The organism is Haloferax litoreum (assembly GCF_009674605.1).
GTDB lineage: Archaea > Halobacteriota > Halobacteria > Halobacteriales > Haloferacaceae > Haloferax > Haloferax litoreum.
In genome coordinates, this window is record NZ_WKJO01000001.1 from 1,893,442 (window position 1) to 1,948,602 (window position 55,161).

The following is a 55,161-nucleotide window of genomic DNA, read 5'->3' on the forward strand; positions in this document are numbered from 1 at the left end:
GGCACCCGCCTCTTCGGCGAGTAAGGAGAGGACGTCCATCGTCTCGGAGAAGTCGTCCGGCGAGATGCCGGCGATTCCGCCGTCGTCGGTGACGCCGACAACGTACGTCGCGACTCCGTCACCGGAGAGCACTCTGTGTCGGAGTTGGGCCGCGAGCGACTCCATCCGACCATCTGCCAAATGAACGGCACGAGTGAGGCGTTCTTTGAACTCGACGTTGCCGCCTTCTTCCTCACCGCGCTCGAGGGCCTCGTTCAGGAGAGCCCGGTCAGCGCTCATGGGCGGCCGTAGGAAACCAACCGTGAAAACGCTTTCCGCGGTAGTGGTTACCATGTTAATATCACTCAACAGAGACGACAGACTCCTCAGTGGGCTATCTGGGCGTCACGAGACACGCCGAATCGCGTGGCGTTCAGACTGAGGTCACTCCGACAGGCGCTCGTAGGCCCGCGTGACGCGCTTGAACGCCTCTTCGTCCCCTGTCTTCGAGTCTGGGTGCGTCTCTTTGACGCGTTCTCGGTACGCCTGCTTTACATCCGCGGCGGTGGCGTCGGCGTCGAGTCCGAGGGTTCGGAGTGCCTCTTGCTTGCTCACGGCGTTTTTGGGCGGGCGTACCCGCTGGTATTCACGCCGCCGGCGATTCTGCCCACCACCGTCTCCAAAGCGCCCTGCTCCCGGTCCCTGCCGTGGGTCGCCGCGGGGGCCTGCACCGAATCCACCGGTCGTTTGGCGACTCGCCCGCCGCCGTTCCGACTGGAACCCCACGCGGCCAGTGCTCGCTCGGGCACGGGTTCGGCGGAATCGTTCCTCTAACCGCCCGCTGACGTGGGAGTACATGAAGTACGTCGTCGCGCCGAACGGGACGGCGACGAACAGGATGAGTAACTGGCGGTACGCGAAGGCCAGCACGACGAGGAGCATGGTGATGCCCGCGAACACCGCAGCGAGGCCCATGACGAGTCGGTCCCGGTCCACGAACGTACTATGGCGCGCACCCCAGTAAACGTCTCGCTGGTGTGGGTGCGGGCCTCCGCGGACCGCGGTGGTTCGACACGTCCCGCACAGTCACGGGAAACGGTGATACGGCCGGTCCACGTTGCCACAGATATGAGTGACTCGGCGACCGACGACAGAGACGATGGGTTCGTGTGTGACGTGTGCGGTCGGACGTTCGACACGAGAGCGGAACGACTCGAACACCTTCGCTCGGAAGGACTCGTCGACTGAGTCCGCGAGAAGTCGACAGCGAACGTCCTTCAGCGGAACTGGTTGAGACGGGTCTTGAGTCGTTTTGCCGCTTGCCCGGCGGCCTTGTCGAAGTGTTCGTCTTGGCCCTCGCCGGCGAAGATGATGCCGCGCGACGAGTTCACGAGGCCGACGCCGTCGGCGAGGCCGAACTCGACTGCCGCTTCCGCGTCGCCACCCTGTGCGCCGACGCCGGGGACGAGGAACGGCAGGTCGGGAACCTGTTCGCGGATGTGTTCTAACTCGTCGGGACCCGTCGCGCCGACGACGAGGCCGACGTTCCCGTGTTCGTTCCAGAGGTCACAGAGCGCCGCGACGCGTTCGTAGAGCGGTTCGCCCGACGCGAGTTCGAGCGACTGGAGGTCTGACCCGCCGGGGTTCGAGGTTCGACAGAGGACGAACACACCCTTGTCTTCCCGGTCGAGGAACGGTTGGATGGAGTCGCGGCCCATGTAGGGATTGACGGTGATGGCGTCCGCGTAATCGAGTATCTCGGAGTATTTTCGGGTCGTGTTGCCGATGTCGGCGCGCTTGGCGTCGAGGAGGACGGGGACGCCTTTCCCGTGTGCGTAGGCGATGGTCTCGCGGAGCGAACGCCACCCGTCGGCATCTTCGTAGAACGCCGCGTTCGGCTTGTAGGCCGCCGCGTGCTCGTGGGTCGCGTCGATGATGCGTCGATTGAACGCCCACCGCGGGAGGTCCTTGTCGAGGAGGTGTTCGGGGATGCGGTCGATGTCGGCGTCGAGGCCGACCGAGACGACGCTGTTCACCTTCTCGATGCGGTCGTGGAGGTCGTCGAAGAAGCCCATTGCCCGCGAGTGCGACGACCGGGAGTAAGGGGTTTTCCCTTCGGGACGGCCGAAGTCAGTCGTCCGCTACAATCCCGCTTCGAAGAAGAACACCACCGCGTCGGTACTCACAATCAGTGAGATGTACGCGAGCGCCGGCACGAAGAGCGACCGAGTTCGTTCGTGGGCGTAAGCGGCGATACCGAGGACGAGAGCGTGCGAGAGGACGAACAGTGCGACGGCAACCGACCCGATTGTGACGAGTTCGGACCCGATGACGACGACGACGAATCCGAGGGCGGGGACGTAACAGAGCACACGTGTCCAGTCACGTGTCGTGCGCACGGAGACAGTCAGCGCGACACCGAGCAGAAGCAGGAACACCGCGGCGGCGGCGAGTCGGCCGACGTTGGGAACGAAGACCAGTCCGCGGTTCACGTTCACGAGCACGAACACCGTCGTCACCGTCGTCGCGGCGATAGCCACTCGGTCGGTTGCGACGCGCCGAAAGCTCGACTGGACGAAGACGTGCGAGACGAGTACGAGGACGGGGACACCGACGACGAGTTCCAACCCGGTGAGTGGGAACACCGCCGCGAGGGTCGCATCAGCACCGTACCCAGTCTTCGTGAGCGACCCGTACGTGACGCCCGTGACGGAACCAACCAGTTTCGTCGCACCGACGAGGACCGCAGGACCGAGTACGGTGAGAGCGATGACTCCGGCGTCACTGGCCGATGGACCGGTCGATGGAACGTCGATGTCACGGACGCTGGTGTACACACTGGCGTACACCGTGAGGCCGGCGAGTAGGATGCCACCGGTGACGAGACTGCCGACGAGGATACCCCCGCGTCGAAGGAGCGGCTGTGCCACTCCCGAGGCGGTCGTGTCGACGAAGAACTGCCAGAGAGCCACGCCCAGAAGCGCGGCCACGACGAACCCAGCCTCGACGGCGAGCGAGGCGCTCGATTCGGCGGAGGAATTGACAGATGACCTGAACGACATGGTTCTCGTTCAGATGGCTGTGATATGAATCTACGGTCACACCGGCCGTTCGACCGTCCACAACACCGCCGACCCGACGAGGAGGACCCCGCCGAACGCGGCGAGCGCACCGGTCGGAGAAACCGCGTCTGCAACGACGCCACCGGCGAGTTCGAACGGGACGACAGCGAGCGAGTAGAGCATTCCGGCGGCCGAAAGGACCGTCGCGCGGCCGACGGAATCGACCCGGTCGTTGACGTACTGGTTCCCGAGGACGACAGACGAGTTCGTGACGGCGCGCGCGACGATGAACGCGGGGAAGGCAAGCGGGCCGAACAGCGGGAGCGACCCGAAGGCGAGTGCGACGAGGACGGGTGCGACGAGGAACCACCGACGAATCCCGATTCGGTCACGAATCCACCCGGCACGGTAACTCGCGGCGGCGGCAGCGAGCGAGAAGACGGCGTAGGAGGCGCTCACCGCCGTATTCGTCGCAGATTCGGGAACGCCCAGACCGAGTGCCACGTCGCGGACGATTGGCTGGTCGAAGATGTACGCCATGTTGACGACGCCGAACAGGAGCGCGAAGTAGACCACGAACCCCCGGAGGGGTGGGCGCGTCAACTTCTCGCGGATGACGCGAACGGCTTTCTTCGGGGTGAACCCGTCTCCATCGCTCCCCGTCTCCGGGACCGAGAGGAGAATCGGAATCCCGAGAGCCGTGATGGCCGCCGTCGCGAAGAACGGAACCGAGTAGTTCGTCGCATCGGCGATGACACCGCCTGCGAGCGTGGTCACCGCGCCGATAGCGAGGCCGACGCCGGTCGCTCTCCCGCGAACGTTCGCAAACTCCTGTGTCTCGTCGGTCTCACCGAGCAAGTCGTAGAGCCACGCGTCGTCGCTCCCGGACCGAAAAGTCTGACCGACTGCCCACGTGCCGTAGACGACAGCGAACTGGAGAAACGTGGACGAGAGGCCCATCGCCACTGTCGAGACGGCGATGATTGCCGTTCCGAGCGCCATCGCCGAGCGACGGCCGAGTCGGTCGCCGACGTATCCCGTCGGAATCTCGCTGGCGACGAGGGCAAGCCACCAGACGCTGTTGAGTGCGCCGACCTCGGCGAACGAGAGACCGCGTGACCGGACGAACAGAATCCAGATTGCGGCCGTAAAGGAGACGAACTCGGTCGTCTTGTAGGCGTAGTATTTCGCGACTGGAGAGCGGAGACCCGTCTGCATTCAGTCGCGTGCCTCGAAGACGACACGTCCGTCGACGATGGTCATCGCGACGCCGATGTCGCGAATTGACTCCGACTCCCACGGCGACTCGTCGAGGACGACGAAGTCGGCAGCGTACCCCGGTGCGATAGTGCCCAGTCGGTCTTCGTCGAACCCGGCGTAGGCCCCGCCCGAGGTGTAGGCCCGGAGCGCTTCGGTCACAGTGAGCGACTGCTCGGGGTTCGGGTGGTCGGTGGCGAGGTCGATGCCGAGGAGTGGTCCGAGCGGCATGCAGTCACTACCGAACGCGAGGTTCACACCGGCGTCGAGGAGGTCACGGTAGCGGTTCGTCTGGAGGCGTCGGTCCCCGAGTCGCGCGTCGTAGAGGCCGTCTTCGCCGGCCCACTTCAGGAAGTTCGGTTGGACGGAGGCGACGACGCCTGTGTCAGCGAATCGGTCGAGTGCTTCGTCGGAGGCGAGTTCGACGTGTTCGACACGGTGGCGAGCAGTGCCGGGGTCGGCCGTCTCCGCGTAGGCGTCGAGGACGGTGTCGATTGCGTCGTCGCCGATGGCGTGCGCCGTGAGTTGGTAGCCCGCGTCGTCTGCCTCGGCGACGAGTTCGTGGAGTTCGTCTGGTGCGACGACCCACTGTCCAGTCTCGTCGGGGGCGTCTGCGTACGGTTCAGTGACTTTCGCGGTTCGCCCGCCGAAACTACCGTCAGTGAACGTCTTGATGGCACCAGTCTGGACGAGTCCGTCACCGTGGTTCGTCCGAAGGCCGACTTCGTGGAGAGACGCGAAGTGGTCAGACCAGTAGTTGATTCGGACTCGAAGGTCCAACTCGCCTGCCTCGGCGAGGTCACGATAGACCTCGGGCGCGCGAGACCCACGGACCATGTCGTGGACGCCGGTGACGCCGCGGGCGGTAGCGTACTCCTGTGCGGCGCGGACGAGTCTGGTCATCTCGTCTCGGTCCGGTTCGGTCGCGTCCCAGAGTACGTCGACCGCCTCTTCGACGATGACGCCCGTCGGTTCTCCGTCTTCGTCGTCACTGTCAGTCTGGACGCCTTCGGCGGCCATCCGGTCGCCGTACCGGTCGAGGACGACTGAGTTCACGCCGGCAGTGTGGAGGTCTTCGCGGAAGGCGACGACAGGAGCGGTTTCGGAGACTGAGTCGAGGTCGTCGCGAGTGAGGTAGCGCGACTCGTCCCACGTGCTTTCGTCGTAGCCGAATCCGAGAACCCACGCTCCGTCGTCCACTTCCGATGCGCGGTCTTCGAGCAGTGAGACCGCATCGGCGACCGAGTCCGCCTTCGAGAGGTCGGCGTGGACGAGCGACCGGCCGACCATCGGGAGATGCGTGTGGGCGTCGACGAATCCGGGGAGGACGACTCGGCCGTCGCAATCGATAACCCGCGTCTCGACGCCGACGAGCAGTTCCACGTCGAACGCACGGCCGACACGGACGATTTCACCGCCGCGGATAGCGACCGCTTCGTGCGTCTCGTCCGGTGATTCGAGCGTGTGTACCGCCGCGTTCGTCAGTACGAGGTCCGCTGCCGCAGTCATACCTTCGACCCCGACGCGGGAGGCCAAAATCGTTCGGGATGGGGAGGGACCGGCCGGGTCGCTCGAAGAACCGGAAACCGTTAGGGCCGGCGCGGGAAACGTCGGAGCATGACAGACGCCGCGTCCCTCGCCGACCGCGTTCGGGAGGGCGAACTCCGCCTCCACGAACTCGAAGCACACGCCGACGCCGACGTCGCCGCCGAAGCACGCCGCCTCCTCGTCGAAGAGCAGTCGGGTGCCTCGCTCGACGCCGTTGGCAACTACGGCTTCCCCGCGGAGGCCGCCGAAACGGCTATCGAGAACATGGTCGGTACCATCCAGGTACCGCTGGGTGTCGCCGGTCCCGTCACCGTGAATGGGGCCGCCGTCTCCGAGGAGAAGTACCTGCCGCTGGCGACGACCGAAGGCGCACTCCTCGCGTCGGTCAACCGCGGGTGTTCGGTCATCAACAGCGCTGGCGGTGCGACCGCGCGTGTTCTCAAGTCCGGGATGACTCGTGCACCAGTCTTCCGCGTCGCCGACGTGGCCGAGGCCGAAGCACTCGTCTCGTGGACCCGCGACAACTTCGAGGCGCTGAAAGAGGCCGCCGAGGAGACGACGAATCACGGCGAACTCCTCGACGTGACGCCGTACGTCGTCGGGAACTCCGTCTACCTGCGGTTCCGGTACGACTCGAAAGACGCGATGGGAATGAACATGGTCACCATCGCCACCGAGGCGGCCTGTGACGTGGTCGAATCCGAGACCACCGGGTCGCTCGTCGCCCTCTCGGGGAATCTCTGTACCGACAAGAAACCCGCCGCCATCAACGCCGTCGAAGGCCGCGGCCGAAGCGTCACCGCCGACGTTCGCATCCCGCGCGACGTCGTCGAAGAACGGCTCCACACCACGCCCGAGGCCATCGCCGAACTCAACACACGCAAGAACCTCGTTGGGTCTGCGAAGGCCGCGAGTCTCGGCTTCAACGCCCACGTCGCCAACGTCGTGGCCGCGATGTTCCTCGCTACCGGGCAGGACGAAGCGCAAGTCGTCGAAGGTGCGAACGCTATCACGACGGCCGAGGTCCAAGACGGCGACCTATACGTGTCGGTGTCGCTCGCCTCACTCGAAGTCGGAACCATCGGTGGCGGGACGAAACTGCCGACGCAGGCCGAAGGCCTCGACATCCTCGGCATCCGTGGCGGTGGCGACCCTGCGGGGTCGAACGCCGACGCCCTCGCCGAGTGTATCGCCGTCGGGTCACTCGCCGGCGAACTCTCGCTCCTCTCTGCGCTCGCGTCGCGGCACCTTTCGAGCGCCCACGCGAAACTCGGTCGGTAACTGGGTTTCGCCGAGAACTGTTGTCACCTGACGGTGGCGCTGCTGTGAGCGTCCCGGTCTCTCGGGGCGTCTCGCCCCAACTGTCCGACTCGCGGACGATTTTCACACCCTCAGAATATCGGTTCAATTTATAGTTGTGCCACGGCGAGTCACGAGCATGTTTACCATGTCAAGCACTGATTTCAGTGTACACATGCGGGGGTGCGAGGAAGCAGGTTCGACCATCCCGATTACGGACCTTCCGGACGAAGTCACCTCACTGGACGACCTCGAGTGCACGTGCTGGGACGAGTTCGACTCGTTCGACGAACTCCAGTAGACTCGTCCCGTCTGTCGGGTGCCGGCAAACGCCGATGTTCTCTCCGAGTGTTGGCCGTCGGGTCACTCGCCCACGAACTCACACTCCTCTCTGCACGCACGTCGAACTGGGTCGGCAACCCAATCCCGGAATTGCCGATTTCTGTACCTAGAGGCCTGCTATCTGGTTTTTTGACCGTTAAACGTCCCCATGAAATGAGAACCGAGTCTTCGCTTGAAGCCTACACCTCACGTACATACAGGTCGCAATGACCGAAACAACGCAGGTGTCGGTGGGTGAAACGAGAACGTCTACCGGGAGTCCGTGGGTATTTTTCGGTGTTACGTATTTCATCACGTGGTCGTTTTGGTTGGTCGCTATCGCACTCGGCATCTCGTTCGAAAGCGCCACAGGGTTGGTCTTGTTGCTCGCTGGACTCGCCGGCCCGGGTATCGCCGGTATCGGGTTCACGTACCTCGTCTACGGTGAGGAGGGCCGACGGGACTTCTGGAGACGCCTCACGGATGTCAGTCGAATTGGGGTCAAGTGGTTCCTCGTCATCTTGTTCCTCCCACTCGCGATTAACCTCGTGGGAGCAGTAGCGGATATCCTCCTCGGAGGGACCGGTGCAACGTGGAGTGAAGGCGTCAGAGGCTTCGCAGTGAGTCCGCTCGCGATACTTCCGGCGATATTCTTCGCGACGCTTCCACCGTTCGTCGAGGAGTTAGGATGGCGCGGCTACGTGTTAGACCGGCTTCAACTCCGCTGGAACGCCCTGACCGCGAGCGTCATCTTGGGTATCGTGTGGGCGGTGTGGCACCTCCCGTTGTTCTTCGTCGACGGGACGTACCAGTCGGGACTCGGCGTCGGGACACTGGAGTTCTGGACGTTCATGGTCGGGGTCGTCGGCCTCTCCGGGGCGTTTAGCTGGGTGTTCAACAACACTACTCGCAGTACGCTCGCAATCATCATCTTACACGGGATGGTCAACTTCACGGGTGAGATAATCGCGGTCACGCCGCGTGCCGACGCGATTGCGACCGTCTCGTGGGTCGGACTGGTCGTGGTCCTCGCATTGGTCTGGGGCGCGAAGACGATGACCAGCGCGGACGAGGTACCGCGACCACCGCCGGTCGCTGTGAAACGGTAAACAGTCTCGGTGGAGGGGCGCCGACCAGTGCGTTTCTGCCTCTCGCTCGTCGCCGCTCGCAACCTCATCGAGTGTGCCAGTCGGGTTCGGGGCTAGATGGTGCCGGTGCTTCCCGCATCGTTCTTTAGTTTCACTGGAGAGTCGACGCTTCGTTCGTGCGCCTCTCGTGCTCTAGCGCACTCCATCGACCGATTCGGCGTCTCGCGTCTTCGTTCACTTTCACTCCGCACCCGTGGCTCGATTTTAATCCTTTCTCGCTGGTAGGTTCACAAGCGTCCGTCGGTGAGCACCCGCGGGCGTATCCACACTCCCACCCCAACCCATGTCCGTACCCACCTCCAGTATCGACCCTGAATCGGACGACGACCACGACGTGCGGCGTCTCGCGCGAGGCCTACGACTCCTGAAGTTGGTACTGGGTGTCGTCGCCTCCGCACTCACCATCGCGAAACTCCTCGGGTACCTCTGAAACGAAAGCCGACCTCGAACGCTCAGAGGACGCGGTACCGGCCGCCAGACTCGGACACCTCACCACGGCGGCGGAGTCTCTCCAGCACGTCGCGGGCTTTTTCGTCCGGGACCCCCTGTTCGCTCACCGCGGCCACGATTTCGTCCTCGGTCGGCCTGTCGCCGTTCCGAACTGCGTCTTTGACGGCAGTCACGCGGTCCACCGACCCAGACGACGCGGCGCGCCCGTGTTTCGCCTGTTCGCCAGCATCGAACACTTTGTCGGCGTCGAGTCCCGACTCTTCGAGGTACTCGCGGTCGTCGATACCCGACTCGTCGACCTGTCTGTCGAGTTCCGAGACGTGTGCCACCTGCGCGAACGCCTCGCTGTCGCCGTGTTTCTTCGCCAAGAGCGCCGCCCGCGCCTGTCTCGCGGCGTCACGGTCTTCCGACTCGAAGAACCGCCGAAGTCTCTTCGTCTGGTGTCGCGTGCCGCACCGCGGGCACGTCGCCGTCTTCGACTCCTGTGGGTTCGAGAGCAACCACATGTTCGCACAGTCCGTACACCCGACCACCGCGTACATACTCGTGAGTTGCCCGTCATCTGATTTGAACGTTCGGGGGCGTGACTGGGTCACGCCCGTCGGTTTTATCTCGGCAGCGAGTGGCCTGTCACCATGGACCGCATCTCCATCGACGACGTTGAACCAACCGAAGCGGCGGACGACGTGTACCTCGCACTCCTCGCTGGCGGCGACGAGATGAACGTTCAGCACTTTCGTATCGAACCCGGCGCGTCGGTTCCAGTTCACGACCACCCGCACGAACAGGTGGGGTACATCGTCGCTGGCGAATTGACCTTCGTTGCGGGCGACGACGGCGAGGAAATCGTCGTCGGCCCCGGCGACTCGTACTCACTCGCGGGTGGCGAACCGCACGGTGCAGAGAACCGTGGCGACGAGACGGTAGTCGGTATCGACGTGTTCTCACCACCCCGAGACAACCCCCCGTGGATGGACTGACGAGCAGACACACATTCGACCCACGGGCGACCGTTTCTCGTGCTTGTGAGTGTCACACATCCACCACTGTGAGGGAGAAAGCATTTATCAATAGGTTGTAACTATCTAACCGACAGTAGTCCCTAACTATGCCCTCCCCCCGCGTATATCAACTATGGATAGCGTCCAGCCTGCCGAACGACCTGCTGACGACGGTACGTCACAGGCGGCGATGAGCCGAGTCGCACTCTCGCGAGAGCCGTGGCTCTGGGCGTTCGTCGGTCTGTGGGCACTCTTCGTCAGTGGCCTCCACTTCGGTGGGCTGGCCTACGGCATCTACACGAAGATTTGGTGGTGGGACCTGCTGACACACTCCCTGTCGGGGTTCGGCGTCGCTGGCGTGTTGTTCCTCGTCTTCCCGCGGACGTTCGACGGGAATCGCGCTCCAGTCGTCGTCGCCGGCATCATCTTCGCCATCGGTGCAGGCTTCGAACTGTACGAGTACCTGTTCAAGGACTTCTGGTACGGGTGGTCGGCAGCGTACTACGCTGAAGACACCGCCACTGACCTCGTCGTCGACGTCCTCGGCGCACTCGCGTTCGTCGTCCTCGTCGACGGCGTCGTTCAGTTCACGAGTGATGCGCAGCGTCGACCCGACTCCCAACCGCCGGGCAACCACGCGAACATTCGGTCTGACGGCGGTGGTGCGTCAGTTCGCTCTGGCGATGACGCCAGTTCGTCCGGCGACGACGCCCCGTCGCGGCGGTGACGCTCTCTCCTCTCCGACTCTGCGTTAAATTAACCCACGACCTGTTTCTCGCGGGGGATAACGTACATATTCCCGATTCACTATCACCCAATATGGACCCGTACAGCACCCGTCCTCCACGGCGGATACCAGACACCCCGAACAGCGCTCTGCGCCCCACCCGCCTCGAATGCTGAGACAGACGTGGGAGCAGATGGTGGCACCGCGCTGGGAAGAACGTCCGCGAGAGATGGCTATCGTCGCCACGTGGGGCGGTGCAGTCACCCTCACTCACTTCGTGAGCATGGCGTTGTACCTCTACACGAAGATTTGGTGGTGGGACATCTTTGTCCACGCCGCCTCCGGGTTCGGTGTTGCAGCACTGTTGTACGTCTTCAAACCGAGATTGCTCCGGTCGCCTATCGCCTTACTCGTGGTCCTCCCGATGGCCGTCGCCGCCATCGGCACGTGGTTCGAGGTGTACGAGCGACTCTTCACCGACTTCTGGGTCGAGTGGTCGATGGCATACTACCTCGAAGACACGGGCGTCGATATCGTCGCCGACACCGCCGGCGCGTTCGTCTTCGGACTCGTTCGGCCGTTGTTCGACCTGCTTCGGCGGTGAGATGTCGCTCTTCGGGCAGTCGAAAGAAGAAATAGTCGAGGCCGGTTGGCCCCGGTGAGAGGGAGACTCGTTTACGCGAGTTCGTGAATGTATCCAGAAATCGAAGATTTCTGGCTGCTCAACGAACTCGTTTACGCGAGTTCGTTGATGTTGCCGAGCAGAGCTCGGCAGACCCACTAACTGGCTTACGCCAGTTCGTGAATGTTCTCGACGACCTTGTCGGCGTACTCGCTCGTGGCGAGTTTGGTACCGCCTTCGATCTGGCGGTGAAGGTCGTACGTGACGTCGCCCTCGGAGATGGTCTTCTCGACGGCGTCGCGGATGAGTTTGCCGGCGTCCTTCCAGCCCATGTACTCGAACATGAGACGGCCGGAGAGAATCATCGCAGTCGGGTTGACCTTGTCCTGACCCGCGTACTTGGGTGCGGAACCGTGGACGGGTTCGGCGAGACAGAGACCTTCACCGAAGTTCGCACCGGGTGCGATGCCGAGGCCACCAATCTGTGCGCCGGCGGCGTCGGACATGTAGTCGCCGTTGAGGTTCATCGTCGCGATGACGTCGTAGTCGGCGGTGCGGGTGAGGAGTTGCTGGAGCATGTTGTCGGCGATGCGGTCCTTGACGACAACCTTGTCCTCGGGCTTCTCGCCGTCGTACTCTTCCCAGAGTTCGTCCTCGGTGATGGTGACGTCGCCGAACTCCTCTTCAGCGAGTTCGTAGCCCCAGTCACGGAAGGCACCCTCGGTGAACTTCATGATGTTGCCCTTGTGGACGAGCGTGACGGAGTCACGGTCGTTTTCGAGGGCGTACTCGATTGCCTCGCGGACGAGACGCTTCGTCCCGAATTCGGTGATGGGCTTGATGCCGATGCCGACTGGGCCGTCGTGGATGACGCCAGTTGCGCCCATCTCCTCTTCGACGAACTCCTTGACCTGCTGGACTTCGTCGGTGCCGGCTTCCCACTCGATGCCGGCGTAGACGTCCTCGGTGTTCTCACGGAACGTGACCATGTCCATCGCCGAGGGGTTCTTGACGGGCGATGGGACACCATCGAGGTGGTACGTCGGGCGGACGTTCGCGTACATGTCGAGCTTCTTGCGGAGCGCGACGTTCAGCGAGCGGAAGCCTGCGCCGACGGGCGTCGTGAGCGGGCCCTTGATGGCGACGCGGTGGTCGCGGATGGCGCTGACGGTGTCTTCGGGGAGATTCTCGTCGTACTTGTCACGGGCAGATGCGCCGGCGTAGACGCGCATCCAGGATACAGAGCGACCCGTCGCCTCTGCGGCAGCGTCGAGAACCTTCTGTGCGGCTGGACCGACGTCCGTTCCGATTCCGTCGCCGTGGATGATCGGAATAATCGGGTTGTCGGGAACAGAGAGTTCGCCGTCCTCGAACGTGATTTTCTCGCCGCCTTCAGGAACCTCGATCTGGTCGTAACTCATGAACAATCAGGGGTTTTCATTGCGGTGTAAAAGTCCTGCCGTTCTCCCGCTCGTTCCGCAAATATCTCCGTCTTTCGTGGGTATTCGATACGTTTACCCACGACCTGCGAGTGCGCGTACGTATGCGAATTATCCTGCACGGCGGCGCCGGTGGCGTCCCCGACGAACCCGAACCACGACAGGCCGTCCTCGACGACGCCGCAAACCGCGGGGTCGCGGAGTCAGACCCGCTTTCGGCGGTCGAAACCGCGGTCCGCGTCCTCGAATCCGACCGCCGGTTCAACGCGGGTGTCGGCGGCGCGGTGCAATCCGATGGCGTCGTCCGAACCGACGCCGGCCTGATGACGAGTGACCGCCGTGCTGGTGCCGCGGCCGGGATGGAGGGCGTCGAACACGCCGTCTCTGTCGCCCGGGCCGTCCTCGAAGATACACCGCACGTCCTGTTAGCGGGCGACCCTGCGGTCGATTTCGCGGCCGACGTGGGGGTCGAAACCGGTGTCGACCTGTTCACTGACGAGACGCGTGAGCGCTGGAAGGCCGCCGATGCACCGGACGGGTCGCCACGAGAACACCTCGACTGGCTTGCCGACCGATTTGGCGGTAGTACGAGCGACCCCACCGCAGAGGCGAGTGATGGACAGGTGCAGTCGACCGACTTGCCGGGACACGATACAGTCGGTGCCGTCGCAACCGACGGTGAGACGTTCGCGGCCGCGACTTCGACCGGCGGCCGGTGGTTCGCGCTCGCCGGACGCGTCGGCGACGTGCCACAGATTGGCTCCGGGTTCTACGCCGCGCCCGCAGGTGCGGCGTCGACGACCGGCGCTGGCGAGGATATCGCTCGCGTGACGCTCGCCCGCCGAGCAGTTCGCCACCTCGAACACGGCCGTGACGCACAGACTGCCGCAGACCTCGCCATGGAGGAGTTCGGCGAACTCACCGGGTCGTCGGCAGGTATCATCCTCCTCGACGACGAGGGATTCGGGTCGGCGTTCAACTCCGACGGGATGCAGACGAGTACGGCGTCTCGGTAGTCTGGTCGGCACAGACGACGAGTCGCCACCACGGTTTTTTCGCTCCGGGCCATCTCACGTGACATGAGCGACTGGACTGCCGACGACGTACCTGACCTCTCCGGGAAGACTGCCGTCGTCACCGGTGCGAACAGTGGCATCGGGTTCGAAGCGACGAAACTGTTCGCCGAGAAGGGCGCGCACGTCGTCATGGCCTGTCGAAGCCTCGACAGGGGGAACCGGGCGATGGCAGATATCCGGGCCGACGTGCCGGCAGCGTCGCTGACAGTCGCCGAACTCGACCTCGCAGACCTCGATTCGGTTCACCGCTTCGCCGACGAGTTCGCCGACGACCACGGGGCGCTCAACGTCCTCTGTAACAACGCCGGCGTGATGGCGATTCCGCGACAGAAGACCGAACAGGGTTTCGAGATGCAGTTCGGCGTCAACCACCTCGGTCACTTCGTGCTGACCGCCAGACTGTTCGCGCACCTCCGCGACACGCCGGGCGAGACGCGCATCGTCACAGTGTCGAGTGGACTCCACGAACGCGGTCGGATGAACTTCGACGACCTCCACGGCGAACGCGGATACGACGAGTGGGACGCCTACGCCCAGAGCAAACTCGCCAACCTGTTGTTCGCGTTCGAACTCGACCGCCGCCTGACTGCGTCGGGTATCGACGACGTCGTGAGCGTCGGTGCACACCCCGGATACGCCGCGACGAACTTACAACTCCGAGGCCCCTCGGAGACTGGGTCGACCGCCCGGTTGTGGATGAGCAAACTTGCGAACGCCGTCTTCGCCCAGTCCGCTGAGATGGGGTCGCTTCCCCTCGTCTACGCGGCGACCGACCCGTCTGTCGAGAGCGGCGACTACGTCGGTCCGCAGGGTCTCTTCGACATGCGTGGCTATCCGGGGCCAGCAGAACCGAGTGAGCGAGCGAGAGACCAAGAGACGGCCGCGCGACTCTGGGAGGTTACGGAGACGCTGACTGACACCCGATTCCGACTCGCGTAACGGCCGTCGGCGGGACACCATACCCACCGGTCCGAGAACCAGAATGCGGCGAGATAGCCAAATACTGCCGAGTGCTATGGAGGAACATGACACGTTCGTCCATTGACGTTTCACAGACCTTCACAGACGCCATCGTTTCGACAGTCCGCACGACGCTCGGCGACTCCCTCCGAAGCGTGGTCTACTTCACCCGCGACGACTTCGAGACGCTCTACGTTCGACAGGACCTCTACGGCGGCGACGAGGAGAAGATTCGCTCGGTGAAAGGTGCCCTCGTCGAAAACGAGCGAGCAGCGTTCGGACCACAGGAGACCTACGGCACGACCGGAACGGACAGCGAGGGTTCCGAAGGGCCGGAGTTCGGCGAGTACGAGTTCACGCTTCGCGTGTTCTCGGACGGGTTCGTCGGCCGGGCCGTCGTCGGCGACCACGGCATCATCGTGACCACCGACGAACTCGAATTCTCGGAGTTCGAGGAGATGGAAGTGGCAATCTGCCAGATACTCGAAGAAGAAACGACTGCCTGAGTGGCGGACGAGGCCACCGAACCGACGGTCGCTCGTGCCCGACGCACAGCCAAGCAATTCGTTTTTGTAACCGTGTTCAATACGAGTGTGTATGGACGACCCTGAGGCAGACAGTATCACCGTCTACTCCGACTACGTGTGTCCCTTCTGTTATCTCGGACGCGAGTCGCTGAAGCGGTATCAGGAGACACGTGACGAGGCACTCGACATCGACTGGCATCCGTTCGACCTGCGGAGTCAGAAGCGTCGCCCCGACGGAAGCATCGACTTCTCTGTGGACGATGGGAAAGACGAGGACTACTACGAACAGGCGAAACAGGGCGTCCGTCGCCTCCAGGACCGGTACGACGTCGAGATGAAGCAGGAGATTGCAACCGACATCGACTCCCTGCCCGCACAAGTCGCGTCCTACTACGTCAAGCAACACTACGACAACGAGACGTGGCTTGCGTTCGACGTGTCCATCTTCGAGGCACTCTGGCAAGAGGGCGAAGACATCGGAGACGAAGCGGTCCTCGTGGAACTCGCCGAAGAGGCAGGTGTCGCGGGCGACGAGATTCGGTCCGCGTTGGACGACGACACACTCTTCGACGAAGTCCGTGAGCAGTTCGCCGAGGCCCAGCGACACGGCGTCACCGGTGTTCCCACGTTCGCGTACGACGGATACGCCGCCCGGGGAGCAGTGCCGCCGGAGCATCTGGAACGACTCGTCGAAGGAGTCTGAGCCGTTTCTCGACGGTTGTTCTGGTCTCGCAATCTGATATCCCACCCACCAGCCTAGGTTAATCATGTTAGCTGTCGTAGATTTCACCATGACCAAGCGACACCACCGCTGTAACCTCTGTGGAAAGGACTTCGACACCGGCGACAAACTGAAAGCACACGTGGAAAAGCGACACCCTAAAGAAGACGTTCGCTGGTGGGTCGTCGCCGAGAACCCCGAGAAAGACCTCAAGTTCTCCCGGTGAACGTGGGGCGGGGCGAGTGGGTGTCCTCTCACTCGAGGTGCGTCTCGAACCAGTCGGCCGCGAGGTCGGCAACGTCCTCCAGTTGTCCCGGGCCTTCGAACAGGTGACCTGCACCCGGAATCACCTCCAGTGACTTTTCGCAGTCGAGGCTCTCGTACGCGTCGCGGTTGAGACTGAGGACGGGTTCGTCAGCGCCACCGACGACGAACATCGTCGGTGCGGCCACGTCTGAGAGACGCTCTTCGGCGAGGTCGACGCGACCACCCCGAGAGACGACGGCGTCGGTCTGGCCACCGAGTTCCGCCGCCGCGAGCAGTGCCGCCGCCGCGCCCGTACTCGACCCGAAGTACCCAATCTTCAGGTCGCGCGTGTCATTTCGACCCCGAAGCCAATCGGTCGCCGAGAGGAGTCGCTCTACCAGCAACGGAATGTCGAACCGTGTCTCGTAGGTCTGGTCTTCTTCTTCGGTCAAGAGGTCGAATAGGAGTGTCCCGACGCCGCGTTCACGGATGACGTCCGCGACGTAGTTGTTCCGTGGACTCTTTCGACTGCTTCCACTGCCGTGCGCGAAGACGACGAGGCCGGACGCACCCGTGGGAATCCCGAGGTCACCTTCCAGTTCGACGCCGTCGGCGGGTATCGTGACCGGTGTCGGTGTCGTGTCAGCCATACGAACTGATCCGTCGCCGACTGACTTATTTCTGTACGGTAGCGGCCCTGTAGGCGGCGATTTTGGTATTTTCAGGTGGACAGATGTTCGGGTATTACACAATTAATGTTAATAGAATATCTCGTGTACACTCACGAGCATATGGTGAGTGTTACCGAACTACGTACAATGTACGAGCAGATGGTGACTGCTCGGTACTACGAAGAGCGATTACAGGAGGAGTATCTGGTCGGCAAACAACCGGCGTTCGACATCTCTGCCGGACCGATTCCCGGGGAACTACACCTCGCCGCAGGACACGAGTCTTCGGGTGCTGGGGTCTGTATCCACCTTCGAGACGACGACACGGTGACGGCACCGCACCGACCGCACCACATCGCCATCGCGAAGGGCGTCGACCTGAAGAAGATGACCGCCGAGATATTCGGCCGCGAGACGGGACTGTGCCGCGGGAAGGGAGGCCACATGCACCTGTTCGACCCGGACGTAAACTTCGCGTGTTCGGGTATCATCGCGCAGGGATGTCCGCCAGCAGTCGGCGCTGCGATGGCGGCGAAAAAGCGAAACACGGACTCGGTGGCCGTCGCTTTCCTCGGCGAAGGGGCAATCGACCAAGGTGGGTTCTTGGAGTCGCTCAACCTCGCGGCGGTTCAAGACCTCCCGGTCGTTTTCGTCATCGAAGACAACGATTGGGCGATTAGTATGCCGAAAGACCGCGTGACGGACGTGGAAGACGGGTCTCGACGCGCGTTGGGATTCGACATGCCCGGAGAGCGAGTCGATTCCGACGACGCCGTCGCCGTCTACGAGGCGGCGGAGAGAGCCATCATGCGTGCCCGCGACGGCAACGGGCCGTCGCTCATCGAGGTGCAGGTCCACCGTCGGATGGGTCACTTCATGGGTGACGCCGAGGCCTACCGGCCAGAAGCGGACATCGAACGCGCCAAACAGCGCGACTCTATCGAGCGACTGGCCGACGACCTGCGAGCACACGGCGTGGAAGACGACGAACTCGACGAGATTCGAGAACGTGCGCACGAACGAGTCGACGAGGCTATCGCGTGGGCCAAAGAGCAACCGGAACCAGACCCGTCGACGGCGTACGAGAACGTCTTTACGAACCCGCCAGCACAGGCGGCGACTGACGGTGGTGCGAACACGTCGGATGCGTCGTCCGATGGCGACGAGGGAGGTGACCAATAATGGCGACTGAATCACGAGACTTCACCGAAGCGACAGAGACGGACCGCGAACTGACCATGAGTCGCGCGATGGTCGAAGCCATCGCGTGGGAGATGCGCGAGAACGAAGAGGTGTTCTACATGGGCGAGGACGTCGCCGACTACGGCGGCATCTTCTCCAGTACGACCGGCCTCTTAGACGAGTTCGGGCGTGACCGCGTGATGGACGTTCCCATCAGCGAGACTGCCTTCCTCGGTGCCGCCGTCGGGGCGGCACAGGCCGGCATGCGGCCGATTGCCGAACTGATGTTCGTCGACTTCTTCGGCGTCGCCATGGACCAAATCTACAACAACATGGCGAAGAACACCTACATGAGCGGTGGGTCGTTCTCCGTCCCGATGGTGTTGACCACCGCCGTCGGCGGCACCTACAACGACGCCGGCCAGCACTCCCAGACGCTCTACGGGACGTTCGCACACCTTCCGGGCATGAAAGTCGTCGTCCCGAGTACGGCCTACGACGCAAAGGGCCTGATGCACAGCGCCATCCGCGACGACGACCCGGTCGTCTACATGTTCCACAAGCGCCTGATGGGCCTCGGGTGGATGCCCTCGCCGCCGGGCCCGAAGACGGGCGTGCCGGAAGAAGACTACACGATTCCGTTTGGCGAAGCAGATATCAAGCGCCACGGGAGCGACGTGACCGTCGTCACCCTCGGCCTGCACGTCCACCGGGCACTCGACGCGGCGAGCCAACTCGAAGACGACGGCATCGACGCCGAAGTCGTCGACCTGCGAACGCTCGTCCCCCTCGACACCGAGACCATCCTCGACTCGGTCCGCAAGACCGGCAAGCTCCTCGTCGTCGACGAGGACTACCAGTCGTTCGGCGTGACGGGCGAAATCATCGCCCGCGCGGCGGAAGGCGCACTCGACGACCTCTCGGCGGTCAAGCGCCTCGCCATCCCGGACGTGCCGATTCCGTACGCTCGGTCACTGGAAGACGAAGTCAACCCCGGCACCGACGATATCGCGGCGGCCATCCGCGAACTCCACGAATGAGCGGGACCGTAGACGCAAACGGAGGACGCGTATGACGGAGACCGCCGATGTCGATTCGGCGTCCATCTGGCCCGACGACGCAGACGACGTAGACGAGGGCTACCTCGCCAACTGGTTCGTCCGCGAAGGGTCCGCCGTCGACGAAGGCGAGACAATCGGCGAGATGCAAGTCGAGAAAGTGAGCATCGACGTGACGGCACCGACGAACGGGACTGTCACCGAACTCGTCGTCGCGGAAGGCGGCGAGTTCACACGCGGCGACGTCCTCGCTCGGATTCAACCGAGCGCCTGAGGACGACCATTTTTCGGGGCTAGCAGGGGGAAATGTCGTCGCCGCTGGTGCGTTCGACACTCGTCTCGTTCACGAGGTAGAACGCCTCCGAGACCGAGTCCGCTTCTTCGTTCTCCTTGCCGTACCAGTATGGATGCGTCACGTCCACGACGACGCCGTCAGCAGAGCGTTCGACGACAGTGGCTTCTTTGCTCGCCGTTGTCGGCGTCGTTCCCCAACTCAGGAGACAGGTAGCGTTCTGAAGACGGGTTTCGAGGTACGCTTCCTCGGCGGCGAGCGCTCGTGCTTTGGCGTCCTCGTCTGAAATCTCGGCGAGTGGAACTTCTGTCTCGGAATTCGGTGTTGCCGTCTGGACTTTGGTCGTCTCGGAGTGCGTGGTGGTCGTGTCATTATCACCAGTCGGCGCTTCACCGAGGCACCCGGTGAGTCCAATTCCGGAGATGAGAGCGACGCCGGTACGCTGGAGGACACGTCTCCGGGGGCGAGGAGTGGTCATAGACCCGTCTGTGAAGCGGACCAGAATATGTTTTCTGCTCGACTAGACCGAGTGGGTCGGTCGTGTCGGTCACGCTACGACTCGTGCTCGCCGTTCTTCGACCGGTACGTCTCGCCAAGCGCCCGGTTCATCAGCACAGTGTGCGCCTCGACTTCGTGTGCATCGTCGGCGGGGCGAAGTTGGTGGTAGCGCCCGTCGGCGTCCATCACCCACCGGCGGCGGTTGTCGGAGAGGAGTGCTTCGAGTACGGCGTCGAGTTCGACCCGGAGCGACGGGTCTACGACGGGTGTGATGGCTTCCACGCGGCGGTCGAGGTTGCGCGTCATCCAGTCGGCCGACCCGACGTAGTAGTCGGGGTCACCCGCATTCTCGAAGTAGAAGATACGCGAGTGTTCGAGGAACCGACCGACCACGCTCGACACCGAGATAGTCTCGGAGATTCCGTCGATTCCCGGTCTGAGGCGACAGATACCGCGCACCACGAGGTCGATATCGACGCCGGCCATCGACGCTTCGTAGAGTTCGCGGACCATCTCCGGGTCTTCGAGCGAGTTCATCTTGGCGACGATGCGGGCGTCGCGTCCGGCGCGAGCGTGGTCTGCCTCTCGGCGGACGAGTCGGGTCATCTCCTCACGGAGGTTGGTCGGCGCGACGAGGAGTTTTCGGTACGACTCGTGTCGGGAGTGCCCGGTGAAGTAGTTGAACAGGCGAACCAGGTCGTGGCCGATATCCGGGTCGGCGGTGAACAGACCGAGGTCGGTGTAGAGTTTGGCCGTCTGGGAGTGGTAGTTCCCAGTCGCGACGTGTGAGTAGAGTTGGACGCCGTCGTTCTCTTCGCGGACGACGAGGGCCGTCTTCGTGTGCGTCTTCAGCCCGATAGTCCCGTAAGCGACGTGGATACCCTCTTCTTCGAGACGGCGAACCCACCGCAGGTTGTTCTCCTCGTCGAACCGGGCTTTGAGTTCGACCATCACGGCGACTTGGATACCGTTGCTCGCGGCCTCGATGAGTGTCTCGATGACCTCCGAGTCGGGCGCAGTTCGGTAGATTGTCGCCTTGATTGCGAGGACAGACGGGTCGTTCGCCGCCGCACCGAGGAACGTTCCGACAGTCCCGGTAAAGGAGTGATACGGGTGGTGGACGAGCACGTCTTTGCGTGCAACCTCGGCGAAGAGGGCGCCCGGGTCGTCCGTAGAGAGGCCGACGAATCGCGGATGAGGTTGCGGGTGCCACGGGTCGACTTCGAGTTCTTGCCGGTCGAGGTCGAACAACGTCGTCAACCCCGTGAAGTCGAGGGGAATCTCTCGCTCGAACACCTCCCTGTCGTCGAGGCCGAGTTGTTCGACGAGGAGGTCACGGACTGCGTCCGGGGTGTCGTCTTCGACCTCCAGACGGACGACTGTCGCGAAGCGACGTTGGCGGAGCACGTCCTCTATCATCTCGATGAGGCCCTCTGCGACCTCTTCGTTCCGCCGGACTTCGGCGTTCCGCGTCACGCGGAACGTCGACGCGTCGAGGACTTCGACGTTCGGGAACAGCAAGTCGAGGTTGTGCTCGATGACACGGGCGAGTGGAACGAACCGCGTGGGAGCGTGGGCGGTGCGGCCAAGAGTCTCGCTGTCGGCGTCCATGGTCCGTCCGACGATGTCGTCGACATCGACCAGTCGCGGTCGGTTCCCCGGAACCTTCACGCGGGAGAACTTCGTCGGCGCGTCTTCGTGCTCTCGCGTGAGTACCGCGAGCGACAGCGAGAGGTTCGAGATGAACGGGAACGGGTGCGCCGGGTCGAACGTAAGAGGCGTGAGCGTCGGGAGGACAGACGCTTCGAAGTAGTCGCGAAGGGCGGCCTGTTCGTCCGACGACAGTGCGTCGTAGGCGACGATTTCGATGCCAGCGTCTGCGAGGGCGGGGCGGACGAGGTCACGGAAGCAGGCCGTCTGCCGGTCGAGGAGGTCACGGGCGCGTTCTAAGACGAGCGTCCACTGTTCGTATGGGGTGCGGCCGTCGGGTGACAGTACCGTCACGTCGGCGGCGATTTGCTGTTTCAACCCGCCGACCCGTTTCATGAAGAATTCGTCGAGGTTCGAGGTGAGAATCGAGAGGAACTTGACACGCTCGAACAACGGGTTGCGCTCGTCCAGCGCTTCGTTGAGCACACGTTCGTGGAAAGAGAGTTCACTCAGTTCGCGGTTGAGATACAGCGACGTGTCCGAGAGGTCCGCGGTCTCTGGCACCACCGGCGCGTCGGTGAGGGGTCCGACGCGGACGGGTTTAGTCGTCGGGCTCTGGGCAGTCGTCGCCTGCCCCCCGTCGTAATCGATTGGCTCACCGCTGTGCGCCTCGTCTTCGGACATGTACTGAGCAAAGATGGTACCGCGACGGTCTTTAGTCCGCCGCCCGTTCGTCGCTCAGACGAGGTCGGTCGTCAGAGCACGTGAAGACCGGGTGCTGCCTCAGGCCAGCGCGGGTTGCCGGGGTTCGAGAATCTTCGAGTCTTTCCGCGACTCGTGAGTCACGTCCACGTCGATAGAGACGATTTCGTCCGCGTGGAGGTCGTACGCCGAGAGTGCGCCACCGTAGACTGCGCCAGTGTCCAGACCCATCGCGTACCGGAACACTGCCGGGTGCGCCATGACGGTGTGTCCGAAGAAGACGCGGTCTGGCCCGTCGTAGTGTTCGAACCAGAACGGCCCGTCGTAGCTATCGCCGGGGTTCATCGCGCGCGTGTTTTCGAGTTTGTCGACGTCGTGTTCTTCGAGCGGAACCTCGGGGTGGACGCCGCCGTGGACGACGAGTGCACCGTCCCACGAGATGGCGACCGGGAGGTTCTCTATCCACGCCAGGTCGTCGTCGGTGAGGGCGTCTATCTCCTTCGTGCCGCGGATGAGTTTCTCTTCGTTGTTTCCGCGGACGGTGAGGAAGTTGTCACGCTCGCGGACGTAGTCGACGACACCTTTGCTGTCGGGGCCCTTCCGAACGAGGTCACCGACGAAGACCACGAGGTCGTCGTCCGAGGGGTCGATGCGGTCGACGAGTCGTTCGAGCGCGGAGAGACACCCGTGAACGTCGCCGGCGACGTACACGTCGTCCCACTCGTCGATGTCGACTCGGTGGTGCTGTTCGGCGACGTCGGGGTGGAAAGATGGTACACTCATGTGGGCGCTATCTTCTGGTATCAAGAACTGGCACTTTAGAAAGGGTTACTAGTTGTAGAATGTTGAGCTATATAGTCACGGGAGCGCGACCCATGGACTCGGGTCGGTGACGGTTGGTGTGGTCCCGCCCGTCCCGCAATCGCTTTCCGGCGGGGCCTCGAATCCGGGGACATGAGCATCGGACCCCTCGACGACGAGACAGTCGAGAAGTATCGAGAAGCAGGGGAGGTCCTCCGAACGGTGATGGACGAGTCGGCCGAGATGGTCGAACCCGGTGTCACCCACCTCGAAGTGGCCGAATACGCCGAGGAACGAATTCGCGAACTGGCAGACGGGTGTGCGTTCCCGGCCAACATCAGCGTCAACGAAGAGGCGTCGCACGCGAGTCCGGGACGCGACGACGACACCGTCTTCGGCGAGGACATGGTCTGTCTGGACCTCGGTGTCCACGTCGACGGCTACATCGCCGACTCGGCGGTGACCGTGGACCTCTCGGGCAACGACGAACTCGTCGAGTCCGCCGAAGAGGCACTCGACGCCGCCCTCGACATGGTCGAAGCGGGCGCGCACACCGGGAAAATCGGTGCCGAAATCGAAGACGTGATTCGCGGCTACGGCTACACGCCGGTTCTCAACCTCTCGGGTCACGGTGTCGAACAGTGGGACGCCCACACCGACCCGACCATCCCGAACCGTGGTGCCGACCGCGGCGTCGAACTCGAAGTCGGCGACGTGGTCGCCATCGAACCGTTCGCAACCGACGGGTCCGGCAAGGTCACCGAAGGGTCGAAAAACGAGATATATAGTCTCGTCCACGACCGCTCGGTCCGCGACCGGATGTCCCGCAAACTCCTCGACGAAGTCCGCGAGAAGTACAAACTACTCCCCTTCGCGGCACGCTGGTTCGAAGGTGGTCGCTCCGAGATGGCCATCCGTCGCCTCGAACAGCAGGGCGTCCTCCGCGGGTACCCCGTCCTGAAGGAAGAAGAAGGCGCGATGGTTGGACAGGCCGAAGACACCGTCATCGTCACCGAAGACGGCTACGAGAACATCACTCGGTAAGTCCCACGAGACTGCCGTCCGGTTTCGGAGATACCTGCAACCGAAACGGCTTGCATCCCCCCGTTCGTTCACCCCGCCATGGACCAACTGTTCGCCCCGTGGCGCATCGAGTGGGTGACTCGTGACGGAGACCAGGATGCAGACGACGACTCCTGTCCGTTCTGTGCACTCCCCGAACGTGACGACGACGCCGAGAGCAACATCGTCGCTCGCTCGGAACACTCGTTCGTCCTCCTCAACAACTATCCGTACGCGCCGGGGCACGTGATGGTCATCCCGTACCGTCACACCGGCGACTTCGCCGACCTCTCGGACGAGGAACTCCTCGACCACGCCCGGTTGAAATCGCGTACACTCGCCGCACTCGACGCCGCGTTCGACCCCGACGGGTTCAACGCCGGCGAGAACCTCGGTGGGTCGGCCGCCGGGGGGTCTATCGACGACCACCTCCACACGCACGTCGTCCCTCGCTGGACCGGTGACACGAACTTCATGCCGGTCATCTCGGATGCGAAAGTGCTCGTGCAGGCACTCGACGACTCGTACGACCACCTCCACGACGCCTTTGCGGGACTCGACGGGGGCGTCACCGACGGAGACGACTCGGCCGTCTTCTTCGATTTAGACTGACTCAAAAACTCTTGTGAACCGCGTCTAAACGCCCGCTACCACCCGAAGCTCATTTGAACCCCACACCCGAATGCCACGGTAATGGAGCGGAAACGGGCCATCCGTCGGGTCGCTGTCGTCGTCCTCGTGGCGAACGTCCTCCTCGTCCTCGGCAAGGGGGCGGTGTGGTGGACGACGGGGAGTCTGGCGGTCGGGTCCGAGGCGGTGAACAGTCTCGCTGACGTCATCTACAGCACGATTATCCTCGCCGGTCTCTACCTGACGACGAAACCGCCGGACTTCGAACACCCCCACGGGCACGAGCGAATCGAACCGTTCGTCTCGCTGTTCGTCGCCGTCGGTATCTTCGCGGCGGGTGGGGCCATCCTCTGGCAGAGTACGAGCAGTATCCTCGACCAGAGTTACGGCGGGGCCGCAGGGACCCTCGGTGTCCTCGTCCTCGTCGCCGCCGGCGTCTTCAAGTACGTGCTCTATCGCTACTGTTTGAACGTCGGCAAGGAGAGCAACTCGCCCGCCCTCGTGGCGGCAGCACTCGACAACCGCAACGACATCCTCACGGCGGCGGCGGCACTCGTCGGTGTCGTCGGCGCGCAGATGGGCTACCCGATTCTCGACCCACTGGCCGCGATGGTCGTCTCTATCGGCATCATCTACACTGGCTACGAAATCGTCCGTGACAACGTGAACTATCTCGTCGGTGCTGCGCCGCCGGAGTACCTCCGGGCACTCATCGTGCAGACGGCACTCTCACACCCCGACGTGCAGGGCGCACACGACGTGGTCGCCCACTACGTCGGCCCGGAAATCGACGTGAGTCTCCACATCGAAGTCGAGGGCGACATGACGCTCACCGAGGCTCACGACATCGAGACGTGGGTCGTTCAGGCCATCCGCGACATCGACGAAGTCGACGACGTGTTCGTTCACATCGACCCCAAGGAACTCGGCGAGTGGAAAGACGACCACGACGAAGACCGGTTCACGATGTTCACCCCGGACGGCGGTGACGACAGATAGGCTCTGACAGCGACGTAGTCGCGGTTAGAGCGCCTTCTGAAGTTCGAGTCGGACCATCCCGAGATACGGCACGTGAAACTGCGCCTTCGCTCGTATCCACTGCGGACGGACCGGTGGCGCGATTCCTCTCGCCTGGTCGTAGTAGTCGTTGTTGTCGCCGCGAGTGATGTACCCCGCGTGTGGGGCGGGGCAGTTGCGTAACGCTGCACACGAATCTGCGCCGGCGACGTACGTCTCGTTGGCCTCTTCGTACCAGTTCTCACCCGCCTCGACGGCGAATACTGCCCGGTGAATTATCGGGGACCCGCGCCGTCCCGGTGGCGCGTAGACGACGACGTCGCCGGCGTCGCCGATTCGCGCGTACCCCTCGCTTGCGTTCGCCGTAACCACGCCGAACTCGTCGGCAGCAGGGCCGGTGAAACGCCCCTTCTCGGTGACGACCACGAGGTCACCACGTTCGAGGGTTGGCTCCATACTGCCGCTCTCGACGGCGACCAGTGGTGGCCAGACGCCAGTGGCGACGAAGAGGAGGGCACCGACGACGAGGATGCCGAGGACTATCTGGAGGGTGTCGCGAGCGACGATTCGTGAGAGTGGCGGACCGTCAGCAGACACACACGATACTCTCGGAGTCGAACTAACAACCTGTCGGTGAGGGACCTTCGAACAGAACGGTTAGACGACCGAGCGACCTCTCTCGAATCGTGACCGACTACCATCTCCGACCATCGTTCCCCGACCCAGAGACGTACGTGACCCTCCGTGAAGCCGCTGGGATGGCCCCTCGTTCGCTCGCCGCCGCGAAGCGAGGACTCCCGAACACGATTTTCGGTGTCACCGTCGTGAGTGGCGATGAGGACGACGTCGACGATGGAACAGTCGTCGGTATGGGTCGTCTGGTCGGCGACGGTGGGACCGTCTATCAGGTCGTCGACGTCGCAGTTCACCCAGACCATCAGGGCAAGGGTCTGGGGACGCGCGTGATGGACGCTCTCGTCGACTACCTCGACAAGGAGGCCCCGCCGTCGGCGTTTGTGAATCTCTTCGCCGACGTCGATGGCTACTACGAGCGATGGGGGTTCGAACCGACGGCCCCGGCGTCGAAGGGCATGTTCCTGCGAGTCACCGAAGACGGGGTTCGCGGCCGGCGCGAGTGACACCGCCACCAGAACGGCTTCAAGCCCCGTCACATATCGAACGAAGCTTTAAGGCCGACTCCGCCGCAGACCGCCTATGGAATCGGACGACAGCACCGACTACTACGACACGTGGGCACGAGTCTACGACGCAGAGGGGACTCCCACACGAGACGTGTCGTACTACGTCGACCGGGCCGTCGACGTCGGTGGACGCGTCCTCGAAGTTGGGTGTGGAACGGGCCGAATCTACCTCGAACTCCTGCGCGCAGGCGTCGACGCGGACGGAATCGACCTCTCGATGGGGATGCTCGACCAGTTGCGCGAGAACGCGGCGGCAGACGGACTCGACCCCAACGTGTGGCAGGCGGACATGCGAGACTTCACCGTCTCCGACCCGTACGACCTCGTTATCGTTCCCTTCCGGGCCTTCCTTCACAACCTGACCATCGACGACCAACTGTCGGCCCTCCGTTCACTACTCGATGCGACGGCAGACGACGGCGAGTTGGTGTTGAACTTCTACGCGCCGGACTGCGAGTTCGTCGTGGAGAACTACGGGACCGAAGAAGTCGAAGCGGTGGAGATAGACGGCGAGCAGTACCGAGTCCTCCACCGAGCAGACTTCGAAGACGAGGTGGCGGGAATCGTGAGAGGCGAGAAGGTGCTGTTCGACGAGAACGACGACGTGGTCGTCTCGGAGTCGTACCGACTCAAGTCGGTGACGAAACGGGAGTTCGAACTCCTGTTACGACTCGTCGGCGCGTCGTCGTGGGAGGTGACGAACTTCGACGGCGACCCGCCGACGTCGGTGACAGACGAACTCGTGTGGTCGATTAGCCCGTAGTCGTCAAAGAAGAATCGACGGCGTCTCTCAGGCGGTTGCTGGGTCGACTTTCGCTTCGACCGGTTCGCCGAAGGCGTACACCGTCTGATGGGCCGTGACAGTCACCCGCACGAAGTCACCGGGTTCGAGGCCGTGTTCGGAAGCGTTCTGGACGATGATTTGCCGGTAGGCCTCGTCGCGGCACTTCACCGAGTCGCCAGTTCCCTCTTCGACGACGAGCACGTCGTGTTCGGTGCCGACCATCTCCTCGTAGGCGGCGGCGACGATGTCCATCTTCGCTTCTGACATCTCCTTCGACCGCTCTTTCTTGATGGTCCCTCCGAGGCCCTTCAGGTCGGCGGCGTCGGTGCCGGGGCGCTTCGAGAAGCGCGTGACGTTGATTTTCTCGGGGCGAATCTCGCGGAGGAGGGCCATCGACTTCGCGTGGTCTTCGTCGGTTTCGGTCGGATAGCCGACGATGAAGTCCGTCGAGAGCGTCCAGTAGTCGAGCGTCTCGTCGAACGTCTCGACGATGTCGCGGAATTTGTCGACGCGGTGTTGTCGGCGCATGTGTTCGAGCACCTCGTCAGACCCCGACTGGACGGGGGCGTGGATGAAGTTGTAGAGGTTGTCGTGCGTGGCGAACACGTCGGCGAGTTCCTGACGGATGCCGTGGACGCCGCCGGGGTTGGCCATACCGACGCGGACGCGGAACTCGCCGTCGATTTCCGAGCAGATGCGGTCGAGGAGTTCCGGAAGCTTACGGTCGCCTTTGTCCCATCCGTAGACGCCCGTGTCCTGTCCGGTGATACGGAGTTCTTTCGCGCCAGCGTGGACGAGGGCGCGGGCTTTCTCGACGTTCTCGTCGACGGATGGGGAATCGACACGCCCCGTGGCGAACTTGGTGATGCAGTACGAGCAGTTCGACATGCACCCGCGGGCGATGGGGAGGATACCGACGACGCCGTCCAAGACGGGTTCGACGCCCGGTCCCGGCGTCGGGCACTCACCGTTGGTGACGGCCGTGGGCACGTCGTCCCAGTGGAGAATCTGGGCGTCGATGCCTTCCTCGCGGAAGTCGTTGCCCTGTGCCAACGCCATGCACCCGGTGATGACGAGGTCAGCCGTCTCCTGTTCGAGTTCTTTGGCCCGACGGAGCATGTTCCGCTCCGTCTTCTCCACGACCGTACAGGTGTTCATGATGGCGACGTCGGCTTCCTCGGGTCCGTCGACGCGGTAGTGACCGGCGTCGCGAAGCGCACTCTCGATGGCACGGCTCTCGCCGCGGTTCGAGGTACAGCCGTACGTCTCGATGTGGTATCGGGCCATTCGGTTAGTTCAGGTATCGGGTCCGCGGCCAAAAACGACGCGGTATCCGACGAGAGTGCGGCACGCTCGGAGACGGGCGCTCCGGTCGCCGGTGCTATCGAGTGAACAACAACGCTCCGACGAGTGTCAGCAGGAACTCGGACCAACACTGCCCGAGGCTGAACGAAGACCGGAAGACGGACGAGAGACACGGAAGCAGTTGCAAGAACCCGACGATGAAGCAAAGCAGACCGACTGCGGACAGGATGCGGTGGAGTGTCGTTCGGGACATCGGTAACAGGGACGTGTGTATCAGTGAGTACCGAGAAGACGCTAATGAATGTTCGCCAACATAAATGTGGAGTGTCGGGCACACACCGAGTCTCGAGTCGGGCCTGAGACAGTCACGATGGCTCTCTGTCCCGGAGTATCAGCCACCAAAGAGACTCTCGCCACCAGTATTATCCGATGAACGACGAACATAATTCATTCTCTCAGACGTTGTATATTGATTCGCTATGGAACTCAACCTACGCGCGATTGCATACGGTTTCGCTGCAACGCTCATCATTGGCCTCCTCAGTGGCCTCACAGTGCCGTTTACGAGCTTCACACTCCCGACAATCGGCTACATACTGACTGGGATTATCGGTGGGTTCGTCGCCGGATACATGGTCACCACTGGGTGGACTGACGGCGCAGTGAACGGTCTCGTCGGAACGACGCTCGGTGCCATCTTCGTGGCAATCGGCCTCGTCCTGTTCAACATCCTGTTCACGGGCGTGTTCTTCGGCCTGACCACGTTCGCGGCGGCCATCGTCATCATCGCCATCGCCGGCATCCCCGGCGCACTCGGTGGCGCACTCGGAACCATGATGAAGGAACGCTCGGCCGCCCGCCGCACCCGACCCGTCGCCTGAGTTCGACTGGCGAGCGTCTCGCAGCGCAGATTCGACCTTTTCGACAGACTACCTATCCTTGCGGACGCGCTCCGACCGTCGGGACGAAAAGCTACTTGTCACCCTGTTATGAATTCAAGGGCAGATGAATTCACCCGCTACACCCTCCACTCACCCCACTCCGAGCGAACGGGGTGGTCCTCAGTCTCGCCGCACGCTCCGGCGGCGTGACCTCCTCCAACTCGTCGGGTCTGGGGTACTCACCGGACTCGCGGGGTGCCTCGGTGGCGACGACAGTGTCGATGACGACGACTTGCCCGAAGGAACGCAGTTCGACGCGGACTGGCCCACCTACGCGCAAGACGACGCGAACACCGCCTTTCTCGACGACGGACGCGCCGTCTCCGACCCCGTCGTCGAGTACGAGGCGGACTTCGGGATGCCGACGTGGGAACCGGCGGCTATCGGGTCCGTCGCGTACACCGCCAGCGACCCGATTCACGTCGTCGACGCCGCTGCGGGCGAGGAAGTCGAAGTCGTCCCCGGCGACACGTGGGCGACGCCTGCCGTCCTCGACGGGTCACTGTACTCGTCGGGCATCACCCACCATGGCCCCCGTCGAATGGGTGTCTATCACGCCGAAACTGGCCGCGACTTCCGTAGCATCGAACTCCCCGCTAGACCGACGACAGCGCCCACCTTCTCGAACGATAGAGAGACGATGTTCCTCGGCCTCCGAGACGAGCGTATCTGTGCAGTCGACCTGGACTCGGCCGAGGTCAAATGGACGCGAGAACTCTTCGGCGACGTTCACCGCCCCCTCGCAGTCAACCTCGGGTTCGTCTTCGTCGTCACCGAAGGCCAGCGACTCTACTGCCTCGGCACCGACGGAAGCGGCTATTGGCAAGCCGCACTCGAAACCGCCGAACCGGTCGCACCGGTCGTCGGCGACGAACGAGTGTACATCGCTGGGTGGGACCGCATCGCTGCGCTGGAAAAGCGGAACGGCAGTGTCGTCTGGGAAGACGACGAAGGCGTTCACAAGCGACTCGCACTGGACGGCGAGCGTCTGTACGTCTCCAGAGGCGACCTGCGTGCACTCGACACCGCGACGGGTGAAGAACGCTGGTCGTACTCGCCGAACGAGGGAACGTCGGCCGCGAGCGTCGTGGACGACACCGTCTACGTCGGCACCGGCGCGGGCGAACTGGTCGCCCTGAAACGCGATGGGAACGGATTGGCTGGGAGTCGCGAGCGCTGGACTATCTCGCTCGGCACGTACGTCGGCCACTCGTTCGCCTGTACCGACCGCCGGGTGTTCTGCCCCGTCATCCGCGACGACGGCCTGATGAGCCTCACCGTCGTCGCCGACGCGTCGGTTTCTGGGGCGGGAACGACCGCGACGGCAGGAGGTGAAGCGGCGTGAGACTCTCCAGACGCGACGCGCTCAAGGCAGTCGGGGCGGGCACACTCGCTGGCCTCGCGGGGTGTCTCGGCGGTGACGACGAAGGCTCGACAGGCGAGGGACGGGGAGATTGGCCACACCCGAACTTCTCGCCGGAAGGAACCAGCTACAACCCGCGTGCAGTCGGTCCGTCCTCGAAACCGAGCGAGGCGTGGGGCGTCGACGTCGGTGGGCTTGCACTCGGACGTCCGGCGGTCTCCAGCGATACCGTCTACTACGCGACGGGGAAGTCGCTTCGGGCGTTCGCCGTCGACGACGGCACGGAACGGTGGTCGGTCGACGTCGAGTCACAGAGCGGCTTTCGGTCGCCGGCGACTATCGATTCCGACCACGTCTACATCGGGCAGACAGGCGAGAGAACGGGCGTCCTCGCGTTCACCCACGACGGCGAGGAGGTGTGGCACGCACCGACCGAGTCGAGCGTCCTGGCATCCGTCGTCCGGCCGAATCCAGACGCCGACCACCTCTACGCCGCAGACACCGACGGCTACGTCTTCCGAATCCGAGTGAGCGACGGGACTATCGGGTGGAAGACCCGTGTGTTCGGACCGGTGGTTCGACTCGCTTCTCGGTGGGACGAAGTCGTCGTCGGCACCGAAGCAGGAGAAGTCGTCGCCCTCCTCGACGGAGGTCCGGGGCACCAACCGACCGGGATGTGGCGGACGAAACTGCCCGGGATAATCCAGTCACTCGCCACTACCCGCGGGGGCGACGTCGTCGCCGGCGCGTTCGGGGCCGGTGTCGCCCGACTTCGAGGCGCGGCCCGCGCCGGGCGTGTCGGCTGGCATCAAGAAGCATCCTCACCGCATCGCTCGGTGGTCGTCGGCCCGGACAACGTGTTTGCGACCGACGGAAGCGGTATCCACGCCTACGACGTCGACGACGGGTCTCCGTCGTGGAAGGCCGACGGGGACTTCTTCGCCCCGCCCGCGGGTGCTGGCGACACCATCTTCGTCTCGGACACGAGCGACGACGGCGGCGTCATCGCGTACGACCGTTCGGGCGGCGTTGGTGTCGGGGACGCGAGACTCGGGAACCACCGCTGGAAGCACCCGCTCGAAGGTGGTGCCACGACCGGACCGACGCCTGCGCACGACTCGGTGTTCGTCGTCGAATCGGGACCAGAAGACGGGTCGGCGAGATTGGTTGCGCTCCGAACGGAGTAAAGAACTGGGGGTTATTCGTCCGGTGCGCCCGAGACGATTTCGACGCCCGAGGAGGCACCGATACGCTCTGCACCCGCTTCGAACATCGCCAGCGCGTCCTCGTACGACCCGACGCCGCCGGACGCCTTCACGGGAAGATACTCGGCCATGAGTTCGACGTCTTCGACTGTCGCACCGCCGTCTGCGAACCCGGTCGAAGTCTTGACGAACGCGGCGTCTGCGTCGCGAGCCGCCTCACACGCACGGTGCTTCTCTTCTTCGGTGAGGAGGGCCGTCTCGATGATGACCTTCACCGGAATGGGGACGGCGGCGACGACTTCCGAGATGTCTTCGGTGACGAGTTCGTCCTCGCCGGCTTTGAGTCGGCCGACGTTGACGACCATGTCCAGTTCGTCTGCGCCCGCCTGCCACGCGTCGACCGCCTCTTGACGTTTCGCGGCCGTCGTGTTCTGTCCGTGTGGGAACCCGATGACCGTCGCGAGAAGCACGTCGGGTGCGTACTCGGCCGCCTCCTCGACGTAGCACGGAGGGATGCAAGCGTTCATCCCCCACTCGTCAGCGTCGTCGAGGACGTGCTCGACGTCTTTCATCGTCGTCTCGGGGCCGAGGACCGTGTGGTCGATTCGGGGGGCGAGGTCGTCTCGATTCATATCGGGTGGAAGCGACGGGGACCTAAAGAACGTAAGGCTTTCACTGTGCCCCGTCGGGCCTCCTGCATGGCCATCCTCCCCGAAGGATTCGCGCTTCCCCCACTGCCGTATCTCGTCGTCCTCGTCGCCGGACTCGTCGGTGTCGGCGTCGGCCTCGTCAGAACGCGCCCATCCGTCTCGGAGGGGCACGTCCTCGCACTCGTGCCGTGGATGGTGTCCGGGTCGGCGCTCCACGTCTTCTTCGTCGTCGGCCTGCTTCCCCCCGCTATCGAACCGTTCGCCGGGACGCCAGCAGTCTACCTCACAGTCGCCGTCCTCGCAGGTGCGACGTGGTTGGGACTCGACGCCACAGACGCCGCGACTGCCCGAAATCTCGCTGTTCCCGGTGTCGCCCTCGCTGTCTTGTTCGTCGCGTTCGCACTCGGGAGCGCCCTCGTCGCTGAGACGCTCAGCATCCTCTGGCCCGGTATCGCCTTCGTCGTCGCCGTACTCGTCACCCCGGTGACGTGGGGGGTCCTGAAACGCTTCGCACCCGAATCCGCCGCCGCAGGACTGCTCGGTGTCCTCGCCATCTTCGGCCACGCGCTCGACGCCATCTCGACTGCCGTCGGTATCGACGTCCTCGGCTTCGGCGAGCGAACGCCCCTCTCGCGGGTCATCCTCGACGTCGCCGGGATGCTCCCGACTGCGGACCTCGTCGGCGTCGGGTGGCTGTTCGTCCTCGTGAAACTCGCCGTCGCGAGCCTCGTCGTGTGGCTTCTCGCCGACTACATCCGCGAGGAACCGACCGAGGGTGCACTGCTGTTGGGCTTCGTCGCCGCAGTCGGCCTCGGCCCCGGCGTCCACAACCTGTTGTTGTTCGCCATCTCCGGAGCCTAACACGGAGATACGCGCTCTCCGTCGGTTCGGTGCTGTCCGAACGCCTCACCAACGACTACCCACTGTAATCCCGGCACGTCCGCCGAGGCGACGAACATCGGCTGTTCCGGCTATTCGGTAACCCGAACGGCGGTCTCGCGGCACTATACGAGGTGACGATACACTCGCGATTCCACCGTAATTCGTGCCAATCACTCGATTGTTTGTTCAGGAGATACAGATACGAGCACAAACATCCGGAGTGTACTTCGCATTTTTGTATTTACGAAGCCAACTATCCATCCACCGATATTGGTGGCTCTGATGTATGATTCGTATTCGACGAGCGACAGAGTGGTCGTCGCGGACATCCTCCGGAACCCGCACCGGTGCCACATTCTGTACGTTCTCAGACGGTACGGGACGCCCATGGAACTGGAGGCACTCGCCGCGCACATCGAAGGGACACGCCCGCCGACACGGGCACCCGGTCTGACGACGACGGGGGCCGTGTCGTCGGTCCAACTTCACCATACGCACCTCCCGAAACTCGATGGGGGTGGTGTGCTCCGGTACGATTCGTACGAACAGCGAATCGTCTCACTCGACGACGACCGACTGGACTCGTTGCTGGAGATGGGACACCGGATACTCGAATCACTCCGACGTGACCGACGCACAGACGACTAGCACAGGATTCTCGTTTTCGGGTTCGAATCGGGGGCGTTGGATCGGTTCTCCCTCCCCTCACCACACCCACTCCAGTCAGGCGGACCGCTAGCGACCCGAGAGAGTTATCTGCGCGGCGAAACGATTGACGCGGACGCATGTCCCGAGTCATCTGTGCCGGCCACGTGAACTGGGACGTCACCCTCCGCGTGGACGCCCTCCCCGAACCAGACGGGGAAGCAATTGTCGAGTCTCGCGTCGGAGCAGGCGGTGGAAGCGCCGCGAACGTCGCGAGCGGCCTCGTCGGATTAGACCTCTCGACGGCACTCCTCGGGAGTGTCGGGGACGACGAGTACGGGCACGCCGCCGTCGCCGAACTCGCGTCGAAAGGTGTCGATTGTCGGCACGTCGTCAGCGTCGACCACGGCCCGACGACTGTCAAGTACATCGTCGTCGACGCCGCGGGCGAGGTGTTCGTCCTCGGGTCGCCCGGCGTCAACGAGGCGTTCGACGCCTCGGACCTTCCGGAAACGGCGCTCGCAGAAGTAGACCACCTCCACCTGACGAGTCAGTCGCCGACCACTGCCGCCGCCCTCGCCCGACTGGCGAACGACGTCGGGACGACGGTCAGTTTCGACCCCGGCCGGCGCATCGGTGACCGCGGCTACTCCGAGGCACTTCGGTTGGTCGATTACGTCTTCCTCAACGACCGAGAGGCCGCCACGGCACTCGGTGCGGCCGCCGGTTCGGGGGACCGGGCCGACCAAGACCCGTCCAGAAACGGTAGCAACGGCGGTTCCGTCGGCGACGCACTCGACGAGACGACACTCGTCCTGAAACACGGTCCAAACGGAGCGGAAGTCCGCGATGGCGACGAACGACACGTCCATCCGGGCTATCCCGTCGACGCCGTGGACACGACCGGTGCAGGTGACGCGTTCGCTGCTGGGTTCATCGCTGCGCGACTCGACGGCAAGTCGTACGAACGAGCACTCGCCGTCGCGAACGCCTGCGGTGCCCTGACCGCGGCAGAACCCGGTGCTCGAACACAACTGAGTTGGCGACGACTCGACGAACTCGTCGAACACTGACGAGGTCAGCCAACACACGACGGGTTCTGCCGGGTCTCAGTGCCACCCCCGACCGAAACGCCACACAATCGACCATACCAATTTTATCCTCACCGGTCATTCCTCGGGACGATGCTGGACCAGTTCTCGGCCGTGGCCGCCGCCCTCGGGTCGCTTCCGAGCGTCGGCGTCGTCGCCAGTCGGGTGGCACTCGGTGCCATCGTCGGCGTCGCGGCCGCTGTCGTGATGGATATCCCGATGTGGCGGCAGGAAGAAGGGTTCACACCCGCGTACATCGCCGCGTCGGTCATCCGTCGGACCCGCCCCGACAACGTCGACTTCCTCGACGCGAACCTCGTCCACCACGTCGCGGGTGCGCTCTCTGGAGCGTTCTACGCGCTGGTCTACCTCGTCGTCGATTCGGTCCTCCCCGAGGCTCCGCTCTTCGGCGTGGACTTCCCACCGCACGTCATCTCGGCGGGAGTCGTCGTCGCGAGTATCTACATCCTGTTTTCACAGTTCGTCCTCCCCCGTGCGGGTCGGAGTATCTACGAAGAGCGGGCGACTGCCGTTCGCGGGCAGTGGCTTCGCTCGTCGCTCGTCTTCGGGGCGACGCTCTTGATTCTCGCACCGGCGCTCTTCGCCGGCATCGCGTGAGTGATTCGGCGTCGGCGGCGGGGGTGACGCCCCCTCGAACCGCGGCGTTTTTGCCCGCGACACGAGTGGGTCGGATATGGCGAAACAGCCCCACCTCCTCGTCGAAGAAGGCGACGTAAACGACATCGCACTCATTCCGGGCGACCCGGGCCGCGTCGACCGAATCGCGAAGCAGTGTGAGAACGTCGAAGAAGTCGCACAGAACCGCGAGTACAAAGTCGTCAACGCGGAGTACGAGGGCGTCCCGCTGACCATCTCTTCGACGGGTATCGGGTGCCCGTCTGCCGCTATCGCGCTCGAAGAACTCTCCCGAGTCGGTGTGGAGACGTTCATCCGCGTCGGCACCATCGGCGCGCTGCAGGAAGATATCGAAATCGGCGACATGATAGTCGCGACTGGTGCCGCCAAGGAAGAAGGCACGTCCAAGCGCTACGAGTCCGAAGTCTACCCGGCGGTCCCCGACTACGACGTCCTCACGTCGCTCGTCGATGCCGCGGAGGCCAACGACGAAGACGTTCACGTCGGCCCCATCGTCTCCGACGACGCCTTCTACAACGAGTCCGACGAGTACGTGAAGGACTGGAACGCGGCGGGGCTTCTCGCCATCGAGATGGAGGCCGCGACGGTGTTCTCGCTCGCCCGCCGCAAGGGTCTGCGCGCAGGTGCCATCTGTACGGTCGACGGGAACCTCGTCGCCGGCACCCAGAAGGGTGCTGACTCCGACGAAGAACTCCCCGAGAAGGCGAAGAACAACGTCGAGCGTGCTATCAGCATCACGCTCGACGCCGTCACCGACCTCGCGTAAGCTAGCCAGTGGACATTCGCCACCTCGTGGCCCGTGTGGCCGCACGCGCCAGCGAACTCCGCGCCCGTATTCGACGGGTAGAGCGGCGTGAAACGGTGGCGTTCAGTCGTTGGATAGAGAACACGAACAACCTGCTTCATCTCACAGTTTTACTCCTCATCCCGCTCCTCATCGGAGTCGTGACGTTCGTCTCGAACTCGGTGAGCACGCTCTCGTTCCTGTTGTTTCCACCACTCGCGTCCGGGTCGTACACGCTCTTTTCGGACCCCGAAGGACAGTACGCGTCGCCAGTGAAGTTCGTCCTCGCACTCACCGTCGGTGCCCTCTGCGGACTCGTCGCGTTCGGGTTCACGACGTGGGTGTACGGACCCACCGGAACCACCATCGTCCACCCATCGTCTGCCGCCTTCGCTATCTTCCTCGCAGGAGGCGCGACGTGGGCGCTCGACATCGAAGCGCCCTCTGCGTTCTCGACGGCACTCTTGACTCTCGTGACGGGGGACGTGAACCCCGAAGAGTACGTGGTGAGCATCTTCTTCGCGAGCGTCGTCATCGCCATCGTGTTCAGCGTCTGGCGCGAGGAGTTCTACGAACGGCGCGCAGAGTACCTCTACGGCACGGTCAAAGGTGACGACCACGTCCTCGTTCCGATGCGCGGCGAGACGGCAGACCGAACCGCGTTCTTCGCGGCCAAACTCGCCGCGGCGCACGAGGCCGGGAAAGTCGTCCTCCTCGACGTTCTCTCACCCGACGAGACGGCCGACACGCACGGGCCACCGTCGGGCGCAGATGCAGGCACAGAGCCGGAAGTGGTGTCTCCCGAATCGACCGGGAGTCCTGCTGCGGATGCCGCAGTCGACCGTCTCGAAACCTGCGCGCACGACATTCGAACAAAACTCGGCGTCCCCGTCGAAGTCGTCGTCGCCAGCGGCGACCCACTCTCGGCGACAGTGGAGGCGGCAGGCAACACCAACTCCGACCTCGTCGTCACACCGTACGAAGAAGACCGAGGCTTGCTGTCGGACTACGTCCGCGGCCTCTTCGGTGGCCAGTACGATACGGTCGCGTTTCGGTCGACCGGGGGGGAGTACCGGTGGCGACGGATTCTGGTCCTCGTCTCGCGTCCCGGCGACGCTGCCCACGCGATGATTGACTTCGCGACGCGACTCGCGGGCAAGACTGGGAGCGTGAGCGTCACGACGTGTATCTCGGCGGAAGTCGAACGCCGACCGGCGGAGGCGAAACTCGCAAATCTGGTCGAGACGGCAGAGGGGAACATCGAGACGCGAGTCGCCCGCAGCGAGGTGACGAAGTTCATCGCCTCTAACACCGCCACGTACGACCTGGTCGTCCTCGGGTCGAGTGGCGAGCGCTCTGCTGCCTCGCGATTCATCTCGCCGCCGACGTTCGAACGAATCAGAGAAATCGACTGCGACGTGGCCGTCTTCGACCGCGGGAACTAGTCGTCGCTGGCGTCGGTATCGGCTTCGTTGGTGTCGTCAGCGGCCGCGGCCACCTCGTCTGGTTCTTCTTCGAGGAGGCGCTCTTCGACCGTCTCGAGGCCGCTCCCACCGATGGCGGACTCGGCGAGGAAGTGGCCACCGAGTGCGGCAGGGCTGATGACGGTGTTCGCCCCTGCGCGCCGGAGTTTGGGTTCGTTCTCACGCTGGGTCGCCGCCGCGACGATGTGGATGTCGGGATTGAGTTGTCGAGCAGTCAGGATAGCGAGTGCGTCTTCGGCGTCGTTGTTGGTTGCGACGATAGCCGACCGGGCGACTTCGACGCGGGCGCGCTTCAGCGATTCCTCGTCGCTCGGGTCGGCGGTGAACACGTCGTAGCCGCGGTCTGAGAGACGCTGTGCACGCTCCGAGTTCGGCGTGATGATGAGGACGTCGGCGCGTCCTTCGAGTTCTTCGAGAATCGGTTCGGTCAGTTCCCCGTGGCCGAGGACGAGGACGTGGTTGTCGAGGATTTCCAGTTGTGATTCGGTCATGCGTCCAAGTGCTTTGGTGAGTCGTGCTTCGATTGCGGGCGTGAGCAAGACACCGAGTGCCACCGCGAAACTCGCGACGGTGACGAGGAGTGCCGACATCCCGAACAGTTTGGCGTACGGTGTCCGCGGGGTGATGTCGCCATAGCCGACGGTACTTCCGGTGACGAGTGCGAAGTAGAAGGCGTCGAACAGCGTGTCGATGCCGTTGAAGTCACGCCGGAGGGCGTACGCCCCAGCAGTCGCGTAGGTCTGCGCGCCGACGATAGCCAGTAGCGCCGACAACTGCGTGACGTTCCAGTCGAGGTCACGGTCGAACGCCCGGTAGTTCAGCAGACAGAGGACGAGGCTGATTATCGAAAAGCCAATCAGTGGGGCGGCGCGTTCCGGCGACTGGATGAGGCCCTGCGCGGCAGACACCGGCAGGAGAACGACCGTCGAGTACCACGCCGAACGAAGGCGTCGCCGAAGGCCGTACACGCTGGCCAGCAGGAGGAACCCGGTCAGCGTGCCGGTGAACCCTGCCGTGATGCGGATGACTTCGGGCACGAGCGAACCGAAGAGGCCACCGCTCACGGGCGAACTGATGTTCAAGATACCCGTCGCTGCAGACAAGATTGCCACGACGAACACTGTCGTGACAGTGGTCCGAGCGCCTACCCAGTCGCGTGCCGACACCATGTCGCCGAAACTCGGCAGGGGACGGGGAAAAAGCGTTGGGTATCGGTACGACTGGCAGGCGACACCGTGACTGTCCCGTGTCACGAGCGAACGGTTCGCTCGCCGTCACGCATTTATCTCGGGAGTGAGTGAACAGGGCTATGGCTTCACTTCCTGTCGAAGTGGTCTACGGTCTCTACTTCGGCATTCTCACGGGACTCGTCCCCGCCGCCGTCGCGTGGCTCTTTGGGTTCGGGTTTCGGTACGTCACCGGGGTCACGATTCCCGGTCTCGCCGTGGTGGTCCTCAGCGTGGCCATCGCCGGCGCCAGCGGTGGTCTCATGGCCCTCGCCGACCCCACCATCACGCAGTCGGACAATCAAGTTCGACTGACCGTGGCGCTGTTGGTCGTGCTGATGGGCGCACTGTACGCACACAACCGCGGTGACGCGTTCGCGAACGAGATTCCGCGCAAGATGTCGCTCCGGAGACTCACCGAGCGGACGCTTTCGACCGACGTGGTCGAACTCGTGGGTGGGCGCGGGCAAGTCACGGTCACCGTCCCGCGGGAAGTCGGCGACATCGAGGGCTACCCACCGGTTCCCGTCGACGTTCGCACCGCGATTCGAGACGGTGAGTGGACGTTCCCCGCAGACATCCCACTGGTCGAACTCGAATCGCGGTTCGCAGACCGCCTGCAGACAGAGTTCGACCTCGCCGCAGTCGAGGTCCAAATCGACGAACAGGCCCGCGCGAGGGTCGCCGCGGCGGCACCGGTCGGCGGCCTCTCGAAACGACTGTCCGCAGGGAAGCGGGCCGTCTCTATCGAGGCCCTCGTCCCGACCGGACTCGCACAGGGAGACGACGTGGTCGTCGCCACCGACGGCGGGACCATCTCGGCGAGCGTCGTCGGTGTCGATTCGGTCGCCGAAGCGGTCGATACCGACAACGACGCGGAAGACGACGAAGCACCGAAGTGGGCACCTCGCGCACCGACGGCGGCGGGCGGTGAGGGCCGGGTCACACTCGCAGTCGAGCGAACCGACGTGGAGTCACTCCTCCGAAGCGATGCGACGCAGTTCGTCGTCACCTCTCGGGGTGTCCGCCGTGAATTCGAACTCGTCTCACTGCTTCGCCGAGCGGGCAAGCGATTTTCGAGACTCACCGTCGGCGCGGACGGCCCACTGGATGGCGTGTCGCTCAGAGCGGCGAGCGTCCGCGATACCTACGGCGTGGCCATCCTCGCTCTCCGCCACAGTGGGACGTGGACTATCGCTCCCCGCGGCGACCAGACAATCTCGGCTGGAGACACACTGTACGCCGTCGGGTCGCGTTCCGACCTGACCGCGTTCGAGGAGGCAGTCGCGTGACCGCGACGATGCTCGCAGTCGACCTCGGTTCGGCCGTCGTCGGACAGGTGTCGGTCCCACCAGCGAGTGACCCACTGGTCAGAAACGTCCTCCGCGTCGTCGGCCTCGTCGTCGGTGCGTTCCTCGCTTCCGGCGTCGCCGCACTCACGTATCGGTGGTACACCCGTGAGGCCATCCCGCGGGCACTCGCAGTCCTCTTCGGCACCTCCGTCGTCGCACTGTACCTGAACACCGTCGGTCTGTTCGGCGACTTCGTCACGGGGACGGACACCGCCGTCTTCGAACTCGAACGTGTGCTCTTCAACACGTCCGCGCTGGCGGGTGGTGCAGTCGCCTCGCCCGTCGGCCGTATCGTCGGAGACCGTGCGGCGACGGACGTGTTCGCCGTCGCCGGTGCGAAAGAACTCGACACCGACGTGAGTCGCCTCGTCCGAACCGTCGGGCGAGTGACGACGGTAACGATTCCCGACGAAGTGGGTGACATCGAAGGCTACGACCCCGTCTCCGAGAGCATCAAAGACCAGTTGAGCGGCAAGACACTCCTGTTCCCACGGCGACTCAGTGAGGACGAACTCCGTGAACGCCTCGTCGAACGAGTCAAAGACGACCACGGTGTCGGCCACGTGGACGTGGAGTTCGAAGACGGGCACGTCTCGTACTTCGCACTCGGGAGTCGCGCCGCCGGACTCGGGCCGACGCTCGCGCCTGGCACTGTCGCGGTTGCCATTCGTGCCGACCCCGGACCCGGCGCAGGTGCCGGTGACCCGGTGCAGGTCTGGGCGGTTCCGGACGCTGACGACACAGACGGCACGGACGGCGAACTGCCGGCACCCACGAACGGAGAAGAGACGCGCGTCGAGAGTGACGGGAGTGGGTCGGTGCCGACTCGTGTCGCGTTCGGCGAACTTCGCGGCGTCGCCGACGACGTGGCGACCATCGCCCTCGACGAAGAAGACGCGGACAAACTCACGGGGGCAGACGAGTACCGGGTCGTCACACTCCCGGCGGACCTCCGTGTCGACCGTGAGTTCGCGTCACTCCTTCGGAACGCAGACGAGACGATGGCGGTCACCACCGTCACCCCAGATTCGGCACTCGACGGGCAACGTGTCTCTGACGTGGAGACGACTGTCGTCGCCATCAGACCATCCAACGGTCCCGTGGACGCCATCCCAGCACGGACCCGAGAACTTTCTGCTGGCGACACACTCTACGTCGTCGGCCGACCGGAACTCCTGCGGAAAGTCGAACGCCGGGCGACGACCGACGACAGCAGAACCGACGGCGGGGACGACGAGGACGGACACGAGGGCGGTGACGGTGACGGGAGCGACCGCCGCCCGGCGACGGGGTCGGGGGCGCAATCCTCATGAGTACCGAGCGAGGAACCCATAGCATGGAGTGGAAATTGTTCGCAGACCTCGCGGAGGTGGCCGGTGCGCGCACCATCCGCGTCGACGTCGGCGACGACGTGACTGTCGGCGAGGCACTCGACGCACTCGTCGGTGCGCACCCGTCGCTCGAATCACGGGTGTTCGCCGACGACGGCGAGTTGTACGACCACATCAACGTCCTTCGAAACGGTGAGAACGCGTCACTCGACGACGACGCGACGGTCGGCGACGAACTCGCCCTCTTCCCGCCGGTCAGCGGCGGGTAACGCACCTCCCCACGACGGTCAGCGAGTGGACTCTCGCCGCCAGCGACCGAACTAGCCCATCGCGTCGGGGCGAATGTCCGGGTTCTCGCGGACGAATTCGACGATTCGAGAGACGTAGGACTCGAACGCCGGCGGTTCGATACCGGTTCCGGCGAGGTGTCTCCGCGCGTTCGCGCCGACGTAGCGAGTCGGGTGCGTGAAGTACGGCAGTGTCTCCGGTTCGACGCCGACGAGGTCTCTGAGTGTGTCCGACCGCCTCAGGACCGACGTGGTGAGGCCAACCGGCGTCGGGACGTGAATCCCGACTCGACCTGTCGCGTCGAGAAGCGTCGCAGTGAACGCCCGAATCGTCAACGGGTTCGGGTCGCACAACTGGTACGTGACGTTCTTCGAGCGGTCGAGTCCCGAGAGGTGTTCGATGGCGTCGACGACGTAGTCTCGCGGGACGACGTTCAACTCGGCCGCGCCGGGGTCGCCGAGTCGCGGAACGAACGCGACGCGCGGTTGCCGGAGGAGCAACCGAATCAGGTAGTAGGGACCGTCGTACTTCTGTGTCTCACCGGTCCGACTGTCGCCGACGACGATTGCGGGTCGATAGACCGTCGCTGGTACCTCGCCGGACTCCATCCGGTCGCGGACGAGCAGTTCGGCGCGGAACTTCGTCTCCTCGTAGTGGTTGTTGAACGACTGCCCAACGTCGAGGTCGGACTCCGTGAACACGCCGTCGTGGCGACCACTGACGTAACACGTGCTGACGTAGTGGAGTCGGTCGACGTCGGCCGCCTCGGCGAAGTCGAGGACGTGCCGTGTTCCGTCGACGTTGACTGCCTGTCCGACCTCGGGTGAGACGGCCAGGTCGTAGACTGCGGCGAGGTGGAACACCGTGGTCACGCGCGATTCGATGTCGGTTCGTGTCGTCTCTGAGAGTCCGAGTGCTGGGTCGGTGATGTCGCCTTCGACGAGCGTCAGGGTCTCCCGCCAGTCTGGTCCGAAGAGGTCGGCAGCACGCGTTTCGGACGCCTCACGGTACTTCGGTTGGACGAGACAGACGATTTCGTCGGTTCTGTCTGCGAGTCGGTCGACGAGTGCACTGCCGAGAAATCCGGGGAACCCCGTGAGGAAGACGCTCACGGGAGTACCTCCGAGAGTCGCTTCCAGAGGCGAAGGCCGAGTGTCGCACCGTCGGCCCAGACCTGCTTTCCGCGCTTTGGCGGCGAGAGGAGGCCCAGTCGTTGGGTTGCAACCGTCTGTGACTCGGTGTACTTCAGCAGGCCGTGTCGGCCGTGTCGCCGACCGACACCGGAGTCTTTCATCCCTCCCATCGGCGCGTCGATGGACGCCCACGCTGCGGCGTAGGCCTCGTTGACGTTGACGGTGCCCGTTTCCAATCGCGCGGCGACCTGTTCGCCGCGCTGGGTTCGCTCCGTCCAGACGCTCGCGTTCAGTCCATACGCGGAGTCGTTAGCGCGTTCGATGGCCTCGGAGACACTCTCGACTTCGTACAGCGAGACGACCGGACCGAACGTCTCCTCGTCGGCGAGCGTCGCGTCGGGCGTCACGTCGGTCAGTATCGTCGGTTCGTAGAAGTACGGTCCGAGGTCAGGCCGGGCACGGCCACCCGAGAGGACTGTCGCGCCCTTCTCGACTGCATCTTCGACGTGTGCTTCGACTTTCTCCAGCAACTCCCGGTCGAGGAGTGACCCCACGTCGTGGCCGTAGTCGTACCCCGCGTCGAGCGTGAGTCCGCGGGTCTCTCGGACGAACGCGTCACGGAACTCGTCGGCGACTGCCTCGTGAACGTAGATTCGCTCGATGGAGATACACAGTTGCCCAGCGTTGGCGAAGCACCCACGGACGGCACCCCGTGCCGCTTTTTCCACGTCTGCGTCGTCGAGGACCAACAGCGGGTTCTTTCCACCGAGTTCGAGCGAGCAATCCGTGAGATGGCGACCTGCCGTCTCGGCGACAGTGCGTCCGACTTCCGTGCTGCCGGTGAAACTCACGTAGTCGACGCCTTCGATGAGCGGTTCGCCGAGTCGTGGCCCCTCGCCAGTCACGACCTGAAACACATCGTCGGGGAGTCCACACTCACGGAGTACGTCGAGTGCCCAGAGCGCAGTGAACGGCGTTCCTTCGTCTGGTTTGAGGACGACTGCGTTCCCCGCGAGTAACGCGGGAATCGACTCCGAGACGGATAGCGAGAGTGGGTAGTTCCACGGAGAGATGATGCCCACCACGCCGACAGGGTGGTGATGTTCGACGGCCTTCGTCACGAGCGGAATCGCGCCGGCGCGTTGTTTCGACGCGAGTTCTCGCTCGGCGAGGTTCGCGTAGTACCGTGCCGTCGCGGCGACGTCGAGAATCTCTTCGAGTGCGTCGGCGCGTGCTTTCCCCGTTTCGGTCTGAATCACGTCCAAAAGCGCCTCGCGCCGGTCGAGGACGGCGTCGTGGAACCGAGCGAAGACGGCAGTTCGGTCTTCGATTGGCCACGCGGCCCACGCCTCGCCTGCGGACTGGGCATCAGCGACGGCCGAGCGAACGTCTTCGGGCGTACACAGGGGCACTTCGCCGACGACGCTGTCGTCGTACGGGGCACGAACGGGGAGGAGTTCCCGTTCGTCGAGTGGAGTGACCTGTTGAGCGAGTTCGTTCAGTCGAGTTCGGGAGACGGGAGTGGAGGGGGCGTCTGTCATACCCGACCATAGGCCGCGTAGCTACTATAGTAGTGTTTACACGTCGGTCGAAATCGAGAGAGAAAGAATCGCGGTCCGAGCTTACTCTTCGGGGCGCGGGAGTGCCGTAAAGAGCGTCTGGACGATGGAGAACGGGTCGTAGACGGACTGGTGGCACTGACAGTAGACACCGTCTTCACCGCCGAACTTCGCGGCGTCGGCGGCCTGCTTGTATCCGGGGACGCAGCAGAAGTGCGTACACTTGTTGAGCCACGCGACGACGCCCTGGTCCGTCGCGGCGGCGAGGAAGTCGTTTTCCTGTGCGGCTTCCTCGATACGGTTCGAGCGGAGAATCTGAATCGGCATCGTGTCTTCGGTGTCCTGCGACCGCCACGTGCCAGTCGCTGGCTTACCGATGCCGGCCCGCCCGATGCCGTTGCCCCACGTCTCGTAGTCGTCGAAGTCGTTGACGTTCAGTTTGTCACCGGCGCTGTAGACTTCCTGTTGCCAGTCGTAGCCACCACTGTCGGAGCGGAAGTAGTTGTCAGACTCGAAGTCGGGAGCGAGCCCCTCGTATGCCTGCACACCGCAGTACTGGAACCACGCTGAGGAGTAGCTGACGCCAGTTCCCTTGAAGTCGTCCGTCTGTGCAATCTGGACCTCGACACCGCCCTGAGTGACCGTCTGAAGCTCGGGCCAGAGACCCTTGATGAAGCCGTCACCGTCGATTTCTATCGGAATCAGCGGCATGCCGCGCGGTGCGGGACCGGCAGTGTTCTCGATTGCGTACGCCTGTGTCGGACCGCCACCGGCACCCGGTGAGACCGTTGCACTGTTGATGGCGGCCGCGCCAGTCGTTCCCACGCCAGCGAGCGCCGCGCCCCCGACGACGCCCTTGACGAATCGACGACGACCCGAGTCGGCGGGGTACTTGTCGCTATCGCTCATACCCTGAAGTTCGACCCGTCCAGTAAAAGCGTGACGAATCACCCGTGTTAGTTCATCCCACGAAACCGGCGGCCTCAGTACTGTGGGGGCCTAAATATACGGAATTCCGGGTTCGGAGAGAAATCCACCAGTCGTTTACAAACGTTCGTTTAGAACGTAGCTTCGGGCAATTTTTCGGCCGTACTCGTGACCTTTTACAGTGTGGTACTCGTATCCGAGTACGAGATGCGATTGCACACCAGAGACGTCAGACAAGACGTTCGCGAGCTTGGGGCGTTGCTCGGGGACGTACTGGAGGCACAGACCTCTACGGCGTCGTTCGAGACTGTCGAAGAACTTCGGCAGGCGGCCATCGCCTACCGGAAGGGTGAGTCGGGGTCCCGAGAGAAACTCTACGACGTCGTGGGTGACCTCGACCCCGAACGCGAGAGTGTCGTCGCCCGCGCGTTCACGACGTACTTCGAACTCATCAACCTCGCCGAAGAGCGTGAGCGTGTTCGGGTCATCCGCGAGGCGTCACAGGAGGGGTCACTCGCCGACGGGATTCTCGCCACGCTCGACTCCCTCCACGAGGAGGATGTCGACGAAGAACTCCTCGAACGCGTCCTCGAAGATGTCCTCATCGAACCGACGTTCACGGCGCACCCGACGGAAGCGCGTCGGAAGACGGTCAAGGCCAAACTCCGCTCGATTGCGAACCGGTTGGAGACGCTCGACGAACGGCGTCTCACGGACCTCGAAAACGACCAGGAGTGGCGGCACGTCGTCGCCGAGGTGACGAGTCTCTGGCAGACTTCGCAGGTTCGTAACCGGCGGCCGGAACCGACCGACGAAGCCCGAAACGTCCAGTGGTACCTCGAGAACATCCTCTTCGACGTGGTCGGTGAAGTGTACGAAGAACTCGAAGAAGAGTTCCACAACGAGTATCCTGACCTCGACGTGCCGAAACTGTTCGAGTTCCGCTCGTGGGCGGGGTCAGACCGCGACGGCAACCCCTTCGTCACGCCCGAGGTTACGGAAGAGACACTCGCGCGCCAGCGCAGCGTCGCCCTCGAGAAGTACAGTGATTCCCTCAAGCGTCTCTCCGGTGTGCTGAGTCAGGACGCGACACGAATCGACCCCGGACACGAACTCGAACGGTCGCTGAAGGCCGACCGTGAACTCCTCCCCGTCGTGGCCGAAGAGGTCGACGAACGGTACCCAGACGAACCGTACCGCCAGAAACTCAAACTGATGCGCGAACGCCTGCGCCGCATCGAAGACGTTCGGCCGAACGGTTACACGGACGCGAGCGAACTCATGGCCGACCTCGAAGTCATCGACACCAGTCTCCGTGGGTGTGGTGCCGAACAGGTCGCCGACGTGTACGTCGAACCGCTGATGCGGCAGGTCGACACCTTCGGCTTCACGCTCGCCAGTCTAGACCTGCGGGACCACCGGGAGAACCACACGAAGGCGGTTCACGAGGCGCTCTCTCACGAGGGTATCGACTACTACAGTCGGTCCGAAGACGAACGCGTCGAACTCCTCACCGACGCGATCCTCCAGGACGAACCGATACTCGACCTCGAAGACCCCGGCGACCTCTCGGAGACGTCCGAGCGCGTCCTTCGACTCTTCGAAAAACTCGGCGAGTGGCAGCGTGAGTACGGTGTCGCCGCCATCGACACCTACTGTATCTCGATGACGGAAGAACCGTCGCACGTCCTCGAAGTGCTCTTCCTCGCCGACCAGGCGGGGGTCGTCTCCCTCCCGGACCACTGCGGTATCGACGTGGTGCCACTGTTGGAGACCGAGTCCGCGCTCAACGGTGCGCGTCGTATCATGGGCACGCTGTTCGAGAACGAGGCCTACGAACAGACACTCGTCGCCCGCAACAACGTCCAGGAGATTATGCTGGGCTACTCGGACTCCAACAAGGAGAACGGGTTCCTCGCGGCAAACTGGGACCTCTACAAGAACCAGCGTCGCCTCGCCACTATCTGTGACGACTTCGACGTGACGATGCGGTTGTTCCACGGCCGCGGCGGGTCCATCTCCCGCGGTGGCGGCCCGATGAACGAGGCTATGTTGGCGCTACCGAACGAGACCATCACCGGCCAAATCAAGTTCACCGAACAGGGCGAAGCAATCGCCGAGAAGTACGCCAACCCGCGTATCGCTGAGCGGAACCTCGAACAGATGCTCAACGCGCAGATTCGCGCTCGGTTGAACGCGATTCGAAATCCCGAAGAACACGTCCCCGACCGATGGGTCGACGCCATGGACACCATGGCCGCCGCCGCCCGCGCCGAGTACCGTGACCTCCTCGAATCCGACGGGTTCGTCTCGTACTTCGAGCAGGCGACGCCCATCACGGTCATCGAGGAACTCAACCTCGGGTCTCGCCCGGCATCGCGGTCGGACGAACGGTCCGTCGAGGACCTTCGTGCCATCCCGTGGGTGTTCTCGTGGACGCAGTCGCGATGCATCCTCCCCGGGTGGTACTCGCTGGCCGCCGGTGTCAACGCCTACCTCGACGACGGCGGTGACATGGAGACGGTTCGCGAGATGTACGACGAGTGGCCGTTCTTCCGGAGTACACTCGACAACGCCGCGATGTCGCTCGCACGGACGGACCTCGAAATCGCCACCGAGTACGCGAACCTCGCCGACGAGGACCTCCGCGAGGCGTTCTTCCCGCGACTCCAAGCCGAGTACGAAGACGCAGCGAGCCTGATGCTCGACATCAGTGGCCGGAGCGACCTGCTCAAGCGAGAGTGGCTACAGGAGAGTCTCGAACGGCGGAACCCCTACGTCGACCCGCTGAACCTGCTGCAGACGCACCTCTTGGCGCAGACACACCGGACCGACGAAGAAGAACGGACCCTGCGGCTCACCGTCAAAGGAATCGCCGCCGGGATGAAAAACACGGGCTGAGTCGACGTCCTCGGCCCCCACCGAGTCCGTCGGCCCGTTCGCAGACCGTTACGCGCGCCGCAGGTCGTACGGGTTCGAACAGACCGGACAGGTCTGCCGCGCGACACGGTATTCGCTCTTCAGTCGTTGCCGCACGCCGTCGAAGTCGGCGTCACCCTCGTATCTCGATTCGACTTGCTGTCCACAGTGTGGGCACACCACCACCACCGTCGCCATATTCGATGGTTAGCGACGACTCGTCATATATGTTTACCCAGATTGTGAACGCCTCGCACACAGTGACACAGTGTGCCGAAAAGTCGACTCACACGGCGTCTAAACTTCGAATTAGATTTAGTCGAAGTCCCCGGTTTCAGACCTGATTCGACGGGTGACGCCGGTCGAACCATGATAAATCAAGTCCGCGTTTCACTGACTCTTTTCAACCTGCCTTGTTCTCTCAGATTTGGTTCCACGGTGCGTCGTCGAAGTCGACGATGCGGTGGTCGTTCTCGATGGCGTCGATGGTCTCGATATCGTCGTCGTCCAGTTCGAGTTCGAGGGCGGCGAAGTTGTCGCGGATGTGCTCGGGCGACGCCGCCTTCGGGATGGCAGTCGAACCCTTCGCCATAACCCACGCGAGCGACACCTGCGCGGGAGACACGTCGTGTTTGGTGGCGATTTCGACGATGGCGTCGTTCTCGGCAACCTTGTTGCGCGCGATGGGTGAGTAGGCGACGAGGTGGTGGTCGTACTCGTCGGCGAGTGCCCGGAGTTCTTCTTGCGGCAGAAGCGGGTGCATCTCGACTTGATGCGCGAACACGGGTGCGTCGAGTTTCTCGATGGCTTCTTCGAGTTGGTCGGGGCGGAAGTTGCTCAGGCCGACGTGGTCGACGACGCCCTCGTCGACGAGTTCGTCGAGGGCGGAGAGGGTTCCGTCGGGGTCGTAGGTGTTCAGCGGCCAGTGGACGTACAGCAGGTCGATGGTGTCGACGCCGAGTCGCTCGGCGGACTCGCGAGCGGTCTGAAGCGCGTCGTCGTAGGCGAGGTTCCCGGGCTTGAGTTTCGTCGCCACGAACACGTCGTCGATAGCCACGTCGGACTCAGCGAGAGCCTCGCCGACGTACTCCTCGTTATCGTACATCTGGGCCGTGTCGATGCTGCGATACCCAACGTCGAGGGCGGTGGTGACGGCGTTCACACACTCGTCGCGGTCTTCGAGTTTGTAGGTCCCGAAGCCGAGTTGGGGAAAGTCCTTCATACGCGAGTACACTCGTGGGAGTGGCTCAAGTCCTGCGGTTGCGGAACTCCGTGGCCACACTTAGGTCTCTCCCGCTAGTTGTCGAACTATGCCCTCTGAGAAAGAGAAGATGCTCGCGGGTGAGTTGTACGACGCGAGCGACCCGGAACTCGTCGCCGAACGTGAGCGCGCGCGGAGACTCACGCACCTGTTCAACGATACCGACGAGACGGAGATGGAACGGCGCGAGGAACTCGTCCGCGAGTTGTTCGGCGAGGTGGGCGAGACGTTCGAAATCGAACCGACGTTCCGCTGTGACTACGGCTACAATATCAGCGTCGGCGAGAACTTCTTCGCCAACTTCGACTGCACCTTCCTCGACGTCTGTCCCATCACTATCGGCGACAACGCCCAACTCGCGCCGAGCGTCCACATCTACACTGCGACGCATCCACTCGATGCGGCGGAGCGAATCAAAGGCCCAGAGTCGGGTGAACCGGTCACCATCGGCGACAACGCGTGGCTCGGCGGGCAGTCTGTCATCACCCCCGGCGTGACCATCGGCGACGACGTGGTGGTCGCCTCGGGGGCAGTCGTGACGAAAGACGTGCCCGACAGTGTGGTCGTGGGTGGGAACCCCGCGCAAGTCATCAAGAAACTCGATTGACCCAGTCGGTCGTCGTCACGCGATTCCTCAGATATCGGCCATGTGCGGCCGCATGGCACACGATGATGGCTCCGAAATCGTTTTGAAGTACGCTCGCACACGGTCAGTATGCCGACGGACGAATACGACCCAGAGATGGGGCGCAAGTTCATTTTCGTAACCGGGGGTGTCATGTCCGGCCTCGGGAAGGGTATCACGGCCGCGAGCACCGGCCGACTCCTGAAGAATGCCGGGTTCGACGTCACCGCAGTCAAAATCGACCCGTATCTGAACGTCGACGCGGGCACGATGAACCCGTACGAACACGGCGAAGTGTACGTGTTGAAAGACGGCGCAGAAGTCGACCTCGACCTCGGGAACTACGAGCGGTTCCTGGGCATCGACATGACCGCCGACCACAACATCACGACGGGCAAGACCTACCAGCACGTCATCCAGAAGGAGCGCGCGGGTGACTACCTCGGCAAGACGGTCCAGATTATCCCGCACGTCACCGAGGACATCAAGCGTCGCATCCGCGAGGCGGCCGAGGGGACCGACGTGTGTATCGTCGAAGTCGGCGGCACCGTCGGCGACATCGAGTCCATGCCGTTCCTCGAAGCGCTCCGCCAGTTCGCCTCCGAGGAAGAAGACGGCGACGTGCTCTTCACCCACGTGACGCTCGTCCCGTACTCGAAGAACGGCGAGCAGAAGACGAAGCCGACACAGCACTCGGTCAAGGAACTCCGGAGTATCGGTCTGCAACCCGACATCCTCGTCGGGCGCGCCGACGACAAACTCGAACCGGAGACGAAGCACAAGATTGCGCAGTTCTGTGACGTGCCGGACGCCGCCGTCTTCTCGAACCCCGACGTTCCGGACATCTACCACGTCCCGCTGATGGTCGAAGAAGAGGGTCTCGACGAGTACGTGATGGAGCGTCTTGGCATCACCGACGAAGCACTCCCGAAAGCGGAACGCGACAACCGCTGGCGCGAGCTCGTCACCGCCGAGCGCACCGGGTCCGTCGACATCGCGCTCGTCGGCAAGTACGCCCTCGAAGACGCGTACATGTCTATCCACGAGGCGCTCAAGCACGCCGGCATCGAGTGCGGCGTCGACGTGAACACCCTCTGGGTCGACGCCGACGAGATGGACGACAAACACGAAGCACGCCTGAAGGAGGCAGACGGCATCGTCGTCCCCGGCGGCTTCGGGTCGCGTGGTACCGACGGCAAGATAGATGCGATCCGCTACGCCCGCGAGAACGACGTTCCGTTCCTCGGCCTCTGTCTCGGATTCCAGATGGCCGTCGTCGAACAGGCACGCAACGTTCTCGGCCACGAAGGGGCCCAGTCGACCGAACTCGACGCCGACACGCCCTACCCCGTAATCGACCTGCTCCCCGAGCAGTACGAAGTCAACGATATGGGTGGGACGATGCGCCTCGGTGCACACGAGACCGACATCACGGCCGGTAGCCTCGCAGAAGCGGTTTACGGCGACACCTCCTGTACGGAGCGTCACCGCCACCGCTACGAGGTGAATCCCGAACTCATCGACGAGCTCGAATCCGAGAGCCTCCGATTCTCCGGACGCGCCGAGAACCGCATGGAGATTCTCGAACTGACTAACCACCCGTTCTTCCTCGGAACGCAGTTCCACCCCGAGTTCCGCTCTCGCCCCGACCGAGCGAGTCCACCGTTCGTGGGCTTCCTCCGGGGCGTCCTCGGCGAACTCGACGCGCGTGAACTCGACAACGAAGAGGTGACCGTATAATGGTAGACGTAGACACATTCATCGAAGAAGCGAAAGAATCGATTCGCGACCAAATCGGCGACGAACACGCTATCATCGCCCTCTCGGGCGGTGTCGACTCCTCCGTCGCTGCGACCCTCGCCTACGAAGCAGTCGGTGAGCAACTCACGCCGGTCTACGTGGACACCGGTCTGATGCGGAAAGGCGAGACCGAACAGATTGCAGAGACGTTCTCCTTCATGGAGAGTCTCCGCGTCGTCGACGCCGAAGAACGGTTCTTCGACGCTCTCGAAGGCGTCGTGGACCCCGAAGAAAAGCGCGCCGTCATCGGCGAGCAGTTCATCCGCGAGTTCGAACGCGAGGCGAAAGACACCGACGCCGAGTACCTCGTTCAGGGGACCATCTACCCCGACCGCATCGAGTCCGAAGGGAACATCAAGTCCCACCACAACGTCGGCGGTCTGCCGGACGTCGTGGACTTCGAGGGCATCGTCGAACCCGTCCGTGACCTCTACAAAGACGAAGTCCGCGAGGTCGCACGCGCCCTCGGCCTCGAATCCATCATCGCCGAGCGTATGCCGTTCCCCGGTCCGGGCCTCGCCGTCCGCGTCCTCGGCGAAGTCACGCCCGAGAAGGTCCAGGTGGCCCGCGAGGCGTGTCACATCGTCGAAGACGAGACCGAGAAGCACGACCCGTGGCAGGCGTTCGCCGCCGTCATCGGCAAGGGAACCGGCGTCAAGGGTGACAACCGCGTCCACGGATGGATCGTCTCTGTCCGGTCTGTGGAGTCGCGCGACGGCATGACCGCCCGCGCACAGGAACTCCCGTGGGACACCCTCCAGCGCATCCAGTCGCGTATCACCGGCACGAACGAGAACGTCGCCCGCGTCGTCTACGACGTGACCCACAAACCACCGGCGACCATCGAGTACGAATGACGACGGCAATCGTCGCGGGGACGGACCCCGACGGACTCGGTGAAGCACTCGAAGCAGAAGGTGCGACGGTCGTTCGCGTCGTCGGCATCGCGTCGGCCGATTCGCTCGGCGAAGCGGGCATCGACGACGCGGACCTGCTCGTCCTCACCGACATGGACGACGCGACGGCTATCTCGGTGGCGAAAGAGGTCAACCCGGACGTTCGCGTCGTCACCTACTCGCGCGACTCCCTCCCGGAGTTCGCAAAAGGGCAGGCTGACCTCGCCGTCGACCCCGAACTCCTCGGCGTCGACGTCGTCGCCGAAGAACTCGTCTGAATCGGTCGCCAGCGACTGACCGTCGGTACGGCCGCGTCGCGGGCAGTTTTCGCCCGTGAACACCGGTTTTTTCGTCCATCACAGGCGAGACTTTTCGTCCATCACCGGCGGGACGGTCCACCCGCAAGTGGGCGCGTCGACGCCACGAAACCACCGTCGCCGTGAATTCACCGAGATTCGCCGACGACCAGCAGACAGCGACGCATTTTTTCGCCGAAATTCGCCGAAATCCGAGTCGAATTGCGACCACTCACCGGGTACCGAGTGCAATCCAGCACAGCGATTTCCACCCTTCAATACCGCGGCGTCCACAGGCCAGAGTGCCGCGACGCGCCGGGCGGCCATCCACTCCACCATCTCCTCTGTCCGGCACGTCGTGGGCCACGGCCCTCACGGGTCGCGTACGACCATTCCCCCTTCGGACCCCACACCGAACGGGTGACACAGATGCACTGCCGTCCGACGAATCGAGACGGCATCCGAGACGACACAGACGATACACGAACACACCAATGACACTGAATCGCCGCGAATTCGTCAATACCGCCGCTGGAATCGCCGCTGTGAGTAGCGTCGGAATCGCCGGGTGTATGGGAACCGCGTCCGCGAAGACCGGGACACTGTCGA

The 55,161-nt window shown here is 63.5% G+C and carries 60 protein-coding genes (2 of these 60 cut by a window edge); 38 read left to right on the forward strand and 22 right to left on the reverse strand.

Going from position 1 to position 55,161, the window contains the following annotated elements:
• The 6 genes from GJR96_RS09725 to GJR96_RS09750 form a co-directional block, all read right to left on the reverse strand.
• Positions 1-279 carry the start of a GTPBP1 family GTP-binding protein gene (locus GJR96_RS09725; protein WP_151162750.1) on the reverse strand. Its footprint begins 1,326 nt before the window's first position, so the window shows 279 of its 1,605 coding nt (coding positions 1-279); its start codon is at positions 277-279; its stop codon lies off the left edge, out of view.
• 144 nt (positions 280-423) lie between these two features.
• Positions 424-975: a J domain-containing protein gene (locus GJR96_RS09730; RefSeq protein ID WP_151162751.1), complete on the reverse strand. Its 552-nt coding sequence runs from the start codon at positions 973-975 to the stop codon at positions 424-426.
• A gap of 281 nt (positions 976-1,256) precedes the next feature.
• The gene (gene pyrF / locus GJR96_RS09735; RefSeq protein WP_151162752.1) at positions 1,257-2,054 is read right to left on the reverse strand and encodes an orotidine-5'-phosphate decarboxylase; all 798 of its coding nucleotides are present in this window, start codon (positions 2,052-2,054) and stop codon (positions 1,257-1,259) included.
• A 66-nt stretch (positions 2,055-2,120) separates the two neighbouring features.
• On the reverse strand, positions 2,121-3,041 hold the full coding sequence (locus GJR96_RS09740) for a hypothetical protein (protein ID WP_151162753.1): 921 nt from the start codon (positions 3,039-3,041) through the stop codon (positions 2,121-2,123).
• Positions 3,042-3,077: 36 nt separating this feature from the next.
• Complete coding sequence (locus tag GJR96_RS09745) at positions 3,078-4,259, reverse strand: MFS transporter (protein ID WP_151162754.1); 1,182 nt, start codon at positions 4,257-4,259, stop codon at positions 3,078-3,080.
• Complete coding sequence (locus GJR96_RS09750) at positions 4,260-5,807, reverse strand: amidohydrolase (protein WP_151162755.1); 1,548 nt, start codon at positions 5,805-5,807, stop codon at positions 4,260-4,262. It lies immediately after the preceding gene.
• A gap of 108 nt (positions 5,808-5,915) precedes the next feature.
• Between GJR96_RS09750 and hmgA the strand changes: the two genes are divergently transcribed.
• The 4 genes from hmgA to GJR96_RS09765 all read left to right on the forward strand — a co-directional run bounded on the left by hmgA (position 5,916) and on the right by GJR96_RS09765 (position 9,044).
• Entirely contained in the window at positions 5,916-7,127 is a 1,212-nt protein-coding gene (gene hmgA / locus GJR96_RS09755; protein ID WP_151162756.1) for a hydroxymethylglutaryl-CoA reductase (NADPH), read from the forward strand.
• Between the two features lie 193 nt (positions 7,128-7,320).
• Positions 7,321-7,446 (forward strand): hypothetical protein, encoded by a 126-nt coding sequence (locus GJR96_RS18415; protein ID WP_255471328.1) that lies wholly within the window; start codon positions 7,321-7,323, stop codon positions 7,444-7,446.
• Between the two features lie 349 nt (positions 7,447-7,795).
• Entirely contained in the window at positions 7,796-8,575 is a 780-nt protein-coding gene (locus GJR96_RS09760; protein ID WP_225317732.1) for a CPBP family intramembrane glutamic endopeptidase, read from the forward strand.
• A gap of 322 nt (positions 8,576-8,897) precedes the next feature.
• Positions 8,898-9,044: a hypothetical protein gene (locus tag GJR96_RS09765; protein WP_154326207.1), complete on the forward strand. Its 147-nt coding sequence runs from the start codon at positions 8,898-8,900 to the stop codon at positions 9,042-9,044.
• 22 nt (positions 9,045-9,066) lie between these two features.
• On the opposite strand, the gene GJR96_RS09770 is transcribed toward GJR96_RS09765, so the two are convergent.
• Entirely contained in the window at positions 9,067-9,606 is a 540-nt protein-coding gene (locus GJR96_RS09770; RefSeq protein ID WP_151162758.1) for a DUF5817 domain-containing protein, read from the reverse strand.
• Between the two features lie 93 nt (positions 9,607-9,699).
• Between GJR96_RS09770 and GJR96_RS09775 the strand changes: the two genes are divergently transcribed.
• From GJR96_RS09775 to GJR96_RS09785, 3 genes are all read left to right on the forward strand, one after another.
• Positions 9,700-10,044, forward strand: a complete 345-nt coding sequence (locus GJR96_RS09775; RefSeq protein WP_151162759.1) for a cupin domain-containing protein — start codon at positions 9,700-9,702, stop codon at positions 10,042-10,044.
• Between the two features lie 211 nt (positions 10,045-10,255).
• Complete coding sequence (locus tag GJR96_RS09780) at positions 10,256-10,792, forward strand: hypothetical protein (protein ID WP_225317756.1); 537 nt, start codon at positions 10,256-10,258, stop codon at positions 10,790-10,792.
• Between the two features lie 169 nt (positions 10,793-10,961).
• Complete coding sequence (locus tag GJR96_RS09785) at positions 10,962-11,396, forward strand: hypothetical protein (protein ID WP_151162761.1); 435 nt, start codon at positions 10,962-10,964, stop codon at positions 11,394-11,396.
• A 185-nt stretch (positions 11,397-11,581) separates the two neighbouring features.
• Here the strand turns inward: GJR96_RS09785 and icd are convergent, their stop codons facing one another.
• Positions 11,582-12,835 (reverse strand): isocitrate dehydrogenase (NADP(+)), encoded by a 1,254-nt coding sequence (gene icd, locus GJR96_RS09790; protein ID WP_151162762.1) that lies wholly within the window; start codon positions 12,833-12,835, stop codon positions 11,582-11,584.
• Positions 12,836-12,957: 122 nt separating this feature from the next.
• Here icd and GJR96_RS09795 point away from each other — a divergent pair, with 122 nt between their 5' ends.
• From GJR96_RS09795 to GJR96_RS18115, 5 genes are all read left to right on the forward strand, one after another.
• Positions 12,958-13,869: an isoaspartyl peptidase/L-asparaginase gene (locus GJR96_RS09795; protein WP_151162763.1), complete on the forward strand. Its 912-nt coding sequence runs from the start codon at positions 12,958-12,960 to the stop codon at positions 13,867-13,869.
• A 63-nt stretch (positions 13,870-13,932) separates the two neighbouring features.
• The gene (locus GJR96_RS09800) at positions 13,933-14,868 is read left to right on the forward strand and encodes an oxidoreductase (protein ID WP_151162764.1); all 936 of its coding nucleotides are present in this window, start codon (positions 13,933-13,935) and stop codon (positions 14,866-14,868) included.
• Positions 14,869-14,954: 86 nt separating this feature from the next.
• Complete coding sequence (locus tag GJR96_RS09805; protein WP_151162765.1) at positions 14,955-15,395, forward strand: DUF7522 family protein; 441 nt, start codon at positions 14,955-14,957, stop codon at positions 15,393-15,395.
• 91 nt (positions 15,396-15,486) lie between these two features.
• Complete coding sequence (locus GJR96_RS09810) at positions 15,487-16,119, forward strand: DsbA family oxidoreductase (RefSeq protein WP_151162766.1); 633 nt, start codon at positions 15,487-15,489, stop codon at positions 16,117-16,119.
• Between the two features lie 88 nt (positions 16,120-16,207).
• Positions 16,208-16,363 (forward strand): hypothetical protein, encoded by a 156-nt coding sequence (locus tag GJR96_RS18115; protein ID WP_191965839.1) that lies wholly within the window; start codon positions 16,208-16,210, stop codon positions 16,361-16,363.
• 28 nt (positions 16,364-16,391) lie between these two features.
• Here GJR96_RS18115 and GJR96_RS09815 read toward each other — a convergent pair whose 3' ends face one another.
• Positions 16,392-17,033 carry a dienelactone hydrolase family protein gene (locus GJR96_RS09815; protein ID WP_151162767.1) on the reverse strand — a complete coding sequence of 214 codons (642 nt, stop codon included), beginning with the start codon at positions 17,031-17,033 and terminating at the stop codon, positions 16,392-16,394.
• A 168-nt stretch (positions 17,034-17,201) separates the two neighbouring features.
• Between GJR96_RS09815 and GJR96_RS09820 the strand changes: the two genes are divergently transcribed.
• Genes GJR96_RS09820 through GJR96_RS09830 form a run of 3 tightly spaced genes read left to right on the forward strand, consistent with a single transcriptional unit; the run spans position 17,202 to position 19,568 of the window.
• Positions 17,202-18,236 carry a thiamine pyrophosphate-dependent dehydrogenase E1 component subunit alpha gene (locus GJR96_RS09820; protein WP_151162768.1) on the forward strand — a complete coding sequence of 345 codons (1,035 nt, stop codon included), beginning with the start codon at positions 17,202-17,204 and terminating at the stop codon, positions 18,234-18,236.
• Entirely contained in the window at positions 18,236-19,276 is a 1,041-nt protein-coding gene (locus tag GJR96_RS09825) for an alpha-ketoacid dehydrogenase subunit beta (RefSeq protein WP_151162769.1), read from the forward strand. The genes GJR96_RS09820 and GJR96_RS09825 overlap by 1 nt, the downstream gene beginning before the upstream one ends.
• Positions 19,277-19,307: 31 nt before the next feature.
• Entirely contained in the window at positions 19,308-19,568 is a 261-nt protein-coding gene (locus GJR96_RS09830) for a lipoyl domain-containing protein (RefSeq protein ID WP_151162770.1), read from the forward strand.
• Between the two features lie 19 nt (positions 19,569-19,587).
• Here the strand turns inward: GJR96_RS09830 and GJR96_RS09835 are convergent, their stop codons facing one another.
• The 3 genes from GJR96_RS09835 to GJR96_RS09845 all read right to left on the reverse strand — a co-directional run bounded on the left by GJR96_RS09835 (position 19,588) and on the right by GJR96_RS09845 (position 23,219).
• Entirely contained in the window at positions 19,588-20,064 is a 477-nt protein-coding gene (locus GJR96_RS09835) for a hypothetical protein (protein WP_151162771.1), read from the reverse strand.
• 74 nt (positions 20,065-20,138) lie between these two features.
• Positions 20,139-22,418: a polyphosphate kinase 1 gene (gene ppk1 / locus GJR96_RS09840; RefSeq protein WP_151162772.1), complete on the reverse strand. Its 2,280-nt coding sequence runs from the start codon at positions 22,416-22,418 to the stop codon at positions 20,139-20,141.
• Positions 22,419-22,517: 99 nt separating this feature from the next.
• Positions 22,518-23,219 carry a metallophosphoesterase family protein gene (locus tag GJR96_RS09845; RefSeq protein ID WP_151162773.1) on the reverse strand — a complete coding sequence of 234 codons (702 nt, stop codon included), beginning with the start codon at positions 23,217-23,219 and terminating at the stop codon, positions 22,518-22,520.
• A gap of 171 nt (positions 23,220-23,390) precedes the next feature.
• Between GJR96_RS09845 and map the strand changes: the two genes are divergently transcribed.
• From map to GJR96_RS09860, 3 genes are all read left to right on the forward strand, one after another.
• The gene (map, locus tag GJR96_RS09850; protein WP_151162774.1) at positions 23,391-24,281 is read left to right on the forward strand and encodes a type II methionyl aminopeptidase; all 891 of its coding nucleotides are present in this window, start codon (positions 23,391-23,393) and stop codon (positions 24,279-24,281) included.
• 78 nt (positions 24,282-24,359) lie between these two features.
• On the forward strand, positions 24,360-24,911 hold the full coding sequence (locus tag GJR96_RS09855; RefSeq protein WP_151162775.1) for an HIT family protein: 552 nt from the start codon (positions 24,360-24,362) through the stop codon (positions 24,909-24,911).
• Positions 24,912-24,992: 81 nt separating this feature from the next.
• The gene (locus GJR96_RS09860; RefSeq protein ID WP_151162776.1) at positions 24,993-25,928 is read left to right on the forward strand and encodes a cation diffusion facilitator family transporter; all 936 of its coding nucleotides are present in this window, start codon (positions 24,993-24,995) and stop codon (positions 25,926-25,928) included.
• A gap of 24 nt (positions 25,929-25,952) precedes the next feature.
• On the opposite strand, the gene GJR96_RS09865 is transcribed toward GJR96_RS09860, so the two are convergent.
• A complete protein-coding gene (locus GJR96_RS09865) occupies positions 25,953-26,543 on the reverse strand; it encodes a S26 family signal peptidase (protein ID WP_151162777.1) in 591 nt (196 codons plus the stop codon).
• 86 nt (positions 26,544-26,629) lie between these two features.
• On the opposite strand from GJR96_RS09865, the gene GJR96_RS09870 reads away from it, so the two are divergent.
• Together GJR96_RS09870 and GJR96_RS09875 are read left to right on the forward strand one after the other, a co-directional pair.
• Positions 26,630-27,085, forward strand: a complete 456-nt coding sequence (locus GJR96_RS09870) for a GNAT family N-acetyltransferase (protein WP_151162778.1) — start codon at positions 26,630-26,632, stop codon at positions 27,083-27,085.
• Positions 27,086-27,161: 76 nt separating this feature from the next.
• Positions 27,162-27,911, forward strand: coding sequence for a class I SAM-dependent methyltransferase (locus tag GJR96_RS09875; RefSeq protein WP_151162779.1), 750 nt, complete (start codon positions 27,162-27,164; stop codon positions 27,909-27,911).
• Positions 27,912-27,938: 27 nt separating this feature from the next.
• Here the strand turns inward: GJR96_RS09875 and GJR96_RS09880 are convergent, their stop codons facing one another.
• Positions 27,939-29,219: a tRNA (N(6)-L-threonylcarbamoyladenosine(37)-C(2))-methylthiotransferase gene (locus GJR96_RS09880; protein ID WP_151162780.1), complete on the reverse strand. Its 1,281-nt coding sequence runs from the start codon at positions 29,217-29,219 to the stop codon at positions 27,939-27,941.
• Between the two features lie 94 nt (positions 29,220-29,313).
• Positions 29,314-29,490: a hypothetical protein gene (locus tag GJR96_RS09885; protein ID WP_154326208.1), complete on the reverse strand. Its 177-nt coding sequence runs from the start codon at positions 29,488-29,490 to the stop codon at positions 29,314-29,316.
• A 226-nt stretch (positions 29,491-29,716) separates the two neighbouring features.
• Here GJR96_RS09885 and GJR96_RS09890 point away from each other — a divergent pair, with 226 nt between their 5' ends.
• The 3 genes from GJR96_RS09890 (at position 29,717) to GJR96_RS09900 (ending at position 32,728) form a co-directional block, all read left to right on the forward strand.
• Complete coding sequence (locus tag GJR96_RS09890; protein WP_151162781.1) at positions 29,717-30,118, forward strand: DUF5518 domain-containing protein; 402 nt, start codon at positions 29,717-29,719, stop codon at positions 30,116-30,118.
• Positions 30,119-30,242: 124 nt separating this feature from the next.
• Entirely contained in the window at positions 30,243-31,523 is a 1,281-nt protein-coding gene (locus GJR96_RS09895) for a PQQ-binding-like beta-propeller repeat protein (RefSeq protein WP_151162782.1), read from the forward strand.
• Complete coding sequence (locus tag GJR96_RS09900; protein ID WP_151162783.1) at positions 31,520-32,728, forward strand: outer membrane protein assembly factor BamB family protein; 1,209 nt, start codon at positions 31,520-31,522, stop codon at positions 32,726-32,728. The genes GJR96_RS09895 and GJR96_RS09900 overlap by 4 nt, the downstream gene beginning before the upstream one ends.
• Positions 32,729-32,739: 11 nt before the next feature.
• Here the strand turns inward: GJR96_RS09900 and deoC are convergent, their stop codons facing one another.
• Positions 32,740-33,378, reverse strand: coding sequence for a deoxyribose-phosphate aldolase (deoC, locus tag GJR96_RS09905; protein ID WP_151162784.1), 639 nt, complete (start codon positions 33,376-33,378; stop codon positions 32,740-32,742).
• A 66-nt stretch (positions 33,379-33,444) separates the two neighbouring features.
• Here deoC and GJR96_RS09910 point away from each other — a divergent pair, with 66 nt between their 5' ends.
• From GJR96_RS09910 to GJR96_RS09935, 6 genes are all read left to right on the forward strand, one after another.
• Positions 33,445-34,257, forward strand: a complete 813-nt coding sequence (locus GJR96_RS09910) for a DUF63 family protein (protein WP_151162785.1) — start codon at positions 33,445-33,447, stop codon at positions 34,255-34,257.
• 303 nt (positions 34,258-34,560) lie between these two features.
• Positions 34,561-34,926, forward strand: coding sequence for a DUF7344 domain-containing protein (locus GJR96_RS09915; protein WP_151162786.1), 366 nt, complete (start codon positions 34,561-34,563; stop codon positions 34,924-34,926).
• A gap of 137 nt (positions 34,927-35,063) precedes the next feature.
• The gene (locus GJR96_RS09920; protein ID WP_151162787.1) at positions 35,064-35,996 is read left to right on the forward strand and encodes a carbohydrate kinase family protein; all 933 of its coding nucleotides are present in this window, start codon (positions 35,064-35,066) and stop codon (positions 35,994-35,996) included.
• A 111-nt stretch (positions 35,997-36,107) separates the two neighbouring features.
• A complete protein-coding gene (locus GJR96_RS09925) occupies positions 36,108-36,632 on the forward strand; it encodes a hypothetical protein (protein ID WP_151162788.1) in 525 nt (174 codons plus the stop codon).
• A gap of 76 nt (positions 36,633-36,708) precedes the next feature.
• A complete protein-coding gene (locus tag GJR96_RS09930) occupies positions 36,709-37,437 on the forward strand; it encodes a nucleoside phosphorylase (RefSeq protein ID WP_151162789.1) in 729 nt (242 codons plus the stop codon).
• Between the two features lie 8 nt (positions 37,438-37,445).
• Positions 37,446-38,900: an HPP family protein gene (locus GJR96_RS09935; protein WP_151162790.1), complete on the forward strand. Its 1,455-nt coding sequence runs from the start codon at positions 37,446-37,448 to the stop codon at positions 38,898-38,900.
• On the opposite strand, the gene GJR96_RS09940 is transcribed toward GJR96_RS09935, so the two are convergent.
• Positions 38,897-40,108 (reverse strand): NAD-binding protein, encoded by a 1,212-nt coding sequence (locus tag GJR96_RS09940; RefSeq protein ID WP_151162791.1) that lies wholly within the window; start codon positions 40,106-40,108, stop codon positions 38,897-38,899. The two genes, GJR96_RS09935 and GJR96_RS09940, sit on opposite strands and share 4 nt — an antisense overlap.
• Positions 40,109-40,248: 140 nt before the next feature.
• Here GJR96_RS09940 and GJR96_RS09945 point away from each other — a divergent pair, with 140 nt between their 5' ends.
• The 3 genes from GJR96_RS09945 to GJR96_RS09955 are packed head-to-tail and all read left to right on the forward strand — an operon-like array spanning position 40,249 to position 43,117.
• Complete coding sequence (locus tag GJR96_RS09945; RefSeq protein ID WP_151162792.1) at positions 40,249-41,457, forward strand: potassium channel family protein; 1,209 nt, start codon at positions 40,249-40,251, stop codon at positions 41,455-41,457.
• A gap of 8 nt (positions 41,458-41,465) precedes the next feature.
• Positions 41,466-42,830, forward strand: a complete 1,365-nt coding sequence (locus tag GJR96_RS09950; RefSeq protein ID WP_151163991.1) for a potassium transporter TrkA — start codon at positions 41,466-41,468, stop codon at positions 42,828-42,830.
• A 23-nt stretch (positions 42,831-42,853) separates the two neighbouring features.
• Positions 42,854-43,117, forward strand: coding sequence for a ubiquitin-like small modifier protein 1 (locus GJR96_RS09955; RefSeq protein ID WP_151162793.1), 264 nt, complete (start codon positions 42,854-42,856; stop codon positions 43,115-43,117).
• Positions 43,118-43,168: 51 nt separating this feature from the next.
• Here GJR96_RS09955 and GJR96_RS09960 read toward each other — a convergent pair whose 3' ends face one another.
• The 3 genes from GJR96_RS09960 to GJR96_RS09970 form a co-directional block, all read right to left on the reverse strand.
• A complete protein-coding gene (locus GJR96_RS09960) occupies positions 43,169-44,248 on the reverse strand; it encodes an SDR family oxidoreductase (RefSeq protein WP_151162794.1) in 1,080 nt (359 codons plus the stop codon).
• Positions 44,245-45,810, reverse strand: a complete 1,566-nt coding sequence (locus GJR96_RS09965) for a succinic semialdehyde dehydrogenase (protein WP_151162795.1) — start codon at positions 45,808-45,810, stop codon at positions 44,245-44,247. Before GJR96_RS09965 ends, GJR96_RS09960 begins: the two co-directional genes overlap by 4 nt.
• 81 nt (positions 45,811-45,891) lie before the next feature.
• A complete protein-coding gene (locus GJR96_RS09970; protein ID WP_151162796.1) occupies positions 45,892-46,737 on the reverse strand; it encodes a ubiquinol-cytochrome c reductase iron-sulfur subunit in 846 nt (281 codons plus the stop codon).
• A gap of 225 nt (positions 46,738-46,962) precedes the next feature.
• Here GJR96_RS09970 and ppc point away from each other — a divergent pair, with 225 nt between their 5' ends.
• On the forward strand, positions 46,963-49,656 hold the full coding sequence (ppc, locus tag GJR96_RS09975) for a phosphoenolpyruvate carboxylase (RefSeq protein WP_151163993.1): 2,694 nt from the start codon (positions 46,963-46,965) through the stop codon (positions 49,654-49,656).
• Positions 49,657-49,704: 48 nt separating this feature from the next.
• On the opposite strand, the gene GJR96_RS18120 is transcribed toward ppc, so the two are convergent.
• Both GJR96_RS18120 and GJR96_RS09980 read right to left on the reverse strand, forming a co-directional pair.
• The gene (locus tag GJR96_RS18120) at positions 49,705-49,872 is read right to left on the reverse strand and encodes a hypothetical protein (protein WP_155821702.1); all 168 of its coding nucleotides are present in this window, start codon (positions 49,870-49,872) and stop codon (positions 49,705-49,707) included.
• Positions 49,873-50,095: 223 nt separating this feature from the next.
• A complete protein-coding gene (locus GJR96_RS09980) occupies positions 50,096-50,896 on the reverse strand; it encodes an aldo/keto reductase (RefSeq protein ID WP_151162797.1) in 801 nt (266 codons plus the stop codon).
• Positions 50,897-50,984: 88 nt separating this feature from the next.
• Between GJR96_RS09980 and GJR96_RS09985 the strand changes: the two genes are divergently transcribed.
• The 5 genes from GJR96_RS09985 to GJR96_RS10005 all read left to right on the forward strand — a co-directional run.
• Positions 50,985-51,542 (forward strand): sugar O-acetyltransferase, encoded by a 558-nt coding sequence (locus tag GJR96_RS09985; RefSeq protein WP_151162798.1) that lies wholly within the window; start codon positions 50,985-50,987, stop codon positions 51,540-51,542.
• A 108-nt stretch (positions 51,543-51,650) separates the two neighbouring features.
• Entirely contained in the window at positions 51,651-53,300 is a 1,650-nt protein-coding gene (gene pyrG / locus GJR96_RS09990; RefSeq protein WP_151162799.1) for a glutamine hydrolyzing CTP synthase, read from the forward strand.
• A complete protein-coding gene (gene guaA / locus GJR96_RS09995) occupies positions 53,300-54,217 on the forward strand; it encodes a glutamine-hydrolyzing GMP synthase (protein WP_151162800.1) in 918 nt (305 codons plus the stop codon). Before pyrG ends, guaA begins: the two co-directional genes overlap by 1 nt.
• Complete coding sequence (locus GJR96_RS10000) at positions 54,214-54,534, forward strand: DUF7126 family protein (RefSeq protein WP_151162801.1); 321 nt, start codon at positions 54,214-54,216, stop codon at positions 54,532-54,534. The genes guaA and GJR96_RS10000 overlap by 4 nt, the downstream gene beginning before the upstream one ends.
• A gap of 512 nt (positions 54,535-55,046) precedes the next feature.
• A protein-coding gene (locus GJR96_RS10005) for a DUF4382 domain-containing protein (RefSeq protein WP_151162802.1) crosses the window boundary here: on the forward strand, positions 55,047-55,161 show its beginning. The gene runs 497 nt beyond the window's last position; only the first 115 of its 612 coding nucleotides appear in the window; its start codon is at positions 55,047-55,049; the stop codon falls past the right edge of the window.

Bases quoted from the DNA above. Each gene is read 5' to 3' on its own strand.
- pyrF (WP_151162752.1), bottom strand. From the start codon at position 2,054: ATGGGCTTCTTCGACGACCTCCACGACCGCATCGAGAAGGTGAACAGC.
- GJR96_RS09740 (WP_151162753.1), bottom strand. From the start codon at position 3,041: ATGTCGTTCAGGTCATCTGTCAATTCCTCCGCCGAATCGAGCGCCTCG.
- GJR96_RS09745 (WP_151162754.1), bottom strand. From the start codon at position 4,259: ATGCAGACGGGTCTCCGCTCTCCAGTCGCGAAATACTACGCCTACAAG.
- GJR96_RS09750 (WP_151162755.1), bottom strand. From the start codon at position 5,807: ATGACTGCGGCAGCGGACCTCGTACTGACGAACGCGGCGGTACACACG.
- hmgA (WP_151162756.1), top strand. From the start codon at position 5,916: ATGACAGACGCCGCGTCCCTCGCCGACCGCGTTCGGGAGGGCGAACTC.
- GJR96_RS18415 (WP_255471328.1), top strand. From the start codon at position 7,321: ATGCGGGGGTGCGAGGAAGCAGGTTCGACCATCCCGATTACGGACCTT.
- GJR96_RS09765 (WP_154326207.1), top strand. From the start codon at position 8,898: ATGTCCGTACCCACCTCCAGTATCGACCCTGAATCGGACGACGACCAC.
- GJR96_RS09770 (WP_151162758.1), bottom strand. From the start codon at position 9,606: ATGTACGCGGTGGTCGGGTGTACGGACTGTGCGAACATGTGGTTGCTC.
- GJR96_RS09775 (WP_151162759.1), top strand. From the start codon at position 9,700: ATGGACCGCATCTCCATCGACGACGTTGAACCAACCGAAGCGGCGGAC.
- GJR96_RS09780 (WP_225317756.1), top strand. From the start codon at position 10,256: ATGAGCCGAGTCGCACTCTCGCGAGAGCCGTGGCTCTGGGCGTTCGTC.
- GJR96_RS09785 (WP_151162761.1), top strand. From the start codon at position 10,962: ATGCTGAGACAGACGTGGGAGCAGATGGTGGCACCGCGCTGGGAAGAA.
- icd (WP_151162762.1), bottom strand. From the start codon at position 12,835: ATGAGTTACGACCAGATCGAGGTTCCTGAAGGCGGCGAGAAAATCACG.
- GJR96_RS09795 (WP_151162763.1), top strand. From the start codon at position 12,958: ATGCGAATTATCCTGCACGGCGGCGCCGGTGGCGTCCCCGACGAACCC.
- GJR96_RS09800 (WP_151162764.1), top strand. From the start codon at position 13,933: ATGAGCGACTGGACTGCCGACGACGTACCTGACCTCTCCGGGAAGACT.
- GJR96_RS09805 (WP_151162765.1), top strand. From the start codon at position 14,955: ATGACACGTTCGTCCATTGACGTTTCACAGACCTTCACAGACGCCATC.
- GJR96_RS09810 (WP_151162766.1), top strand. From the start codon at position 15,487: ATGGACGACCCTGAGGCAGACAGTATCACCGTCTACTCCGACTACGTG.
- GJR96_RS18115 (WP_191965839.1), top strand. From the start codon at position 16,208: ATGACCAAGCGACACCACCGCTGTAACCTCTGTGGAAAGGACTTCGAC.
- GJR96_RS09815 (WP_151162767.1), bottom strand. From the start codon at position 17,033: ATGGCTGACACGACACCGACACCGGTCACGATACCCGCCGACGGCGTC.
- GJR96_RS09820 (WP_151162768.1), top strand. From the start codon at position 17,202: ATGTACGAGCAGATGGTGACTGCTCGGTACTACGAAGAGCGATTACAG.
- GJR96_RS09825 (WP_151162769.1), top strand. From the start codon at position 18,236: ATGGCGACTGAATCACGAGACTTCACCGAAGCGACAGAGACGGACCGC.
- GJR96_RS09830 (WP_151162770.1), top strand. From the start codon at position 19,308: ATGACGGAGACCGCCGATGTCGATTCGGCGTCCATCTGGCCCGACGAC.
- GJR96_RS09835 (WP_151162771.1), bottom strand. From the start codon at position 20,064: ATGACCACTCCTCGCCCCCGGAGACGTGTCCTCCAGCGTACCGGCGTC.
- ppk1 (WP_151162772.1), bottom strand. From the start codon at position 22,418: ATGTCCGAAGACGAGGCGCACAGCGGTGAGCCAATCGATTACGACGGG.
- GJR96_RS09845 (WP_151162773.1), bottom strand. From the start codon at position 23,219: ATGAGTGTACCATCTTTCCACCCCGACGTCGCCGAACAGCACCACCGA.
- map (WP_151162774.1), top strand. From the start codon at position 23,391: ATGAGCATCGGACCCCTCGACGACGAGACAGTCGAGAAGTATCGAGAA.
- GJR96_RS09855 (WP_151162775.1), top strand. From the start codon at position 24,360: ATGGACCAACTGTTCGCCCCGTGGCGCATCGAGTGGGTGACTCGTGAC.
- GJR96_RS09860 (WP_151162776.1), top strand. From the start codon at position 24,993: ATGGAGCGGAAACGGGCCATCCGTCGGGTCGCTGTCGTCGTCCTCGTG.
- GJR96_RS09875 (WP_151162779.1), top strand. From the start codon at position 27,162: ATGGAATCGGACGACAGCACCGACTACTACGACACGTGGGCACGAGTC.
- GJR96_RS09880 (WP_151162780.1), bottom strand. From the start codon at position 29,219: ATGGCCCGATACCACATCGAGACGTACGGCTGTACCTCGAACCGCGGC.
- GJR96_RS09885 (WP_154326208.1), bottom strand. From the start codon at position 29,490: ATGTCCCGAACGACACTCCACCGCATCCTGTCCGCAGTCGGTCTGCTT.
- GJR96_RS09890 (WP_151162781.1), top strand. From the start codon at position 29,717: ATGGAACTCAACCTACGCGCGATTGCATACGGTTTCGCTGCAACGCTC.
- GJR96_RS09895 (WP_151162782.1), top strand. From the start codon at position 30,243: ATGAATTCACCCGCTACACCCTCCACTCACCCCACTCCGAGCGAACGG.
- deoC (WP_151162784.1), bottom strand. From the start codon at position 33,378: ATGAATCGAGACGACCTCGCCCCCCGAATCGACCACACGGTCCTCGGC.
- GJR96_RS09910 (WP_151162785.1), top strand. From the start codon at position 33,445: ATGGCCATCCTCCCCGAAGGATTCGCGCTTCCCCCACTGCCGTATCTC.
- GJR96_RS09915 (WP_151162786.1), top strand. From the start codon at position 34,561: ATGTATGATTCGTATTCGACGAGCGACAGAGTGGTCGTCGCGGACATC.
- GJR96_RS09920 (WP_151162787.1), top strand. From the start codon at position 35,064: ATGTCCCGAGTCATCTGTGCCGGCCACGTGAACTGGGACGTCACCCTC.
- GJR96_RS09925 (WP_151162788.1), top strand. From the start codon at position 36,108: ATGCTGGACCAGTTCTCGGCCGTGGCCGCCGCCCTCGGGTCGCTTCCG.
- GJR96_RS09930 (WP_151162789.1), top strand. From the start codon at position 36,709: ATGGCGAAACAGCCCCACCTCCTCGTCGAAGAAGGCGACGTAAACGAC.
- GJR96_RS09940 (WP_151162791.1), bottom strand. From the start codon at position 40,108: ATGGTGTCGGCACGCGACTGGGTAGGCGCTCGGACCACTGTCACGACA.
- GJR96_RS09945 (WP_151162792.1), top strand. From the start codon at position 40,249: ATGGCTTCACTTCCTGTCGAAGTGGTCTACGGTCTCTACTTCGGCATT.
- GJR96_RS09950 (WP_151163991.1), top strand. From the start codon at position 41,466: ATGCTCGCAGTCGACCTCGGTTCGGCCGTCGTCGGACAGGTGTCGGTC.
- GJR96_RS09955 (WP_151162793.1), top strand. From the start codon at position 42,854: ATGGAGTGGAAATTGTTCGCAGACCTCGCGGAGGTGGCCGGTGCGCGC.
- GJR96_RS09965 (WP_151162795.1), bottom strand. From the start codon at position 45,810: ATGACAGACGCCCCCTCCACTCCCGTCTCCCGAACTCGACTGAACGAA.
- GJR96_RS09970 (WP_151162796.1), bottom strand. From the start codon at position 46,737: ATGAGCGATAGCGACAAGTACCCCGCCGACTCGGGTCGTCGTCGATTC.
- ppc (WP_151163993.1), top strand. From the start codon at position 46,963: ATGCGATTGCACACCAGAGACGTCAGACAAGACGTTCGCGAGCTTGGG.
- GJR96_RS18120 (WP_155821702.1), bottom strand. From the start codon at position 49,872: ATGGCGACGGTGGTGGTGGTGTGCCCACACTGTGGACAGCAAGTCGAA.
- GJR96_RS09980 (WP_151162797.1), bottom strand. From the start codon at position 50,896: ATGAAGGACTTTCCCCAACTCGGCTTCGGGACCTACAAACTCGAAGAC.
- GJR96_RS09985 (WP_151162798.1), top strand. From the start codon at position 50,985: ATGCCCTCTGAGAAAGAGAAGATGCTCGCGGGTGAGTTGTACGACGCG.
- pyrG (WP_151162799.1), top strand. From the start codon at position 51,651: ATGCCGACGGACGAATACGACCCAGAGATGGGGCGCAAGTTCATTTTC.
- guaA (WP_151162800.1), top strand. From the start codon at position 53,300: ATGGTAGACGTAGACACATTCATCGAAGAAGCGAAAGAATCGATTCGC.
- GJR96_RS10000 (WP_151162801.1), top strand. From the start codon at position 54,214: ATGACGACGGCAATCGTCGCGGGGACGGACCCCGACGGACTCGGTGAA.